At 40.4% G+C, this 48,177-nt stretch carries 58 protein-coding genes and 1 riboswitch (1 of these 59 running past the window's edge); of the genes, 47 read left to right on the top strand and 11 right to left on the bottom strand.

Annotation, left to right across the window (positions count from 1 at the left end):
- From BLR15_RS04300 to BLR15_RS13980, 3 genes are all read left to right on the top strand, one after another.
- A partial coding sequence (locus BLR15_RS04300) for a transposase (protein WP_143003927.1) occupies positions 1–276 on the top strand: 276 nt, incomplete at its 5' end.
- Between the two features lie 574 nt (positions 277–850).
- A complete protein-coding gene (locus BLR15_RS04295) occupies positions 851–1,261 on the top strand; it encodes a YolD-like family protein (RefSeq protein WP_092985016.1) in 411 nt (136 codons plus the stop codon).
- Between the two features lie 43 nt (positions 1,262–1,304).
- Positions 1,305–1,478: a hypothetical protein gene (locus BLR15_RS13980; protein ID WP_176754051.1), complete on the top strand. Its 174-nt coding sequence runs from the start codon at positions 1,305–1,307 to the stop codon at positions 1,476–1,478.
- A gap of 96 nt (positions 1,479–1,574) precedes the next feature.
- Here BLR15_RS13980 and BLR15_RS13830 read toward each other — a convergent pair whose 3' ends face one another.
- Positions 1,575–1,847, bottom strand: a complete 273-nt coding sequence (locus BLR15_RS13830) for a hypothetical protein (protein ID WP_143003926.1) — start codon at positions 1,845–1,847, stop codon at positions 1,575–1,577.
- A gap of 66 nt (positions 1,848–1,913) precedes the next feature.
- Here BLR15_RS13830 and BLR15_RS04290 point away from each other — a divergent pair, with 66 nt between their 5' ends.
- Positions 1,914–2,753, top strand: coding sequence for a hypothetical protein (locus BLR15_RS04290; RefSeq protein WP_092985014.1), 840 nt, complete (start codon positions 1,914–1,916; stop codon positions 2,751–2,753).
- Positions 2,754–2,892: 139 nt separating this feature from the next.
- Here the strand turns inward: BLR15_RS04290 and BLR15_RS04285 are convergent, their stop codons facing one another.
- A complete protein-coding gene (locus tag BLR15_RS04285; RefSeq protein WP_092985012.1) occupies positions 2,893–3,612 on the bottom strand; it encodes a hypothetical protein in 720 nt (239 codons plus the stop codon).
- 80 nt (positions 3,613–3,692) lie between these two features.
- On the opposite strand from BLR15_RS04285, the gene BLR15_RS04280 reads away from it, so the two are divergent.
- The 8 genes from BLR15_RS04280 to gcvT all read left to right on the top strand — a co-directional run bounded on the left by BLR15_RS04280 (position 3,693) and on the right by gcvT (position 9,069).
- A complete protein-coding gene (locus BLR15_RS04280; protein WP_092985010.1) occupies positions 3,693–4,649 on the top strand; it encodes an ATPase, T2SS/T4P/T4SS family in 957 nt (318 codons plus the stop codon).
- Between the two features lie 28 nt (positions 4,650–4,677).
- A complete protein-coding gene (gene comGB / locus BLR15_RS04275) occupies positions 4,678–5,667 on the top strand; it encodes a competence type IV pilus assembly protein ComGB (RefSeq protein ID WP_245696583.1) in 990 nt (329 codons plus the stop codon).
- 34 nt (positions 5,668–5,701) lie between these two features.
- Complete coding sequence (comGC, locus tag BLR15_RS04270) at positions 5,702–6,013, top strand: competence type IV pilus major pilin ComGC (protein ID WP_092985038.1); 312 nt, start codon at positions 5,702–5,704, stop codon at positions 6,011–6,013.
- The gene (locus BLR15_RS04265) at positions 5,967–6,422 is read left to right on the top strand and encodes a prepilin-type N-terminal cleavage/methylation domain-containing protein (RefSeq protein WP_176754050.1); all 456 of its coding nucleotides are present in this window, start codon (positions 5,967–5,969) and stop codon (positions 6,420–6,422) included. Before comGC ends, BLR15_RS04265 begins: the two co-directional genes overlap by 47 nt.
- Positions 6,379–6,681 (top strand): hypothetical protein, encoded by a 303-nt coding sequence (locus BLR15_RS13975; protein WP_176754049.1) that lies wholly within the window; start codon positions 6,379–6,381, stop codon positions 6,679–6,681. Before BLR15_RS04265 ends, BLR15_RS13975 begins: the two co-directional genes overlap by 44 nt.
- Complete coding sequence (locus BLR15_RS04260; protein WP_176754048.1) at positions 6,641–7,075, top strand: competence type IV pilus minor pilin ComGF; 435 nt, start codon at positions 6,641–6,643, stop codon at positions 7,073–7,075. The genes BLR15_RS13975 and BLR15_RS04260 overlap by 41 nt, the downstream gene beginning before the upstream one ends.
- A gap of 158 nt (positions 7,076–7,233) precedes the next feature.
- A complete protein-coding gene (locus BLR15_RS04250; protein WP_092985000.1) occupies positions 7,234–7,740 on the top strand; it encodes a shikimate kinase in 507 nt (168 codons plus the stop codon).
- Positions 7,741–7,822: 82 nt separating this feature from the next.
- A riboswitch (glycine riboswitch) is annotated at positions 7,823–7,912 on the top strand.
- Positions 7,913–7,986: 74 nt separating this feature from the next.
- A complete protein-coding gene (gene gcvT / locus BLR15_RS04245) occupies positions 7,987–9,069 on the top strand; it encodes a glycine cleavage system aminomethyltransferase GcvT (RefSeq protein WP_092984998.1) in 1,083 nt (360 codons plus the stop codon).
- A gap of 49 nt (positions 9,070–9,118) precedes the next feature.
- On the opposite strand, the gene BLR15_RS04240 is transcribed toward gcvT, so the two are convergent.
- The 4 genes from BLR15_RS04240 to BLR15_RS04225 form a co-directional block, all read right to left on the bottom strand.
- Entirely contained in the window at positions 9,119–9,505 is a 387-nt protein-coding gene (locus tag BLR15_RS04240; protein WP_245696580.1) for a rhodanese-like domain-containing protein, read from the bottom strand.
- A gap of 182 nt (positions 9,506–9,687) precedes the next feature.
- Complete coding sequence (locus BLR15_RS04235) at positions 9,688–9,906, bottom strand: SA1362 family protein (RefSeq protein ID WP_092984996.1); 219 nt, start codon at positions 9,904–9,906, stop codon at positions 9,688–9,690.
- Positions 9,903–10,811: a DUF1385 domain-containing protein gene (locus BLR15_RS04230; RefSeq protein WP_092984994.1), complete on the bottom strand. Its 909-nt coding sequence runs from the start codon at positions 10,809–10,811 to the stop codon at positions 9,903–9,905. The genes BLR15_RS04235 and BLR15_RS04230 overlap by 4 nt, the downstream gene beginning before the upstream one ends.
- Positions 10,812–10,830: 19 nt before the next feature.
- Positions 10,831–11,397, bottom strand: a complete 567-nt coding sequence (locus tag BLR15_RS04225; protein WP_092984992.1) for a membrane lipoprotein lipid attachment site-containing protein — start codon at positions 11,395–11,397, stop codon at positions 10,831–10,833.
- 102 nt (positions 11,398–11,499) lie between these two features.
- Between BLR15_RS04225 and BLR15_RS04220 the strand changes: the two genes are divergently transcribed.
- The 13 genes from BLR15_RS04220 to recN all read left to right on the top strand — a co-directional run bounded on the left by BLR15_RS04220 (position 11,500) and on the right by recN (position 23,165).
- Entirely contained in the window at positions 11,500–12,555 is a 1,056-nt protein-coding gene (locus BLR15_RS04220; RefSeq protein ID WP_092984990.1) for a M24 family metallopeptidase, read from the top strand.
- 19 nt (positions 12,556–12,574) lie between these two features.
- Positions 12,575–13,132: an elongation factor P gene (efp, locus tag BLR15_RS04215; RefSeq protein ID WP_092984988.1), complete on the top strand. Its 558-nt coding sequence runs from the start codon at positions 12,575–12,577 to the stop codon at positions 13,130–13,132.
- A 94-nt stretch (positions 13,133–13,226) separates the two neighbouring features.
- On the top strand, positions 13,227–13,664 hold the full coding sequence (accB, locus tag BLR15_RS04210) for an acetyl-CoA carboxylase biotin carboxyl carrier protein (protein ID WP_092984986.1): 438 nt from the start codon (positions 13,227–13,229) through the stop codon (positions 13,662–13,664).
- Positions 13,664–15,010 carry an acetyl-CoA carboxylase biotin carboxylase subunit gene (gene accC, locus BLR15_RS04205; RefSeq protein ID WP_092985034.1) on the top strand — a complete coding sequence of 449 codons (1,347 nt, stop codon included), beginning with the start codon at positions 13,664–13,666 and terminating at the stop codon, positions 15,008–15,010. The genes accB and accC overlap by 1 nt, the downstream gene beginning before the upstream one ends.
- Before the next feature lie 21 nt (positions 15,011–15,031).
- Positions 15,032–15,382: an Asp23/Gls24 family envelope stress response protein gene (locus tag BLR15_RS04200; protein WP_245696578.1), complete on the top strand. Its 351-nt coding sequence runs from the start codon at positions 15,032–15,034 to the stop codon at positions 15,380–15,382.
- Between the two features lie 18 nt (positions 15,383–15,400).
- Positions 15,401–15,811, top strand: coding sequence for a transcription antitermination factor NusB (gene nusB / locus BLR15_RS04195; RefSeq protein ID WP_092984982.1), 411 nt, complete (start codon positions 15,401–15,403; stop codon positions 15,809–15,811).
- Positions 15,798–17,138 carry an exodeoxyribonuclease VII large subunit gene (xseA, locus tag BLR15_RS04190; protein WP_092984980.1) on the top strand — a complete coding sequence of 447 codons (1,341 nt, stop codon included), beginning with the start codon at positions 15,798–15,800 and terminating at the stop codon, positions 17,136–17,138. The genes nusB and xseA overlap by 14 nt, the downstream gene beginning before the upstream one ends.
- A complete protein-coding gene (gene xseB / locus BLR15_RS04185; RefSeq protein ID WP_331465667.1) occupies positions 17,131–17,337 on the top strand; it encodes an exodeoxyribonuclease VII small subunit in 207 nt (68 codons plus the stop codon). The genes xseA and xseB overlap by 8 nt, the downstream gene beginning before the upstream one ends.
- Positions 17,330–18,205, top strand: a complete 876-nt coding sequence (locus BLR15_RS04180; RefSeq protein WP_245696575.1) for a polyprenyl synthetase family protein — start codon at positions 17,330–17,332, stop codon at positions 18,203–18,205. Before xseB ends, BLR15_RS04180 begins: the two co-directional genes overlap by 8 nt.
- A gap of 81 nt (positions 18,206–18,286) precedes the next feature.
- Positions 18,287–20,176, top strand: coding sequence for a 1-deoxy-D-xylulose-5-phosphate synthase (dxs, locus tag BLR15_RS04175; RefSeq protein WP_092984974.1), 1,890 nt, complete (start codon positions 18,287–18,289; stop codon positions 20,174–20,176).
- Positions 20,157–20,939, top strand: a complete 783-nt coding sequence (locus tag BLR15_RS04170) for a TlyA family RNA methyltransferase (protein ID WP_092984972.1) — start codon at positions 20,157–20,159, stop codon at positions 20,937–20,939. Before dxs ends, BLR15_RS04170 begins: the two co-directional genes overlap by 20 nt.
- A gap of 84 nt (positions 20,940–21,023) precedes the next feature.
- Complete coding sequence (ahrC, locus tag BLR15_RS04165) at positions 21,024–21,476, top strand: transcriptional regulator AhrC/ArgR (protein ID WP_092984970.1); 453 nt, start codon at positions 21,024–21,026, stop codon at positions 21,474–21,476.
- Between the two features lie 18 nt (positions 21,477–21,494).
- Positions 21,495–23,165, top strand: coding sequence for a DNA repair protein RecN (gene recN, locus BLR15_RS04160; RefSeq protein ID WP_092984968.1), 1,671 nt, complete (start codon positions 21,495–21,497; stop codon positions 23,163–23,165).
- Here the strand turns inward: recN and BLR15_RS04155 are convergent.
- Positions 23,162–23,422: a DUF2627 domain-containing protein gene (locus tag BLR15_RS04155; protein ID WP_092984966.1), complete on the bottom strand. Its 261-nt coding sequence runs from the start codon at positions 23,420–23,422 to the stop codon at positions 23,162–23,164. The genes recN and BLR15_RS04155 overlap by 4 nt on opposite strands.
- Positions 23,423–23,575: 153 nt before the next feature.
- On the opposite strand from BLR15_RS04155, the gene BLR15_RS04150 reads away from it, so the two are divergent.
- From BLR15_RS04150 to BLR15_RS04110, 9 genes are all read left to right on the top strand, one after another.
- Complete coding sequence (locus BLR15_RS04150) at positions 23,576–24,466, top strand: phosphate acyltransferase (RefSeq protein WP_092984964.1); 891 nt, start codon at positions 23,576–23,578, stop codon at positions 24,464–24,466.
- Positions 24,467–24,493: 27 nt separating this feature from the next.
- Positions 24,494–25,588 carry a Leu/Phe/Val dehydrogenase gene (locus tag BLR15_RS04145; protein WP_092984962.1) on the top strand — a complete coding sequence of 365 codons (1,095 nt, stop codon included), beginning with the start codon at positions 24,494–24,496 and terminating at the stop codon, positions 25,586–25,588.
- Between the two features lie 10 nt (positions 25,589–25,598).
- Positions 25,599–26,663: a butyrate kinase gene (buk, locus tag BLR15_RS04140; protein WP_092985032.1), complete on the top strand. Its 1,065-nt coding sequence runs from the start codon at positions 25,599–25,601 to the stop codon at positions 26,661–26,663.
- Between the two features lie 13 nt (positions 26,664–26,676).
- On the top strand, positions 26,677–28,092 hold the full coding sequence (gene lpdA / locus BLR15_RS04135) for a dihydrolipoyl dehydrogenase (RefSeq protein WP_092984960.1): 1,416 nt from the start codon (positions 26,677–26,679) through the stop codon (positions 28,090–28,092).
- Positions 28,093–28,103: 11 nt separating this feature from the next.
- Positions 28,104–29,099 carry a thiamine pyrophosphate-dependent dehydrogenase E1 component subunit alpha gene (locus tag BLR15_RS04130; protein WP_092984958.1) on the top strand — a complete coding sequence of 332 codons (996 nt, stop codon included), beginning with the start codon at positions 28,104–28,106 and terminating at the stop codon, positions 29,097–29,099.
- Positions 29,092–30,075, top strand: a complete 984-nt coding sequence (locus BLR15_RS04125) for an alpha-ketoacid dehydrogenase subunit beta (protein ID WP_092984956.1) — start codon at positions 29,092–29,094, stop codon at positions 30,073–30,075. Before BLR15_RS04130 ends, BLR15_RS04125 begins: the two co-directional genes overlap by 8 nt.
- 28 nt (positions 30,076–30,103) lie before the next feature.
- A complete protein-coding gene (locus BLR15_RS04120) occupies positions 30,104–31,351 on the top strand; it encodes a dihydrolipoamide acetyltransferase family protein (protein ID WP_092985030.1) in 1,248 nt (415 codons plus the stop codon).
- 107 nt (positions 31,352–31,458) lie between these two features.
- Positions 31,459–31,890 (top strand): BrxA/BrxB family bacilliredoxin, encoded by a 432-nt coding sequence (locus BLR15_RS04115; RefSeq protein ID WP_092985028.1) that lies wholly within the window; start codon positions 31,459–31,461, stop codon positions 31,888–31,890.
- A gap of 219 nt (positions 31,891–32,109) precedes the next feature.
- A complete protein-coding gene (locus tag BLR15_RS04110; RefSeq protein ID WP_092984954.1) occupies positions 32,110–33,228 on the top strand; it encodes a M20/M25/M40 family metallo-hydrolase in 1,119 nt (372 codons plus the stop codon).
- Positions 33,229–33,326: 98 nt separating this feature from the next.
- Here the strand turns inward: BLR15_RS04110 and BLR15_RS04105 are convergent, their stop codons facing one another.
- The gene (locus BLR15_RS04105; protein WP_092984952.1) at positions 33,327–34,169 is read right to left on the bottom strand and encodes a helix-turn-helix domain-containing protein; all 843 of its coding nucleotides are present in this window, start codon (positions 34,167–34,169) and stop codon (positions 33,327–33,329) included.
- A gap of 114 nt (positions 34,170–34,283) precedes the next feature.
- On the opposite strand from BLR15_RS04105, the gene rnz reads away from it, so the two are divergent.
- Positions 34,284–35,219 carry a ribonuclease Z gene (gene rnz, locus BLR15_RS04100; RefSeq protein ID WP_092984950.1) on the top strand — a complete coding sequence of 312 codons (936 nt, stop codon included), beginning with the start codon at positions 34,284–34,286 and terminating at the stop codon, positions 35,217–35,219.
- On the opposite strand, the gene BLR15_RS04095 is transcribed toward rnz, so the two are convergent.
- Both BLR15_RS04095 and BLR15_RS04090 read right to left on the bottom strand, forming a co-directional pair.
- The gene (locus tag BLR15_RS04095) at positions 35,152–36,105 is read right to left on the bottom strand and encodes an alpha/beta hydrolase (protein ID WP_092984948.1); all 954 of its coding nucleotides are present in this window, start codon (positions 36,103–36,105) and stop codon (positions 35,152–35,154) included. The two genes, rnz and BLR15_RS04095, sit on opposite strands and share 68 nt — an antisense overlap.
- Positions 36,102–36,956 (bottom strand): aldo/keto reductase, encoded by an 855-nt coding sequence (locus tag BLR15_RS04090; protein WP_245696569.1) that lies wholly within the window; start codon positions 36,954–36,956, stop codon positions 36,102–36,104. The genes BLR15_RS04095 and BLR15_RS04090 overlap by 4 nt, the downstream gene beginning before the upstream one ends.
- A 211-nt stretch (positions 36,957–37,167) precedes the next feature.
- On the opposite strand from BLR15_RS04090, the gene BLR15_RS04085 reads away from it, so the two are divergent.
- From BLR15_RS04085 to deoB, 4 genes are all read left to right on the top strand, one after another.
- Positions 37,168–37,716 carry an NUDIX hydrolase gene (locus BLR15_RS04085; protein ID WP_092984944.1) on the top strand — a complete coding sequence of 183 codons (549 nt, stop codon included), beginning with the start codon at positions 37,168–37,170 and terminating at the stop codon, positions 37,714–37,716.
- Between the two features lie 105 nt (positions 37,717–37,821).
- Positions 37,822–38,283 (top strand): ferric iron uptake transcriptional regulator, encoded by a 462-nt coding sequence (gene fur, locus BLR15_RS04080; protein ID WP_092984942.1) that lies wholly within the window; start codon positions 37,822–37,824, stop codon positions 38,281–38,283.
- Positions 38,279–39,163 (top strand): site-specific tyrosine recombinase XerD, encoded by an 885-nt coding sequence (xerD, locus tag BLR15_RS04075; protein ID WP_176754056.1) that lies wholly within the window; start codon positions 38,279–38,281, stop codon positions 39,161–39,163. Before fur ends, xerD begins: the two co-directional genes overlap by 5 nt.
- Positions 39,164–39,169: 6 nt before the next feature.
- On the top strand, positions 39,170–40,342 hold the full coding sequence (gene deoB, locus BLR15_RS04070; protein ID WP_092984938.1) for a phosphopentomutase: 1,173 nt from the start codon (positions 39,170–39,172) through the stop codon (positions 40,340–40,342).
- A gap of 145 nt (positions 40,343–40,487) precedes the next feature.
- On the opposite strand, the gene BLR15_RS04065 is transcribed toward deoB, so the two are convergent.
- On the bottom strand, positions 40,488–41,015 hold the full coding sequence (locus BLR15_RS04065; protein WP_176754047.1) for a DUF309 domain-containing protein: 528 nt from the start codon (positions 41,013–41,015) through the stop codon (positions 40,488–40,490).
- A 28-nt stretch (positions 41,016–41,043) separates the two neighbouring features.
- On the opposite strand from BLR15_RS04065, the gene BLR15_RS04060 reads away from it, so the two are divergent.
- The 8 genes from BLR15_RS04060 to BLR15_RS04025 all read left to right on the top strand — a co-directional run.
- Positions 41,044–41,751: a segregation and condensation protein A gene (locus BLR15_RS04060; protein WP_092984934.1), complete on the top strand. Its 708-nt coding sequence runs from the start codon at positions 41,044–41,046 to the stop codon at positions 41,749–41,751.
- Between the two features lie 5 nt (positions 41,752–41,756).
- Positions 41,757–42,299, top strand: a complete 543-nt coding sequence (gene scpB, locus BLR15_RS04055) for an SMC-Scp complex subunit ScpB (protein WP_092984932.1) — start codon at positions 41,757–41,759, stop codon at positions 42,297–42,299.
- Entirely contained in the window at positions 42,289–43,014 is a 726-nt protein-coding gene (locus BLR15_RS04050; RefSeq protein ID WP_092984930.1) for a pseudouridine synthase, read from the top strand. The genes scpB and BLR15_RS04050 overlap by 11 nt, the downstream gene beginning before the upstream one ends.
- A gap of 89 nt (positions 43,015–43,103) precedes the next feature.
- On the top strand, positions 43,104–43,637 hold the full coding sequence (gene resA / locus BLR15_RS04045) for a thiol-disulfide oxidoreductase ResA (RefSeq protein WP_092984928.1): 534 nt from the start codon (positions 43,104–43,106) through the stop codon (positions 43,635–43,637).
- An 11-nt stretch (positions 43,638–43,648) separates the two neighbouring features.
- Positions 43,649–45,292 carry a cytochrome c biogenesis ResB family protein gene (locus BLR15_RS04040; protein WP_092984926.1) on the top strand — a complete coding sequence of 548 codons (1,644 nt, stop codon included), beginning with the start codon at positions 43,649–43,651 and terminating at the stop codon, positions 45,290–45,292.
- A gap of 5 nt (positions 45,293–45,297) precedes the next feature.
- Positions 45,298–46,497 (top strand): c-type cytochrome biogenesis protein CcsB, encoded by a 1,200-nt coding sequence (ccsB, locus tag BLR15_RS04035; RefSeq protein ID WP_245696566.1) that lies wholly within the window; start codon positions 45,298–45,300, stop codon positions 46,495–46,497.
- A gap of 18 nt (positions 46,498–46,515) precedes the next feature.
- Positions 46,516–47,226 carry a response regulator gene (locus BLR15_RS04030; protein ID WP_092984922.1) on the top strand — a complete coding sequence of 237 codons (711 nt, stop codon included), beginning with the start codon at positions 46,516–46,518 and terminating at the stop codon, positions 47,224–47,226.
- Between the two features lie 32 nt (positions 47,227–47,258).
- A protein-coding gene (locus tag BLR15_RS04025; RefSeq protein ID WP_245696564.1) for an ATP-binding protein crosses the window boundary here: on the top strand, positions 47,259–48,177 show its 5' portion. The gene runs 752 nt beyond the window's last position; the window shows 919 of its 1,671 coding nt (coding positions 1–919); it begins with the start codon at positions 47,259–47,261; the stop codon falls past the right edge of the window.

Raw genomic sequence — 48,177 nt, 5'->3', positions numbered from 1 at the left:
TGCCAAAAAGTTTTCAAAATGAAAATAACAACAGATCTCAGGAAATATTCCGCACCAGCCCGTGGGTCTCTAGCATGGAAAAACATTTTCAAACGCCGTACTGCGGTAGAAAGAGTCAATGCATACCTTAAGGAATTCTTTCAACTGAACAATGTTCGATATCGTACCGGAAAACGCGCAAAAATTCATTTTGACATGGTGACACTTGTTTACAATGCATCCAAGTTGGCTGCAGACCGCATCGATGCTCAATTCATTCAGCAACAAGCTGCATGATTTCTGTTTTTTAAAATACATTTTAGGAATTCTGTAGGTCTTTGTATTTTTAAAAAGAGCAATTATGAAATTGATTCACAAGTATAACAGTAATATTATCAATGAAAGAAAACAGGTTTTTGCATAGTTTCTTTAAAGAGAACACCCTGTATAAAGAATTTAAATTTAATACAATAGTTATATTGATAAGTGGTATCACATTAATTATTTTTACTATTATATGCTATATATCTTTTCTGAATGAGTTTAATTTATTTAAATGGAAAATGGTATTAGGGTCATATTTATCAATTATATTTTTATTTTTAAGCAACTTTTCTATTTTCCTTTTGTTCTTATCTCGATCAATATTAACACAATTCAAAAATAATATGACTTAATAATCTACTATTTAAAATGACTTCTATTTCTTTCAATTTTACATTCCATGCAAACTCCATTATATTTTAATCATCTGATATCTCCCCCAATGAGATATTGTAAGCCACTCTCTAATCTAAAATAGAGGGTGGCTTTTTTATGCTTTGCAATACGAACGTATGTTCGATATAATCATCCTTAAGAGGTGATAACCATGAGAGTAAACGAAAAACTGGACTATCGAGAAATGGACCCGTCAGAACTCGACTCCAACATCCCCCAGGGCCGTGGCATGATCAAATGGGCGCCGTTTGCAACCATGCCAGAACAATATGAAGCAGTGGACAGAATGATAGAACGACAGACACATGTGTCAGAACCATCGCTTGGACAAGATGAGCTGCAGGAACTCGAAGTTACGTTACGAAACAGTATCGGTAAGATATTAGTTTTACGCTATTGGGATTCAGGTTACGAGGTACAACTTGAATGTAAGTTAGAATACATTGAGAATTGGGGACAAACAATCACTGTGAGTAAAGGTACGAATTTATTGACTATTAACTTTACCCACATTTATGAAATAGTAAGAATCAGCGATGAAGATATATACTCAATCGATTGATCACGTGCTATAATAAATCATCTTAACAAGGGGATGGTTTAATATGGATAAAGACACAACACTGGTATGTACGATAGGGGATGCTGTTAAAATCTTTCATTCTACTGAAGCAGCTAAAGATAAGTATGAGAATAAGAAAGCAAATCATGAAGTGGTTGTAATGGATTTCACGGACGAAGATTTTAAACGCTTGGCCGATGGTTTAGGTGTGGTATAATCAATACACAGCATTAATGTTCTATATGATTGTGACTTGGATTGTTGCAATTTAAAAACCACCCAGGTGTGGAAACCCGGGCGGTTGTTTTTACTATTATTTCTTTACAAATCTAAGACTTCTTTCAGCTACTCTCAGAACATCATCAGGTGTTACATTTTCTTGAACTCCATTTTCTTTGGCAAGTAGCACAATCACATCATTATTAAATTCTGTGAAATCATTAAGAGTTTGGTATGTTATAGTTTGAATTTCTCTAGTCTTATTATTGAGGTAGATTCGAGCGGCAGTTGTTGATTTATTGAATAATTCTATTTGCTCCCTTAAGTCGTTCTCTAAGTTACTAACTATATTGTCTATTTTAATCAACCTTTCAATATTATGTATTAAAATATAGTATAATGTATTTAATATTTATTAGAAAGAGGTATAGCGATGGTAATTTTTAAAGAAAAAACTTTAACGGTGAACTTCGAAGATTTAAAGTATCATCATATTAAGGAAGCTAATCCCAATATTATAAAAATTATTCATAAAGGAGTAGCTTTCCAATTCAAAATTATTTTGAAAAATAATAATGATAATTTAGTTGTTTTCTTTAATGGTGCTTATGATCCTACCAAAAACCAGCCCCCCATTTTTGCTAGAAGCAGTTGGTACAATGACTACAATGCTAATTGTATATTTGTCGATGACCCAACGGTCCATGACAATGGAATTACAGTTGGTTGGGGTATTGGTAATAAAGAACTGTATTATTTACCTTTGATGAGCGAGATTATTATTAAGTTATCTAAGTTTCTTAAAGTTTATCCTAAGAAAACAGTGTATTACGGTTCGTCTGCCGGGGGACACTTATCTTTAGCCGCGTCAATCTTACATAGAAATAGCACCGCCGTTGTAAATAATCCTCAAATACATGTTAGAAGCATTAGTCAAGGTGGACGATATTATAATTTAATTAACTCTAATTTTGCTGGGCTTAATGAATATAAATTACAATCTATGTTTAGTGAACGTTTTAATATAATAGAACAAATGCATAACTCAAATTATATACCTAATGTAGTATATTTATTAAATAGAGACAGCAGAGAAGATGTGGAACTACAGTTTAGAATTTTTGAAGAATACATAAATGGAAGAAGTCAAAAAGATAAAGAAAAAGTTGAGTATATATTATACAGTTCCCCAGACGGACACAATGGCATGTACGGAAGAGAGAAAACAGCACTATTAATAAACAACATTTTAGATAATGTAAGATATGACTGATACATAATTGCCATCCTTTCGAGAGTGGCTTTTTTTATGGTATACTATGACTATGCTAATCTCGTATAATTTGATTGTGGTCATTGGAGTAGACCATGATTAAAACCGCCTCGGACTGGAATCCCGGGCGGTTGTTTTTTTATTGCAATTCAATTCTCTCTCCTGCTGCCACAAACGACGGCACTGTCCTCGAACCACCGACAACCGTCTCATAAGTCATCAATTCGGTGAACTCTCCATAAACTGTTACATAGTCATCCTCAAGTAATCGCTCTTCTAAACTGGACGATTGCGTACTAACAAGTACCACACGATCATAATCATCATTTACAGCGATTCTATAAGCACTTACGCCATCCTCTTCAAGCACTTGTATAATCTTACCTTCAAAAGTAATTAGTTCATTCATGTAGTCATCAGGGTTACGCTCAATATCTCTGATGTCCACATCAGCGCGGTAATTGTCTAAATCCTCAGAGTCAGTACCATCTTCTGCTTCACGCTCTTCTCTCGCTTCTGCCATTTTCTCATCGTATTCCTCGTTAAACTCTTCTCGTTGTTCATCTGTTATTTCATACTCTGTATCATCAACTTCTTCAGTTCCATCAGATGATTGCGCATCCGAACTGCTTGTGGGATAGTTTGCTGTCGATGTTGTGTTGTCATTGTTGCCGATTGAAATGATTAAAATGACGAGGGTCGCAATAACAAAAATACCAAAACCCGAGCCAGTAATAATACCAGGAGTCTTTAAACCCTTTTTGGATATTGCCATAATAATTAAAGCGATTACTCCGAAAGTGCCTACAAGTAAACTAAGAACCATTAATAAAACCAAAATACCTAAAATAGCATCCATAAATATCTCTCCTAAATATTGTTATTTCAAGTATACATAAGTTAGTTATTTAGTCACATGATGGTCACGCATATCCTTTAATGACTGACATTATCACAATCTTTCACATTATACTCGAAAGTGAGTGTGGCAGGATAAAATTTCGGCAGAAAGGTAAGATGGCAGACTTTCAGGAAATATCAAAAGATGAATTCAAGCGATTGGTGAATTTCTTAAAATTTATCGCTGAACTTGATATTAATGAGCACAAAATCCCTCAAAGCGGAAAGACCTCTTTAATGATTAAAAATCAGGAGCTTGTCATGAGAGTGAGCACATTGCCTATAACACTGATGGATGAAGTCGTAGTGATCAGAATACTGGATTCACTGGATAAGCGGCCGGCGGAATCGTTATTCATAAATAAGGATGAATTCGAATTTTTTAAAGATTATATGAGACTGTCCCAGGGTCTGATCCTTTTTACAGGACCGACGGGCTCCGGTAAATCCACTTTGATGTCCAATCTTATCAATGAAGTCATAAAGGAGGGGTCAAGACAGGTCATCAGTATTGAAGACCCGATAGAATATGAAATTGATGGGATGGTGCAGGTTGAAATCAATGATAAGGCAAACATATCATATGAATCTTTATTAAGAGGTGCGTTGAGATGCGATCCGGATGTTTTGATGTTTGGTGAAATAAGAGACAAAACGATTGCAAGGGAGCTTCTCAGGGCAAGTTTGTCAGGGCATCTCGTATTCAGTACATTCCACAGCAAATCTGCTGTCAGTACGATCAGCCGCCTGAAGGATTTCGATTTATATGATGAGGAACTGAAACAGAGCATATCCCTGATCATAAACCAGAGAATACTTCATACAAAGTCGAAGAGTTTCATAATATACGAATATTTGACGGCTTCTGATGTCAATGATCATTTACTTGGCAGGAAAGTGAATTACAGAACGCTTGATGACAGGTTGCTTACACTTAAAAATGAGGGACATTTAAACGATGAAGAATTTTCATACTATAATCAAAAATTCAAATAAACTTGGTATTTATGACAGTCATTTTTTATTGAAATTGAGCAATTTGATGGAAAACGGCTTCACTATGTACAACGCTTTAAGATTCCTCCTTGAACAATACGATGTTTTAAAACCTAACACGAAAGCGGAGGCATTACGGCTGATTGATAACGGTGAAAAACTCAGCGATATTTTAAAGATGCTCGGCTTTGGAAAATCAATTATCATCCAGGTTGCCTTTGCTGAGATTCACGGGGAGATGATCAATAATCTGAAGGAATCGGCATTATACCTTGATAACAGGCGGAAGACATTTTCTAAACTGATTAAATCAATACAGTATCCACTTCTTCTGGTCAGTATATTCATAGTCATGCTGATCATATTGAATTATACTGTCATCCCCCAGTTCCAGTCCCTTTATAATTCCATCGGCACTGAAGCGAAAGGAATCGTCAGTGTGCTTACAGTCATGCTCGAACTGCTTCCAAACGCAGTTATCGGGTTGATAGCACTATTTACTGTGCTTTTTATTATCATAGTTCTGATAATAAAACTCGCCAGTGTTGAAACACAGCTCAGGATTTTATTGAAATTACCGCTGTTGAAATTTTATGTGGTGCATTACCACACATACCGGTTTTCAAGAGAATTTGGCTATTTTATAAATAATGGTCTGGAAGTAAAAGAAATCATTGCATTATTTAAAAATCAATCATTAAGTGCTTATTTAAATTACATCGCAATCAGGATAGAACTAAAACTCAACCAGGGCAATTCAATGTCAGCAGCCGTAAAAGATATTCCCATACTCGATGAGAAGCTATCCGTTTTCATCAGTCACGGCGAATTAAACAGTGAAGTGGGTAAAGAACTTGTTATTTTCAGCGAGTACACCTTGGAGAAAATAATTATGCGTATAGAAAACTTAACTAAAAGAATACAACCCGTCATTTTCAGTATTTTAGGAGTACTGATCGTCTGCCTGTATCTGGTCATAATGTTACCGATATTCCAGATGATGTCTACGCTAAATTAAAAAAAGGGGATTTAATATTATGAGAAAACTTTTTATGAAAAAATTTGTTAAGAATGAAGATGGATTTACACTAATCGAAATGCTTCTCGTACTGCTGGTCATATCCGTCCTGATCATACTCATCATTCCGAATATCGCAGCCCAGAGTTCAAATGTCCAGGACACCGGCTGTGACGCCCAGGTGAAGATGGTGCAGAGTCAGGTGGAGGCCTATACATTGAATGAGGGAGCGGATCCGGCAAATATCGGAGCATTGACTGCCGGCGGCTATATCACAGATGAGCAGACAACTTGTGCCAATGGCGTTAATATTGTGGTCAATAATGGACAAGCTGAAAGAGAATAAGGGATTCACTATGATGGAGATGATGTTGACACTTCTTGTTGTCAGCGTCATACTTCTTATCTCTGTCAATACGATACCTGACTACAACGAAAATGATAAAGAAACTGAAATCAGCAATATTTCGTATTTCTTCAAGGCAGCTCAGACCAGAAGCATACAGAAAGAGAAAGCCCATACTGTTTTGATCGATCATATGGATCATAAATTGACTGTGCGTTCACTTGACCGTGAAGATATCTATGAGTATCCATTGACAACATGCAGACTGAAGAGCGGTGGTCTTAAAAGATTCAACTATCTATCTTCAGGTAACACAAATGCGTTTGGAGCGGTAATTTTTAATTGCAGCGGGGAGGATGTTCGATTTGTATTTCAGATTCAAAAAGGACAATTCAGAATTGAACGATGACGGTTTTTTATTGGTGGATTCACTGCTGTCACTGATGACTCTTTTAGTGATTACAAACATACTGCTGCCTGCAATGCTTGTCCTTGTTCAATATGACAGCAGTACTCAATCACAGTTGAAGTTCAATAGAGAGTTATACATCTCACTTTCAGGATATGATAATTTTGAAGACTTTAAAGAAGATAATGATAATTTTTTGGTGGGGCAGGGTGAGATTTGTGACAAAATCAAAGAAGATTTATGCGTCCGTATCAAATAGCAGCGGTTTCACATATTTGGAAACTTTATTTTCACTTTCAGTCATCAGTTTGATTGCATTTATTTTACCTGCAACTTTTGGTGTGTTTTCACAATTTGGTATGATTGATACCGACCTTGACGGCGACATCTTCATAATGGATATCATTGAAACTTCTAAGTCTTCTGAATCAGTAGAGAAAAGTGATCGTGATTCAATTGTTTTTCAAACGGAACGCGGAAAAATAGAGTATCAGCTGAATAATGCCAGAATTATAAAAAGTATCAATAATGAAGGCTTTATCACAATGCTGTTTGATGTCACCACATGGAATATTATTGACGAAAAGCGATTTATAAAACTTAAAATTAAAACCAATGGAGAATTAGATGAAGAAATTATTATTAGAAAATGATGGATTTATCAGCTTTTCGCTCTATATCGTCTTGATTTATTTGATATCTGTTTACTTTCACTTCTATAATAGATACATGATGGTGATTGAAATCAGAACAAATTTAATATTGATATATGAGAATTACATCAATAAAATAATCGGAGCAGGGTGAAAAGATGATTTTAACAGGTTTTATGGGCAGCGGTAAGACGACGGTTGGTGAACGTCTGGCTCAAAGTACAGGTAAAGAATTCATAGATCTCGACCATTATATTGAAGAAGAGACCGGACAGTCGATCAGCTCGATTTTTGAAGATCAGGGCGAGGACGGATTCAGACAGATTGAAAAGGAAGCTTTGAAAAAAGTGATCGGCAATACCGATGCCGTCATATCAACAGGCGGCGGCATCATTACATATGAAGAGTCAAGGGACCTTCTTAAAGGTAATAAAAACCATAATGTATATTTCCTCTCGGCACCGTTCGATCTATTGTATGAGCGTGTTAAAAATGATGAGGGACGGCCAATGCTGAAAAATGGCTATGATGCGACGAGGGAATTATATGAATCGAGACTGCAATTTTATGAAGTAACGTCTCACTATCAGGTGGATGCCGCTCTCGAAGTGGCAGAAATAGAAGCTGCAATACTCGAATTGGAAGATCTTGACCTGAGCTTGTGACAATCAGAATGTTAAAGCTTGCCTAACAATTCGACTTATTGATATAATGAGGTTGTATAGTTGGAACAGCAACATTTCGCGTACGATCAATACTGGAGAGCACGTTGAGTCGTCGCCGAAGGAGCAAGCCTTTACAGGTGAATCTCTCAGGCAAAAGAACAGTATTGTGACGCTTTCCTGAAGGTTACTCAACAGGGCAACGGACCAGTTGTTCTGTTTCATTTATTTTAAGGAGGAAAACAGTTTATGGCTGAATTAAAGAAAACACCATTGAATGAATATTATCATGAAAGTGGTGCAAAGCTTGTTGATTTTGGCGGTTGGGAAATGCCGGTACAATTTACGAGTATCAAAGAGGAACACAATGCAGTAAGAGATGATGTAGGAATCTTTGATGTAAGTCACATGGGTGAAATCAAAGTTTCAGGTAAAGAAGCAGTACAGTTTCTAAACCATGTACTTACAAACGACATCACTAAACTCACTGATGTTAAAGCACATTATACTTTCCTGTGTAATGAACAAGGTGGAGTAATCGATGATTTAGTTGCTTATAAATTAGATGAAGATGAGTACATTCTTGTGGTGAATGCGGGCAATACTGATAAGGACTTTGAATGGTTGAAATCAATCGAAGGCTTCGATGTAAAAGTTGAGAACGTATCTCCAGATTACGGTCAGATTGCTGTACAGGGGCCGAATGCACGAGAGATGGTTCAAAAGCATGTTGAAGAAGATATCAGCGGTATCAAAATGTTTGAATTCAGACAGGATTTCAAAGTTGATGGCAAAGATGTAATCCTTTCACAAACTGGCTACACGGGTGAAGACGGATTTGAAATATACTGTAAGAGCGAAGATACTTTGGCTCTTTGGAAACTTTTCAAAGAAGAAGGCGCAGTTGAATGTGGTCTTGGCGCACGTGATACTTTAAGACTTGAAGGCGGACTGCCACTTCACGGTCAGGATCTGACTGAAGAAATCACACCGGTTGAAGCAAAAATGGGCTTCGCTGTAAAAGTCGATAAAGGTGATTTCATCGGTAAAGATGTATTACAGAAGCAAAAAGAAGAAGGTGCCAAACGTAAACTTCAAGGCTTTGAAATTACGGGCAAAGGTATCGCACGTACAGGCTATGAAGTATTTGACAAAGAAGGCAACCAGGTTGGTGTAGTGACAAGTGGTACACAGTCACCAGCTACAAAACGTTCAATCGGTTTTGCGATGGTCGATACAGACTTTCATGAACTTGAAAAAGAGTTCATCATCAAAATACGTAACAAAGATGTAGAAGCTAAATTCGTTAAGGCACCATTTCATAAAAACTAATTGAATCAGATATTAAAAAAGCAATTCTCCATTCATTGGAGAATTGCTTTTATTTATTTTTAGACTTGATCTTACCAGTCCACTTACTGATTCCATTTTTCAGCATGTACACATCCGTGTATCCTTTTTTCTTCAACATTTTTGCAGCTCTGATAGAAAGTCTGCCTGTCTGGTCATACAAATAAATCGGCTTATCTTTTCTTAATGAGCCCATCTTAATCGACAGATTCATCATAGGGATGTTCCTTGCTCCCAGTATATGACCATGTTCAAACTTTTCCTTTTCACGCAAATCGACCAATTGTACTTTTCTCATGTCTTGTTTAAATTCGTCTTCCGGCAGTGCTTTAACATTTCTCATGTTAAGAAGACCATTTATTAATAATAGAGCAATAAGTACAACGAGTACGATTAATATTATTAACCAAGTATCCAATTTTCGTCCTCCTCATAAATACATCCACACTTAACATTATAATTAACTTTAATATAATTTAAAAGAGGGAAGTGATGGAATAAGTTTCGTAATGGTGACATGGGTGATGATATAAATCAAGTCAATTATCATTTAGAGATTGGATATCTGAATTGAAAAAGCACCCTGCCAGGTGCTTTGAATCATTTCTTTCTATGTTTTCTTCTGGATTTTCTGAGCGCCCGTTTATATTTTCTCTGGCTGGGGGTCTGTATAAAGAAGTAATATATTCCGTATAGAACAGCACCAAGCACCAAAATGAAAATGAGAGAGCTCAGAATCATGTTCATTACCATGTCGAGATTGAATATCAATCCTATGATGGCAACGGCTATAAACAAGTAGAGCAAAAATTTCTTCAAGCTTTATCCCTCCGTAATAATTGGTTGAATGAGTGAATCGCCACTTCCACCTGATCATTCCCAGGGTGCTTTGTCGTCAGGTACTGTAGCCATAACCCCGGGAGTCCCAGCCATTTCAAGACGGGAACGTCTCTCAGTTTGTTTGTCAGCTGCAACACTTCGAAAGATAATCCCAGGACGATCGGTATTAATAATATTCTATTCAGTATACGCACGTAGAACGGTTCCACCGGTACAAACATATAAACTACAAAGCCGACCAGTACTGTAAACAGTATGAATGAGCTGCCGCATCTGTAATGCAGTCTTGAGTGTTCCTGGACATTATTTACCGTGAGTTCTTTATCTGATTCAAATGCGTTGATCACTTTATGTTCTGCCCCGTGATACTGGAACAGTCGTTTAATCATCGGTGTAAAGGATATTGCATAAATATATCCAAGAAGCAGCAGCAACTTGAAAAATGTTTCCAGTGCGACTTGTCCGAAGTGGCCTGTGATGATACCCGAAAACAGTTCTGCCACAAATACAGGAACCAGTGTGAATATAAATTTACCGATAAGAAAAGACAATATACCGACAATTACAGTGGATAACACAATTTTAGCCATGTTCGCAGACTGTTTTTCAGATTCTATATTTATGTCGTCCTCCGGATCTCTTTCATAACGGTCTGTAGCATATTCCATGTGCTTCATACCGAAGATGCTGGATTCAATAATCGCAACATTGCCGCGCAAAATCGGTATTTTCTTCAATTTCTGTACCCAGTTCTTCTGCGGACGTTTCATTTCAAAGTATTCAATTTCATCGTTATTTCTGCGGATTGCAGTGACCATGTCATTTCCGGATTGGAACATTACACCTTCTACGACTGCCTGACCGCCAAACTTTGTTTTTCCCATTTTCTCGCTACTTTCCTTTTTAATAAAATTCACTGATGCTGTTTAAAGATGCAATGCCCTCTTGAACTGTTTCTGTATCATTATTTGCAGCACCCGTTTTTATCTGTTCCAGTGCACCTGACATGTCAGCGTGTGCAACTTCAAGTGAGTTATGCCTTCTCAACAATGTTTCATTCAGTTCAAGGCTGCTGACTTCCGTTTCATAAGTGCTGATGGTTTCATCGATATTTTGAATGATTGAATCGATGTTATCATTCAGGTTATTATAATTTTCAGTACCGCTGTCTTCCTGTATCAGTTCATTGAGTGACTCCAATTCAGCGACCAGCGAGCTTGTGTATTCATCAACTGTATCTATATAGAGCTGGACATTGTCGTCGTTCTGTGATGTCTCAGCCTGGGATATTTCAGTCTCCAGCGTTTCCAGCTTTACTGAGTTTCTTTCAAGTTTGACTGTTTCTGTCTGAAGCAGGTTTTCCAGCTCTTCTTTCTCTGCTTCTGCCGATGACAGCTGTTCTTCTGCTGAAGGGCTGCCGCATGAAGCGAGAACGAGAATAATTGTGAATAAAAAGATTGATTTTTTCATACTTTATCTCCCTAACATCATTTTATTATTTTAACATGTTATGTCATACTTATAAATGAAAAAGAATATTTGAAACTACAAAATCTATTTTGAGGTGAAAAGATGATTAAATACGAAAAAGTACATGATTTGATTAAGAGAGAAAAACTGGATGCGCTGCTTGTAATGAGCCCGTACAACAGAAGATACCTTTCTAATTTCACAGGTTCCAGCGGCGCGGTCATCATAACTGAAAATGAAAAATATTTAATATCGGATTTCAGATATAATGCCCAGGCTCAAAATGAGGCTGAAGACTTTGAATTTGTATTGCAGCAAAAAGGTCTGATAGATTTCATCATCAAATTTCTAAAAGAAAAAAATCTTAAAACTGTCGGTTTTGAAGGCGCGCATGTAAACTTCAATACATACAAGGCATTTGCTGAAAACTTCGAACTCATCCCACTGACAAATGAAGTTGAGAAAATAAGAATGTTTAAAACAACTGATGAATTGGAATTGATTAAGAAGGCATGTGAAATTGCCGATGAATCCTATGAGTATATTTTAAAGTATGTTCAACCGGGTATTAGTGAGATGCAGGTAAAGAATGAACTTGAAGGTTACATGACCAAATTGGGAGCAAGCGGTGCGAGTTTTGACACGATTGTTGCGAGCGGTTACCGCGGTGCATTGCCACACGGCGTTGCTTCGGATAAAATAATAGAAGTCGGCGATATGGTCACTTTGGATTTCGGTGCATACTACAAAGGATACGCCTCTGATATCACCCGTTCTTTCGGTGTGGGCGAGGTTTCCGATGAAATGGAAAAAATATATGATATAGTACTCGAATCACAGCTGAAGTCGCTGGATGATATTAAAAATGGAATGACAGGTTCAGAGGCTGATAAAGTTGCGCGTGATATCATCACATCTTATGGTTACGGAGATAATTTCGGACATTCACTCGGTCATGGTTTCGGGCTTGAAGTTCATGAAGGGCCGGCACTTGCCAAAAGCAGTGAAACCATTCTTGAAGAAAACATGTGCGTTACGATCGAACCGGGTATATATGTCGACGATGTAGGCGGAGTCAGAATAGAAGATGACTGTCTGGTAACGGGTAAAGGTCTTGAAAAACTGACCCACAGTTCAAAAGATTTATTTATTATATAAACTTGAGGAGGAAGATACAGTGATATCAGTAAATGATTTGAAAACAGGATTAACAATTGAAACAGACGGCAGTATTTGGAGGGTTGTAGATTTCCAGCACGTAAAGCCAGGTAAGGGTGCTGCTTTTGTACGCAGTAAACTTAGAAACTTAAGATCAGGCGCGATTCAGGAAAAAACTTTCAGAGCAGGCGAAAAAGTAGGCAAAGCCCAAATTGATAACAGAAAGATGCAATATTTATATGCGGACGGAAACAGCCATGTATTTATGGATAACAATACTTATGACCAGGTTGAGCTTCAGGCCGACCAATTGGAACATGAGCTGAAGTTTCTACAGGAAAATATGAATGTCAATATCATCATGTATGAAGGTGAAACTCTGGGAGTCCAACTGCCGAAAACGGTTGAACTGAAAGTGACAGAGTCTGAACCGGGCATCAAAGGTGATACTGCAACAGGTGCTACAAAAGAAGCGACACTTGAGACAGGTTTAACGATCCAGGTCCCACTTTTTGTCAACCAGGGTGATGTTTTAGTAATTAATACAGACGAGGGTGCGTACGTATCCAGAGCATAAAAGCAGAGTTTTCTCTGCTTTTATTATTTTTACTTGAATTGGTATGACCACTGAAGTAAAATTATATAAAGAAATTTCCTTAAGGAGTATTGCTATGAATATTGATAATCTTGATAAATTAATTGAACGTATGGAAAAAGCATCTTTGTCGGAACTGTCTTATAAAGACGGTGACGTCGATATCAAATTGAAAAAAGAAGCACCGCGGGAAGTAATGGAAGTACCTGCAAAACAGACTACAAATGTCGCACCGCAGCAAACCAGTCAGGCATCTGAAAGTGAACCGGCTGAAAAAGAAGGCAAGTTGATCAAAGCGCCGATGGTAGGCACTTTTTACAAGGCGCCTTCTCCGGAGTCTGAGCCTTTTATAGCAGTTGGCGACAATGTGTCCAATGACTCAGTAGTGTGTATTTTGGAAGCGATGAAACTATTCAATGAAATCCAGGCTGAAACTTCCGGTGAAATTGTAGAGATTCTTGTTGAAGACGGAGATATGGTTGAATACGATCAGCCATTGTTCAGAGTCCTATGATTAAAAAAGTATTAGTTGCCAATCGTGGCGAAATTGCAGTACGAATCATTCGTGCATGCAGTGAGCTGGGGATTGAATCCGTAAGTATTTATTCTGAAGCAGATAAAGACAGCCTTCACCGGAAACTTGCCACAGAATCGTACTGCATAGGACCAAAGCTGTCGAAAGACAGTTATCTGGATATGATCAGCATCATTACCATCGCCAATAAAACAGGCTGTGATGCGATTCATCCCGGTTACGGTTTCCTTGCTGAAAACAGTGACTTTGCAGAAATGTGCGAAGCATCAAATCTGATATTCATCGGTCCGATGTATGAAACGATTTCGCTCATGGGCGTCAAAGACGTTGCCAAGAACACTATGGAAAAGGCAGGCGTTCCGACGGTACCGGGAAGCGACGGGGTCGTGCAGTCGGTGGAAGATGCAAAAGAGATTGCATCTTCAGTAGGCTATCCGGTCATAATTAAAGCAAGCTACGGCGGCGGCGGTAAAGGTATCCGTGTCGCTCGTAACGAAGAAGAACTCGTCCAGAACTATAAGATGACGGAGCAGGAAGCTGAAAGTGCCTTTGGCAATAAAAGCCTATATATAGAAAAGTATATTGAAAACTTCCGTCATATAGAGATACAGGTGCTCGGTGACTACCACGGAAACGTCGTTCATCTGGGCGAACGCGACTGTACGATACAAAGAAGAATGCAAAAGCTTGTCGAAGAGGCGCCAAGTCCTATTCTTACAGACGCCAAACGGGAAGAGATGGGTGAGACTGCAGTGACGGCAGCAAAAAGCATCGATTATATCGGTGCAGGTACAATCGAGTTCATATATGATCTGAACGATGATAATTTTTATTTTATGGAAATGAATACACGCATACAGGTTGAGCACCCTGTTACCGAATTGATTACCGGGATAGATCTTGTTAAAATGCAGATCAGAATTGCCATGAGAGAGGAAATACCTTTTAAGCAGGAAGAAATCACTTTCCAGGGGCATGCAATCGAATACCGTATTAACGCAGAAAACCCATCTAAAAACTTTATGCCTTCTGCCGGTAAGATAACCAACTTCATCACTCCGGGCGGTTTTGGTGTCAGAATGGATACTGCCTGCTACAGCGGTTATACCATTCCACCGTATTACGACTCCATGATAGCCAAATTGATTATTCACAGCGAATCGCGTGCAGAAGCCGTCAATATTTCAAAACGCGCTCTGGGAGAATTCATAATTGGAGGAATCGATACGACGATACCTTTTCATATGAACCTGTTAAACAATGATGACTTCATCAATAACAATTACAACACAAATTTTTTAGCCTTAAATGATATCATGTTATAATAATATCAAGAGGTGATGACAGTGAAGATTTCAACACAGAATTCCAATTTAGGTGTTATTAATATTTCTCCTGAAGTGATAGAAGTGATAACAAGCATCGCGGTGACAGAAACACCCGGCGTACACAGTTTACAAAACAATTTCGCAAGTGGTAATATAGAAAAGCTTGGAAAAAAATATCGCGGACGCGGTGTGCGTGTTGATATAAAAGACGATGAAGTTATTTTGTCGGCCTACGTAGTATTGAAAGATGGTGTAAATGTTCATAAAGTTGCTGAGAACATCCAGTTTAATGTCAATCAGACTTTACACACCATGTTGGAGCAGCAGGTAAAAGAAATAAATGTTCACATCGTGAATATCATTAAATAAAGATGGAATGGTGTTTTTATGAACAGACATGAGCAGCGTAAAAAAATATTTCAAATACTTTTTCAAATAGATCATGATGCAGTAAAACTCGAAGAAGCTGCATTTTATGATCTGATCAGCGATTATTCTTATATAAAAGATGTTGTCAGCTACTATGGATCGAACAAAGACGATGTTAATGTCCATATTAGCAGATATTTGAAAAACTATACTTTGGAGAGGATTTCCAAAGCTGAAAGAAATGTTTTGAGAATGGCGGTATCCGAACTATTGCTGCAGGAATCGCCTCCAAGAGTAATCATTAATGAAGCGGTAAAGATCATAAAATTATACGGTGACAAAGACAGTTATAAATTTGTGAACGGTGTACTTAAAAACTTTCCTGAATTATTAGAAGAAATGGATGAAAATAGTGATGGAAAACAATAAATATTTATCTGTTAAGGCTTTGACAAAATATTTAAAATATAAATTTGACCAAGACCCGTATTTACGACGGGTCTTTGTTACAGGTGAATTATCAAACGTCAAACTGCATTCAAGCGGACATTTATACTTTGCACTGAAAGACGGCCATTCTGTTATCAGAGGCATCATGTTTAAATCTGCTGCATCAAAGCTGACTTTTGAACCTGTGGAAGGTCAAAAAGTGCTTATATCCGGCCGGGTGAGCATCTTTGAAAACACCGGTCAATATCAGATATATGCAGAAGATATTCAAATAGACGGAATCGGCCAGCTTTTTGAACAACTGGAGAAAGATAAGAAAGAGCTTTCAGGCAAAGGTTATTTCGATCAGGAGCATAAAAAGCCCATCCCGGAGTTTCCGAAAAATATTGTTCTGATCAGTTCGGCCACGAGTGCAGCTGTAAAAGATATGATCACCACGTTCAAAAGACGTTATCCCTTAGTAACGCTTCATGTGCTGAACACACTTATGCAAGGTGCGGAAAGTAAAAACGATGTGATTAATCAGTTGGAATATGCTGACACAATGAAAGCTGATCTGATAATACTTGCACGCGGCGGCGGATCCATTGAAGATTTATGGACATTCAACGAAAAGTCCGTCGCTCTGGCAGTTTTCAATACAAAAACGCCTGTCATAACCGGTGTCGGCCATGAAACCGACACTACTCTGGTGGACTATATTTCAGACTTGAGGGCACCGACGCCGACAGCGGCGGCAGAACTGGCTGTACCTTTCTATCAGGACATCATCCAGCGGCTGAAAGAAAACGAGCTGAAATTTACACGTGATATTATGCAAAATATACGATATAAGAAACAGTCATTGGATGCTCTTGCGGGGTACTATAAATTCAGGACACCATCCTTGCTGTATGATCAGCAGACTGAGCGCCTCATCAATCAAAAAGATAAACTGGTTTCAAATTTCAATAACTCTTTCAAAGAGCATACATATGTATTAAAGCATATTCAATCCAGTTTGAACCACCTGTCTCCCATGCCCGCCATCATTATGTATCAAAATCAGCTTGCAGGCCTTAATGAGAATTTAAATCAATCGATTCATCAGATCAATAAAAACAACAGCAGGAATTTATTGAATAAAATTGAAATGCTGGATTCATTGAGTCCGACTTCTGTATTGAAACGGGGCTATTCGTACACGACAAAAGATGAAAAAGTGATTAAAGATGCAGGGAATATTAAAAAAGATGAACTGATAACAAGCCATTTCCACAGAGGGAATGTAATATCCAAAGTAATAGAGGTGAACAATGATGAGTGAGCAGAAGACTGAATCCTTTGAAGAAAAAATGAATAAGCTGGACAGTATTGTGAAAGAATTGGAAAATGATGATGTATCATTGGAAAAATCCCTTGAACTATATAAAAAGGGTGTCGAACTGTCCCGCGAATGTGAAAAGATACTAAAAGATGCAGAGTTGAAAGTGGAAACTCTGAACAAGGACGGCAATGATGAATAATATTGACTACCATATTAATAAAATTGACGATGTCATCTTGACACACCTTGAGGAAAATCATGTATCGGAGACTATCATGGAAGCGAGTAAGTATTCCATTAAAGCAGGCGGTAAAAGATTTCGCCCATATTTGCTGTTTGCTGTTCTGGATGCCTTTGGCGTACCGCTAGATTCAGGACTGAAGACTGCAGGTGCCATAGAAATGATTCATACATATTCTCTTATACATGATGATCTGCCAGCAATGGATGATGATGACCTGAGAAGAGGGAACCCGACCAACCATAAAATTTTCGGTGAAGCTGCCGCGATTCTGGCGGGAGACAACCTGCTGACGGAAAGTTTCAGCCTCATTGCGAACGATAAAAAATTATCTGCCGGTGATAAATTGGAACTCATACAGATGATTTCAAAATCTGCCGGTCAGAATGGTATGATAGGTGGACAGATGCTGGATATAGAAGCTGAGAACAAAGAGAGTTCGTTTGAAGATCTGGAACAGATTCACAACTATAAGACCGGGAAATTGATCAGTGCGCCTGTAAATGCCGCTGCAATCATTGCTGACGCAGATGAAAAAACAACATTCCATCTATTGAAGTTTGCTGATTATCTGGGCATCATATTCCAGATCAGAGATGATATACTCGATGTCACCGGCGATGTAGAAATTACGGGTAAGAACACCGGCAGTGATGCACGTAAGGATAAAGTCACTTATGTCAGCGCTTTCGGTCTGGAAGGCGCCATGGACCAGATGGACAGAAGGGTGGCCCTTGCCAGAGCGGAGCTGGAAGCCGTGAGTGACATGATCAATACTGATGAATTGAAAAATGTACTTGATAAATTTGCAGTAAGAGACAATTAATTAATGTTGGAACTTATTGTATCTTAGATACTGTTAGTAATGTTATAATTAAAAACAGTAAATTTAAAGGTTGGATGTATTATGAATCTTTTTGAAATAGAAAATCCAAAATTCTTAAAAAAATTAAATGTAAATCAATTGGAATCACTTGCACAGGATGTCAGAGAATTTCTTATCCAGTCTTGTGCCGAGACAGGTGGGCATATAGGTGCAAACCTCGGAGTTGTAGAGCTTTCCATAGCGCTGCACAAACACTTCAATTCACCTGAAGATAAGTTTATTTTTGATGTCGGACATCAGGCGTATATTCATAAAATATTAACTGGCCGTATTGACCAGTTCGATACTCTCAGACAGTATAAAGGTCTGTGCGGTTTTCCAAAACTGAGGGAGTCAGAGCACGATGTGTGGGAAGCCGGCCACTCGAGCACTTCTTTATCTGCAGCGATGGGAATTGCCAAAGCGAGAGATATTAAAGAGGAAAATTATCAGGTCGTCCCTATAATCGGAGATGGTGCACTGACTGGCGGAATGGCTTTGGAAGCACTTAATCATATCGGTTCAGACAAGACGAACATGACAATCATCCTGAATGACAATGAAATGAGCATCGCGCCGAATGTCGGTGCACTGCACAACATGCTCGGCAGAATTAGAACCAATACCAATTACAACAGATTCAAATATGATATTGAAGATGCGATTCAAAAAATGCCGCAGGTCGGCTCAAGGCTGAGAGATATCGCCGACCGTATTAAAGACAGCCTGAAATATCTGGTTGTGGAAGGCGTTTTCTTTGAGGAGCTCGGAATAAAATATATCGGGCCTGTTGACGGTCATGACTTTGAAGACCTTGAACAGGCGATGCAGTCAGCGAAAGACTGTAAAGGACCGGTTGTTGTCCATGTCATTACTAAAAAAGGCAAAGGATACCATCCTGCAGAAGATGATAAGCTTGGCACCTGGCATGGTCTCGGTCCTTATAAGATTGAAACTGGAGAAGTGCTCGGCGGCAAACCGACGGTTTCCTGGAGTGAATTCATGTCTAACTCGGTTCTGGATAAAGCAAAAGATGATAAATCGATTGTCGCGATCACCCCTGCCATGCCTGTCGGGAGCAAGCTGACAAAATTCCAGAACGAACTGCCGGATCAATTTTTTGATGTCGGCATCGCCGAGCAGCATGCTGTCACGATGGCAGCTGGACTGGCCACAAACGGCATGAAACCTTACCTTGCGATATATTCCACCTTTTTACAAAGAGGGTATGATCAGCTGCTGCATGATGTAGACCGTCAAAATCTGAATGTATTCATCGGCATCGACAGAAGTGGACTGGTCGGTGCAGACGGTGAGACCCACCAGGGTGTATTTGACATAAGTTTCATTTCGCCGCTGCCGAATACAACATTGATGATGCCAAGGGACGAATTCGAAGCGGAGCAGATGATCAATCTTGCTTTGAATCATGATGGTCCCATTGCACTGAGATATCCCAGAGGAAATATCAAAGGGGTGGATATGTCTGTTCCAAGGGAACCGTTCAATATAGGCAAATGGGAAACATTACAGGAAGGCTCCGATGTAAATATCATCTCATTCGGACCGACCGTTTCCCTTGCTGAAAAAGCTGCGAATGCGCTTGAACAGGAAGACATTCATGCAGGTGTAGTAAATGCAAGATTCATAAAACCGCTTGATGAAGAGTATCTCCATAAAGTGGGACAGTCAGGCAAACCGCTTGTCATTGTCGAGGAATCAATGCTGACCGGCGGTCTGGGCAGTATGATAGCCACATTCCTCGGTGACAACCATTACACGAACAAGATAAAAAGAATTGGTATAGACAATGAATATATCGAACATGGAGACGTAAACCTGCTGCTTGAAGACATCGGTATCACTGCTGAAAACATCAAAGATCAGGCTGTAAGACTAATGGGAACAAAACATGAAAAAAGTACGTATTGATGAATTTATCGAAGCCAACTTCAACATTGGCACAGTGGATGAAATCCAAAGGATTATAATGGCCGGCAAAGTATTGAACAATAATCAGCCGATTTATAAACCATCCGAAATGATCATTCCGGACAAAGCGGATATCAGGTTTAAAAATATTAAACCATTCGTTTCAAGGGGCGGACTTAAATTAAAGTATGCAATTGACTGTTTTAATATCGTCATGGACAAAAAAGTGATGATTGATATCGGCAGCTCTACCGGCGGCTTTACCGACTGTGCACTGCAGAATGGTGCCTCATTGGTCTATGCGGTGGATGTCGGAATAAACCAGCTCAATTATAAATTGAGAGTCCACCCCGACGTCATCGTAAAAGAGCAGACGAATTTCAAAAGTACGGAAAGAGAAGATTTCAATCCTCCGCCGGAAATAATGACGATTGATGTGTCTTTCACATCAATCGTGCCTATTCTGAGACATATTCGTGAACTGTTTGACCATCCTTTCGAAATTGTTGCACTGATCAAACCTCAATTTGAAAGTTTTCTTGAAGAGAGGGAAGAAAACGGTATAATCACTTCTCCCGACACCCATAAAAACGTCATTGAGCGGGTGATCAAAGAATGCAGACAATTAAATTTCCATCCCGATGCCATCGTCAGGTCAAAAGTGAGGGGCACTAAAGGCAATCAGGAATATTTACTTTATTTAACTCATGATAAAAGTATAAAAAATCATATTACTGATGAAGACATTCAATCTATTTTATAGTTGTATGTCTTTTTTAGTGCACTTTTTTTGTAAGCTGTGATATTATATGTATAAATATACATGCTTTCAATATGGGGGATTACGATGTCAAACAAATCGATCAGACAAATAAAGATCAGAGAAATCATAACGAACAACAAGATTGAAACGCAGGAAGATCTTGTGACCATGCTCAATGACTATAATTTCAATGTGACGCAGGCGACAGTTTCAAGAGATATAAAAGAGCTTCAGCTGATAAAAGTGCCGACACCGACCGGTGCTTATGTATACAGTCTTCCTAAAGATCGCAAGTATCATCCTCTGGAAAAACTTGGCAGGTACCTGATGGATAGTTTCGTCAAGCTGGATTATACTGAAAACCTCCTCGTTTTAAAGACACTTCCCGGCAACGCACAGTCAATCGGTGCAATCATAGACCAGCTGGAGTGGGAAGAGGTCATAGGAACCATTTGCGGCGATGATACATGTTTGTTGATATGCCGGAACGAAGATTCACAAAAAGCAATCAGAGATCGGATATTCAATCTGATCTGATAAATTGGAGTGTTGTAAGTGCTCTTACGTTTAAACATTAAAAACTTTGCAATACTGGAGAATATAGAACTCGATTTTCATAATGGCCTGACTGTAATCTCAGGGGAATCAGGTGCAGGTAAAAGCATGATCATCGAAGCGATAAATTATCTGTATGGCAAAAGGGCTTCACATGATGATATAAGATATAATACCGAAGGTTCAATGATAGAAGGTGTATTTGATTTTCCCGAGACTCCACGGCTCAGTGATTTACTGGAGCGGTTCAACATCGACCAGGACGAACTGTATATCGTCCGCCGTGAAATAATGCAGAACAAAAAAAGCATTATAAAAATTAATAATCGTATGATCACTTTGAGCCAGCTCCGAACAATCATGGATGAAGTAGTGAGTATATTTGCACAGTCCTCCCAGCAGGACGCGCTGGACAAAGGTCAGCATATTCTGTATCTGGATAAATTTCTGGACATTCAGAATGAAGTTATTTTTGACAGTTATCAGAAAGATTATAATGATTATCTGGCCATCACACAAAAGATAGAGGACCTAGAGTACAGGGATCGGAACAGAATTGAGTCGCTGGAACTGTATCAGCATCAGTACCAGGAAATTGACGCACTCGAATTGAAGGACAACGAAGAGAGTGAACTTGAGGAAGAACTGGAATATCTGATGAACTTCGAGAAAGTTTTCGACTCTATGAGATTTATAAAAGATATACTGTCTTCTGAAAGAAGTCCCCAGGGAACACTGTATGATCTGAACCAGCAGCTGGAATCCCTGTCTCAGTATAATTCTGAATTCAAAGAGTACGGTCCGACAATCATGGACAGCTATTTCATCATCCAGGAGCTTGAATCACATATTACATCAAGTATCGCTTCCATGGATTATGATGAGCAGAGACTGAATGATATTCAGACCAGACTGAACAGCATCAACTTTTTAAAGAGAAAGTATAACAAAACCTACGAAGAATTGATTCTGTATCTGGATGAGCTGGACGGCAATATACAGGAGCTCGAAAACATTTCTCATTCATTTGAAAAATTGAATTCAGAAAAAGAAGCATTGCTCGGGAATATGGAGCAGAATGCCAAGGCACTTCATAATTTCAGAAACGAAAGGAAACACTTCCTGGAAAGCAGGATTCAAAAGGAACTGATGGATCTGGAAATGTCCCAGGTTGACTTTGAAATAAGGATCGGGCAGGGGAAGTTTCATCAACTCGGCTACAGTGATATACAGTTCATGATTTCCACGAATAGGGGTGAACCGCTGAAAGAGATGAACAAAGTCGCTTCAGGCGGGGAAATGTCCAGGGTGATGCTTGCCATCAAGTCGATATTTACAGAGTATGACCAGCAGTCCCTGCTCATTTTAGACGAGATTGATACAGGTGTGAGCGGCGGGGTCGCTACCAAAATGGCAGAGAAGATGAAGATACTGTCACGAGGCAGGCAGGTTCTTGTCATCTCACATCTTCCCCAGGCGGCTGCCATATCCGACCGGCATCTGTATATCACCAAAGAAAGTGACAACGGACGGACAATAACAACCACCGAATACCTGACTGATGAAGATCATATTTATGAAATAGCAAGGATGCTGAGCGGTCAGGACGTTACCGAAGCAGCGCTTCTGAACGCACGTTCTTTAATAAAAACAAACACAACTGTCGATTAATCTTTATCAACAGTTGTGTTTTCTTTTTTCCGGAAACGTTCAGCAGCACGTTTGTTCTTTTGTTCACGGTGCAAAATATAACCGCCGATAAACCATATGCCGGCGATGGATAAAACAAGTCCGACAATGAACTGTACTGCAGTCATTGTAAATGGATCGTTGATGACCCCGAACATGCTGTCTCTCATTAATTTTACTCCTACACCTGCAAGCACCGCCGGTATGACCAGTATTAAAAGTGCAATGAATTTCTGCATTCTACTCACCCAATCTTAATGTCCTAGTCATTATACAACGTTCGATTAATTTGTTCAATTCAACAAAAATTCTTAATATTCCACATATCTGCTTTTTTGTGTAATTTCGGGTTTGAGTATGTATAATAAAAATAAAAGGGGGAAAGGAAGTTAATGAAATTCGATGAAATTTTCAGTCAATTAAAAACTGAAATGATTGCGCTTTCAGTCTGTCGTGCAGCATCTGATGATGTGCTTCGGCCTGTGCTGGAGCTTGTGGATTCATATGGAATAACCGCACATCTTGTAGATGACGAAAAAGCGCTGTATGGGCTGATCGAGTCCATAGATGAAAAATATCTGGACCATCCTGATATCACCATACATAATATTGAAAATGATCAGGAAGCAGCCTCATGTGCAGTAAAATTAGCGGCAGATGGCACTTGTAATATATTGATGAAAGGCCTGATACCGACATCGGTCATTTTAAAGGAAGTATTAAATAAGGAACACAGCCTGATTGACAGTGAACTGCTCAGCCATGTTGCTGTTTTTGATCTTCCGAATTACCATAAATCGATATTATTGACAGATGCTGCAATGAACATATCACCGGGGATCGAAGAAAAGAAACAAATCATAAATAATGCAGTTGATTTTGCACACAGTTTAAATATAAAAATGCCTAAAGTAGCTATTCTTTCAGCGATTGAGAAGATTAACCCTAAAATATCAACTACTTTGGAGGCTGAAAGCATAATTAATAGTTATAATAGAGATGATTCACTTATAGATGGGCCGCTACAATATGATCTGGCGATTTCAAAAACCGCCGCTGCGACAAAAGATATCCGGTCCGAAGTCGCAGGTGATGCAGATATTCTCATCGCACCTCAAATTGAAGCCGGAAACATATTGTATAAGTCTCTGGTCTATTCAGCTCGTTCGAGAGTGGCAGCAACGATTCTTGGCGCCAAAGTACCTATAGTTTTAACTTCACGGGCCGACAGTGCAGAAGATAAATATCATTCGATATGTCTGGCGATGAAATCTATATCTTAATTATTCATATATAAGGAGAGTTTTTAAATGATATTCGAAGAAATGGCACATAATGATTATGAACAGCTGGTATTTTGTTATGATGAAGTGAGTGGATTGAAGGCGATTATCTGTATACACGATACAACCCTTGGTCCTGCGCTCGGCGGCGCCAGAATGTGGAATTATGAAACTGAAGAAGAAGCGATTACAGATGTTTTAAGACTGGCAAAGGGAATGACATATAAAAATGCTGCAGCAGGACTGAATCTCGGCGGCGGTAAGACAGTAATCATCGGAGATGCTAAAAAGGATAAATCAGAAGCTTTCTTCAGATCACTTGGGAGATATATAAACAGTCTTGGCGGCCGTTACATCACAGCTGAAGATGTCAACACTACAGTTCAGGACATGGATCTCATTTATCAGGAGACACCTTATGTCTGCGGTATCAGCGAATCCTATGGATCGGGCGGAGACCCAAGCCCCAAAACCGCACTCGGAGTCTATATGGCGATGAAGCGTACAGCCAAAGAAGCTTTCGGTGATGACTCATTAAAAGGAAAGACTGTCGCAGTACAGGGTGTCGGCAATGTAGCCTATACAATGTGCGGACTGCTGCACGAAGAAGGTGCGGAGCTCATAGTTACGGATATCAATCAGGAAGCTGTGGACAGGGCTGTTGAAGATTACGGTGCCACCGCTGTCGGACTGGATGAAATATATGGCGTAGAGGCTGATATTTTTGCACCATGTGCGCTCGGCGGTATTTTAAACGACGATACCATCCCTCAGATGAAAGTGAAAGCGATCTGTGGAAGTGCGAACAACCAGCTTCAGGATGATGTGAAGCACAGTGAAATGCTGGCTGAAAAAGGTATAGTATATGCTCCTGACTATGTGGTCAACAGCGGCGGTGTCGTCAATGTTGCCGATGAACTGGAAGGCTATGATGAAGAAAGGGCCGTTAAAAAGGTCAAAGAAATATACAATCAGATGGATAAAATTTTCACTATAGCGAAAGAAGATGATATTTCTACAGCAGAAGCTGCAGACCGTCTGGCCGAAAGCCGTATCAATCAGATAATGCGTGTGAGAAGCACATTCTCACTGAATGAAAAGAATCAATTCAAAAAAGGATAATAAAAGACTTATGACTTTTAAAATATTAGTATTGAACCTGGGAAGTACATCTACAAAAGTGGCATACTTTGAAAATAAAAAGGAAGTATGCAGTGAAACGCTGAGACACTCAACCTCACAGGTCGGTCTGCCCCTGTTGAAGCAGCTTCCATTCAGATTAAATTCAATCCAGGAATTTTTGGATGAAAATGGTATCGGGCTGGATAATATTGACATCATCAGTGCGAGAGGCGGACTTTTGAAACCTATCGACGGCGGCACGTACGGAGTGAACAGGCTGATGCTCGATGAACTTACCTCTTTTAATAATGGCGAGCACGCTTCGAACCTCAGTGCTGTCATTGCCCATGAACTTGGCAGAGACCATGACATCCAGGCAACGATTACAGATCCGGTGGTTGTTGATGAACTGATTGATGAAGTCCGTATGACCGGCTTAAAGGATATCAGCAGGGTTTCAATATTTCATGCCCTGAATCAGAAGGCCGTTGCCAGAAATTTTGCGAAAAAACTTGGAAAAAATTATACTGATGTCAATGTGATTGTTGTTCATATGGGCGGCGGAATCACTGTCGGCGCTCATGAAAAGGGCAGGGTCATAGATGTAAATGACGGATTGTATGGTGACGGACCGATGAGCCCGACGAGAAGCGGTGCTCTGCCGAATCGTGCATTTGCAAAGTATATTTTTGATAATCAGCTGACTTTGCATGAAATAAATACCATCATCAGCAAGCAGGGCGGATTCATCTCACTCAAAGGTACGGAAGATGCTCTGACAATAGAACGTGAAGCACTTGACGGCGATCAGTACTCACTGGATCTATATCGATCCCTCAGTGTTCAGATTGCCAAGGAAATCGGCTCAAGAGCGACTGTGTTGAAAGGCGATATTGACGGGATTTTATTTACCGGAGGTCTTGCACACAGCAAGTTCCTGATTGATCTGATCAGGCCGTACATTGAGTTTCTTGGAGATGTGGAAGTGTACGCGGGAGAAGAAGAAATGCAGGCACTGGCAGAAGGTGCCTACCGGGTGCTTACCGGTGAAGAGAAACTCAAAGAATATATCTAAGGGGGATAAAAAGATGGCAAATCAATATGATCTGGTCGTTTTAGGCGGCGGAACAGCAGGTTATGTCGCAGCAATCAAGGCCTCTCAACTCGGAATGAAAACCGCAGTTGTTGAAAGCTCCAAACTTGGCGGGACATGCCTGCACAGAGGATGTATCCCGACAAAATCATTTTTGAAATCAGCAGAAGTCGTATCAGTGATGAAGAATGCTTCGGCCTACGGAATTGACAATGAGACGCCGACTTTTGAAATGAAAAATATAGTCGACAGTAAAAATAAAGTGGTCGACCAGATGTATAAAGGAATCCATTATTTAATGAAAAAACACAACATAGATATTTTTGAAGGTCATGGCAGAATTTTAGGACCTTCATTGTTTTCTCCCATGGCGGGTACTGTGGCTGTGGAAGACCCTGATGATGACGAGGCTGAGAGTGAAATTCTGGTAAACCAGAACGTATTGATTTCAACAGGTTCAAAGCCGCGCGAACTGCCATTTCTGCCGTTCGATCATGACCTGGTCCTATCCAGTGATGATATGATGGAACTGGATGATATTCCGCGGCGTATTGCCATTATCGGCGGCGGTGTCATCGGTCTTGAGTTTGCAAGTATGCTGAACGACCTGGGTTCTGATGTGACAGTGCTTGAAGCAGGTGATGATATACTGCCCGATGAAGATAAAGAGGTGAGCAGGACGCTGAAGAAGTCGTTGTCGGGCAGGGGTATTCATTTTGAAACAGGTATCAGTCTTGACGAAAACAGCATCAAAGTTCAGGACGGCTCTGTGAAAGTCAGTCTGGACAGTGAAATGGCATTTGATAAAGTGCTAGTAGCTGTAGGCAGAAGTCCAAACATTGATGATCTCGGATTGACCAACACTAAAATTGAGCTGGACAACGGCTTTATAAAAACAAATGAACATTACCAGACGAAGAACAATCATATTTATGCAGCAGGCGACTGCATAGGGAATCTTCAGCTGGCTCATGTGGCGACTAAAGAAGCGGTCAATGCTGTAACTCATATGGCGGACAGTGACCCTTACCAGCTTGACTACAACCACGTGCCGAGATGCATCTATACTTCTCCGGAAGTGGCATCAATCGGCATGACTGAATTACAGTTGAAGGCGCAGGATATCTCATTCAAATCACATAAAATTCCGTTGAACACGATTGGAAAAGCAGTTATCGAAGGCAATGAAAATGGTTTCGGCAAAATTCTTGTCGACCCGGAGACTAAGGATATACTCGGTGTCAGCCTTGTCGGCCCGAAAGTGACCGAATTGATAAATGAAGTCGCGCTTGCCCAGTTTTTAGATGCCTCAGCATTGGAACTCGGTACAAGTGTTCATGCCCATCCGTCGATATCCGAGATTTTGATGGAACTGGGACTGGATGCTGAAGGAATGGCTATACATGTTTAAGGAGGTAAAGTATGAAAGATCATAAAGAAGTCGGCTTAACTGCGGATGACGTTAAGGAAATTTACCGTACGATGCTACTGTCGAGGAAAATGGACGAGAGAATGTGGCTGTTGAACAGAGCGGGAAAGCTGCCATTTGTAATATCTTGTCAGGGACAGGAGGCGACACAGGTAGGAGCTGCTTTCGCGCTGGATAAGGAAGTGGATGTACTCAGCCCATATTACAGGGATCTGGCTCTGGTCACACATTTCGGCATGACACCGCTTGAAACCATGCTGTCTGCATTTGCAAAAGAAGGTGACATTCAAAGCGGCGGCCGTCAGATGCCGGGCCACTTCAGTAAAAAATCAAATAATATTTTAACTCAAGGCTCGACAGTGACAACACAGGTACTTCATGCTGTCGGGGCAGCCTATAAATTTAAAATGGATGATGAAAAAAGAGTGGCACTGACCACTTTGGGAGAGGGTTCGACGAGCCAGGGTGATTTCCACGAAGGACTGAACTTTGCAGGTGTTCATAAATTGCCTGTCATCTGCCTGATTGAAAATAATGAATATGCCATCAGTGTGCCTGCACGTCTCCAGTATGCGGCCGAAAAATTGTCTGACAGAGCAGTCGGATACGGCATACATGGCGAACGTGTGGACGGCAATGATCCGTTCGCAGTGTACGAAGTGATGAAAAAAGCACGGGAGAGAGCAATCAACGGAGAAGGTGCATCTCTGATCGAGGCGATGTCCACACGTCTGACAGCACATTCATCTGATGATGATGATTCCTATCGTGCAATCGAAGAACGTGAAAAGAACAAAGAGGCGGACTGCATCGTCCATTTGAAACAGTATATGGTGGAAAATGACATAGCTGAAGATGCATGGTTTTTGGAAATAGAGGACGAGCTTAAAGAGATAATTAAAGATGCGACCAAAAAGGCGGAAGCAGCACCTTATCCAAAAGCGGAAGACGCTCTTAAGAATGTTTACGAGGAGGTAGACAATGGCTAAAATTTCTTATCTCCAGGCAATTCACAATGCATTGAATTTTGAAATGGGGAGAGACGATGACGTTTTCATATTAGGTGAAGATGTCGGTAAAAAAGGCGGGGTATTCAAAGTTACGGAAGGTCTTCAGGAAAAGTACGGCAAATTACGTTGTCTGGATACACCGCTTGCTGAATCAAACATCGTAGGTACCGGCATCGGTGCTGCAATGATGGGAAAACGTCCCGTAGCAGAAATCCAATTTGCCGAGTATATTCTCCCTGCGACCAATCAGATACTTAGCGAAGCAGCAAAAATCAGATATCGTTCAAACGGTGACTGGCATTGCCCGATGGTCATCCGGGCACCATTTGGCGGCGGGATTCATGGCGCTCTGTATCATTCACAGTCCATCGAATCCATATTCGCTTCAACTCCGGGGCTGAAAGTGGTCATTCCATCGACACCGGCTGATGCCAAAGGTCTCCTGATTTCAGCAATCAGGGATAATGATCCGGTACTTTATTTCGAACATAAGAAATCATACAGGCTTTTAAAAGAAGAAGTGCCTGAAGGTGATTACACCGTTCCAATCGGAAAAGCGGATGTGAAACGCTCCGGTGAAGATATTACAGTCATTACTTATGGCCTGTGTGTGAATTATTCACTCCAGGCAGCAGAAAGGCTGTCAAAGGATGGCCATGACGTTGAAATCCTGGATTTGAGAACAGTGTATCCGCTCGATAAGGAAAGTATCATTGCTTCTGCTAAAAAGACGGGAAAAGTACTGCTTGTCACCGAAGATAATCTTGAAGGAAGCATCATGAGTGAAGTTTCCGCAATCATCGGGGAAAATTGTTTATATGATCTGGATGCCCCGATCATGCGCCTCGCAGGTCCGGACGTACCGGCAATGCCTTATTCACCGCCTATGGAAGACTTTTTCATGGTGAATCCTGAGAAAATAGAAGAGAAAATGCTGGAATTAATCGAGCACTAGAGGAGGGGAAACAGTGACTGAAATTAAGATGCCGAAACTTGGTGAAAGTGTTACTGAAGGTACGATAGAAAAATGGCTGGTGTCACCGGGAGATACGATTGAACAGTATGATCCGATCTGTGAGGTCATCACAGATAAGGTGACGGCTGAAGTGCCTTCGGTTTTTGACGGCACAATCGGTGAGCTTCTTGTACAAGAAGGGGAAACGGTCGAGGTCGGTGCACCTATATGTACTATAAAAACAGATGCTGACTCTGCTGATGAACCAAAAACGGAAGAAAGCACTGCTGAAGACTCTGCCGGGACAGCTGAAAAACACAACCCGTCAAAACCACAGGCGTCGAAGACGGATAAACCGAAAGGGGCACGTATTTCACCGGTAGTCATGCGTCTCGCAGGCGAGCATGATATCAACTTGAATCAGGTGACAGGCACCGGGTTCAACGGCCGTATTACGAAGAAAGACATTTTGAAAGTGATCGAAGATCCAACACTGGCAGGAGAAAAATCCAAGGAATCACCTGAGCCAAAAAAACAGCAGACTTCAGAAGCACCGGCTGAAAGCACTCAGGCGGTCCCGGGTGAAGAGATACCGGTCAGCGGTGTCAGGGCTGCGATTGCAAATAAGATGGTCCAGTCTTCCACTGAGATTCCTCACGCGTGGCTGATGATGGAAGTGGATGCAACAAATATGGTCAATACCCGCAATCAGTTAAAGGACAAGTTTAAGGAGACCGAAGGTTTCAACCTGACCTTTTTCAGCTTCTTCGTAAAAGCTGTTGCAGAAACCTTGAAAGAGTATCCGATGCTGAACAGTTCATGGCAGGGTGATAAAATTGTCGTCAATAAGGATATTAATATATCCATAGCTGTAGCAAGCGATGACAAGCTTTATGTGCCGGTCATTAAAAATGCGGATGAGCTCACGATTAAAGGGATAGCGAAGAAAGTAAATGAGCTTGCATCTCTTGGCAGGGAACACAAACTGACCAGTGCCCATATGTCAGGCGGCACATTTACGGTAAATAATACCGGCGCGTTCGGTTCTGTCCAGTCGATGGGTATCATCAACCATCCGCAGGCTGCAATTTTACAAGTCGAGTCCATTGTAAAAAAACCGGTGATCATCGATGATATGATTGCTGTACGCCACATGGTCAATTTATGTTTATCCATCGATCACAGAATACTGGATGGTCTCGTTGCAGGTAAATTCCTGAAACGAGTCAAAGAGAAAATCGAAATGATATCATCGGAGCATACTTCGGTGTATTAACCTTTACAAAGCCAATTTTTACAGATAAACTGAATTTAAAGATAATATTATAAACCTTATCGTATGATAGGGTTTATTTTCATAAGGAGAGATTCGATATGAGCAATATGGATTTTAATTTGTATATGAACGACATTGTCACTACAGCCCGCAGTGAAATGCGCGAGTCCGGATACACAGAACTGACAACACCTGATGAAGTTGATCAGTATTTAAATAAAGAAGGTACATCTCTAGTAATGGTCAACTCAGTCTGCGGCTGTGCCGGCGGAATCGCACGTCCTGCTGCAAAACATGCTTTGAACTATGACAAACTGCCTACCCAGCTGCTGACTGTATTTGCAGGGCAGGATAAAGAGGCTACAGAGCATGTGCGCGACAAAGCACCTGACTACCTGCCGTCCTCACCATCATTTGCACTGTTTAAAGACGGCAAAGTTGTCGATATGATTGAAAGACATGAAATCGAAGGCCATGAGACAATGAGTGTAATTACAAACTTACAGGCATGGTTCGAAGAACATTGCGAAGAAGTATAAAAAAAGAGGTCCTTTAAAGGACCTCATTAATTTAGTCAAACACCTGTCAGCATGCTGACTCCGAACAATAAACCGGATATTACGATCAGAAACACCATAAACCAGATAATAAACAGTCTTACTTTCTTGTTTTGCATTAATATCATCCTCAAATAAATTACTATAAACAGTATATTATACTCGTTTAGGACAATCAATAATTATTGGAAAGGAACTGCTATGAATAACGACCGTTTGATCAAACAGTTTATCGAAATGCTGAAAGTGGATTCAGAGTCAGGAAATGAAAGGGAAATCGCTGATTATTTAAAGAGATATTTTAAAAAATTTGACGTGGAAATCATCGAAGACGATACGATGGAAGTGACCGGCCACGGTGCCGGAAACCTGCTCATCAGGTTAAAGGGAGAACCTTCTGCCGAGCCTGTATATTTCACGGTCCATATGGATACCGTGACACCCGGAGCCGGCATCAAGCCACAGATTGAAGACGGCTATATTGTATCTGACGGTACAACGATTCTTGGAAGTGACGACAAAGCAGGTATCGCAGCAATCATAGAAGCGCTTCATGTCATCTCCGAAAATGATATACCGCATGGTGATATCGAAATCGTCATTACAGTCGGAGAAGAATCCGGGCTGGTGGGAGCGAAGGCTTTCGATACGAATCTGTTAAAAAGTAAGTTCGGCTACGCGATAGATTCCACAGGAAAAGTAGGGACCGTCGTCACTTCCGCCCCGACACAAAGTAAGATAGAAGCACATCTGCATGGTAAAACAGCACATGCCGGGGTGGCACCTGAAGAGGGTGTCAGCGCGGTCAATATCGCTGCCAAAGCGGTCAGTCAGATGACTCTCGGAAGAATAGATGAAGAGACGACTGCCAATGTCGGTCGTATCGAAGGCGGCAGTGCGACGAACATTGTGGCAGACTATGCCTATGTACTGGCTGAAGCACGCAGTTTAAGTCCTGAGAAGATGGATCGACAGGCTGCTCATATGAGAGAAGCTTTTGAAAATGCGGCACAATCACTCGGAGGCAGGGCTGAAGTCAGCATTGAACTGATGTATGACCACCTTCATGCAGAATTGGATTCTGAAGTCGTAACGACAGTCCAGCAGGCCATTGAAAATATCGGCCGTGAGGCAGATTTCATTTCCCTCGGGGGAGGCAGTGACGGAAATGTCTTTAACGGCAAAGGTACCCAGACAGTTGTTTTAGGTCTTGGGTATGAAAACATTCACACGACTTCTGAAAGAATACCGGTTGAAGAACTGGTCAAAGCTGCAGAATTAGTCGTTGAAATAATAAAAGTACAGCATCAGAAAAAATGAAAAGAATAATGCTGTGCTGTCAATATCGGCATTGGATAAATACGTTTATAAACAACTCCCCCTTATGGATGCAGGAATCCATAAGGGGGGTTCTATTTTTACTCGAGTGACTGCCAGACCTGGAGTTTGGAATCTGAATAATCCACATCAAACGGGCTCTTGATCACTTCGATGGAGAAGTTGCAGTTCAAGTCTCTGTTCATCTTAAAACGCCATCTTCTGAAAATATACTGATATATATCTTCGATCAGCGGCCCGGCTTTGCCAGTACCTTCAAATATGGTGAAATCGCTTGACTCAGTATAAGTTTCATTAAATGGTGTAGCATCTATAGAACTCACCCCGATCATCAGTTCCATTTCATCTTTGACGACTCTTTCATGCATGATGATACCTTTGACCTGACCGGTATTATAATTTAACAGTTCATCGATGACACCGTCCTTCTCAAGTTGTTTTAACATTGACAATTTTTCTTCACGGCTGTAATCATTGATTGAGAAGTATTGAGTGATTCCAACAATCCTGAAACTGCCCACATATACAGTCTTTGTCGGATATTTTGGTGAATCGACAGGGACTATTTCAAATGTGATTCTTTCCAGCAGATCCAGCTGTCTGATATATCTCTCTGTTTCATAAGGGGAGATGCCCATTGTATTTTTGTATAGATCTTTGAACTCATCGACATTCCTATAGCCGTAATACTTGGCAATATCTATCAGTCTGCGGTGACCTTCGTAAAGCTCATAGGCTACTTCGGTCATTCTTCTTTTGTGCTGGTATTCGTAAGGTGTCATACCGACCAAAGAAGTGAAGATGGTTATAAAAGATTTCGGTTCTACACCGAGGTCATACAGTGCTTCATTATAATCTATCCGTTCCCTTAAGTGATCTTCTATATATATTATAAATTTTTCAATGAAATTTACAGTTTCCATAGTACCTGATGCCACCTTCATAATTCTTTTGCTCTTCTAATTATTATTTCACTGTCATCTTAAAAAAACAATAATTATGATATAATTGAGCAATCAATATAAAAAGGTGATTTTATGCAGCTTACAGTCCTCGGATCAGGCGCCGGCCTGCCGTCAAAAAAAAGAAATACACAGAGTTATATATTGGATGCCATAGATGAAAGTAATCAATATATACTGATAGACGCCGGTGAAGCGCTTCAGCACCAGATTTTACATACCAATATAAAACCATCCAAAATTAAAAACATCTTCATCACACATATGCATGGTGATCATATATATGGGCTGCCTGGTTTTTTATCTTCCAGAGCACATCAGGGCGGTGAAAACCTTCCGCTGACAATTTATGGACCTAAAGGTCTGAAAGAATGGCTGAAGGTTACATTTGAAATCAGCTGCTCCAGACTGAATTATCCTTTGAATATCATCGAGGTCGAACATAATACTCAAATAGAAATTGACAAGTTCAAAGTGGATGTCCATCTACTGGACCATACCATAGACAGCTACCTTTACGTATTCAGGGAAGAAAATAAAAAAGGCGCACTGAATACGGAAAAACTTAAAGAAATAGGCATAAAGCCGGGTCCGATATACGCTGATATAAAAAATTCGTCCGTCTTTGAATATGAAGGAATATCGTATAACACGGAAGATTTCATAGGACCGGAAATCAAAGGGCGTAAAATATCCATCCACGGAGATACCCGTATAGTATCAGACAGCGAATATCTGTCTTTGATAGACAGCAGTGATCTGATCGTCCATGAAGCGACATATCTGGATAATGAAAATGAAAAAGCACACCAGTATTTCCATTCGGAAATATCAGGTGTGCTGAATAACTTCAATGATATCAGCTACGGTCACCTTCTGCTCTCACATCTGAGCAACCGTTATGAAGAAGAGTTTCTGCTACGGCTGGATGGGGAACTGCCCCCTAATGTCTATCTTGCCCATGATTTTTTCCAACTTCCCATTTTACATAATTCTCAAGGAAGTAAGTGACTTTGTCAATATACGCCTGCTGATTGCGGTTGAAACTTTCGACATGGCCACCACGTCCAGGGTACCAGGCAACTTTGGGCCCTTCTTTTTTATTATAAAGTTCTTCAGTCTGCTGGTAAGGTATGAATCTGTCATTTTTGGAATGGATGAACAATATCGGCTGTTTTATCTTATCGACCACTCTTATCGGTGAAACTTTGTATAATGAGAATTTACTTCTGAACCTGAAAAACAGGTTGGTGACGATCAGTACAAGAGGCGATGCCATTCTGGAATATTGTCCAAAGATGAATGTCAGCTGATCTGCAAACTTTGAAAATGAAGCATCCGAAATATAGAATTTCGCCTTGTTCGAAAGTTCGCCTGCATAGAGCAGAACGGTAGCCGCACCCATCGATTCACCATGAATGCCGAAATCGATATCTTCACCGTAATGTTCATGAAGATAATCGACGACCGTTTCCAGATCATACTTTTCGTAAAATCCGTATGTGGAGTGGATGCCGCCGGTGTTGCCATGCCTTCTGGCATCATAGATTACACAGTTGTAACCCATTTCCACAAACATATTCAAATACTTGATGGAGCTGACTTTGTTCTCTGTGACACCGTGGCAGAGCACAACCCATTTGTTGGTATCATTCGGATAGACGAATATCGCATTTATACTGTAATTAAATCTTGAGGGAATTAGTATATCATCCTGCGGCAGCTTCTTAAATTCATCCAGGTTGATTCTTTTTGCTCTTGTTTCCCTGCGTTTAATGACTTCAACATCCCTCAGTTTAAAAAACAGCGTCTGGGTCGAAGCGTAATAACCGAGCGATACTACAATAGTAACGATGGACAGTATACCTGTCCAAATCCATATTCCTATATTTTTCATATTCTATGTTCCTCATATCTTAGCTTTTTGAATTTTTGAAGTATTCCGCTGAAATCAGAACTGTTAATTTCCAGTGATTTTCTGTAACTATCCATATTATTCTCAAGCTGTTCCAGAGTGCTGACACCGCTCACTATAATATTTGCAGAATCAAGAATATATCTGTAGGACAGTGCAGTCAAATCATCTGATACTTCCATCAATTCACCCAGTATTGCATTCAATTCATCGGATGAATAATTAAACATACCATCCGGGAATTTATGTTGCAAGACTTCAGCAGACTTCTGTGTAAATAATCCCTGCATCAAAGGTCCTCTTGCCATTACTACCACATCTTCAAGAGAAGTCATCAGTTCGAGCGGCCTGTTGTCGATCGGATTGAACTGGAGCATCAGAGTGTCAATATTACTGTTTCTTATATAGTAATCAATGACATTCGGACGGATGGAGGACAGTCCGTAACTTTTGATGATGCCTTCGGCTTTTAAATCTTCGAATGCTTCGATCGTTTCATCCTTGTCATCTTCGATTGTTCCGCCATGCAGCTGATAAAGGTCTATACTGTCCACATTCATTCTGTGAAGAGAATTTTTGACCTGTCCCTTTATATATTTGGCTGTCGGATTCCAGCCGATTTTCTGCTGCAGATGCCGGTCGAATTCGTTGCCGACTTTTGTACCAATCGTAAAATCATGGCGACTCCTGTACCTGCTCAGTATTTTTCCTGTAACTTCTTCGTTTCTGCCAAATTGATACAAATCTGCAGTATCAAAATAATTGATGTTCTCTGACAGTGCATATTCTATAATTTCTTCTGTCTTTATTTCATCTTCCAAAGGTAAATTCATACAACCCAAAGCCACTTGAGAAAGTATGAGGTTATTATTGGATTGGACATTTATCATTTCATAAAACTCCTTCATATGATTCACTATGATGATTATATCAATACTTCAATATAAATTTGAACATTTTCATAATCTTTTTATTTTCAGTGTCTTTTTAAAGGTCTGTATTTAATGATATAGTTAAGAAAATAAACAGTCTAGGAGCTTACATATGACTAACAATGAATCATTTGAACATTTGAGAGAAAAAGTGATGAATTCAAAAGAAATATTTAATGGTAAAATTATAAAAGTGACACATGATGATGTTTTACTTCCAAACGGCAATGTTTCAAAAAGGGAAGTCGTGCATCACAATGGCGCAGTCGCAATCATTGCTGTACATGAAGAACATCTGTACTTTGTGAGGCAGTACAGAACGCCGACAGGCGAAGTGATTTTAGAAATACCGGCAGGTAAGGTGGAAGAGAACGAGGCGCCTGATGAAACTGCAAAAAAAGAATTGAAAGAAGAGATAGGTGCTGTCAGCTCCGACATCAGAAAGCTGTATGAATTTTACACGGCACCGGGCTTTGCCAGCGAATTGATCCACTTGTACATTGCCGAGGATATCAGGCTGGAAGACCAGGCTCTTGAAAATGATGAATTTTTGGATATTGTTAAAATACCACTCAGTTCATTGAAAGAAAACCTTGAAAAAGGGTATTTTCGTGATGCCAAAACCATAATTGCTGTACAATATATATTATCAAATTTATGATTCTCAATTAGAGTAATAATTATTTATAATTATTATTAATAACTTTTAATCCTCTTGAAAGTTTTGTATAATGTATATTGATAAAAGATTAAAGTAGGTGGCGTCGTGGAAAAAAGAATACAGCATATAAAAGAAGCCCTTCATGATGCGCGATATAAATTGACACCACAGCGTGAAGTGACACTTCGGGTATTACTGGAAAATGAAAGTGATCATTTAAGCGCGGAAGATGTTTTCATGAAAGTTAAAGATAAATACCCTGAGATCGGGCTTGCTACTGTATATCGCACTTTGGAACTGCTTAATGAATTGAAAATCTTAGACAAGATCAATTTTGGAGATGGTGTGTCAAGATATGACCTCCGTAAAGAAGGGGCTGAACATTTTCACCATCATCTCGTCTGTATCAACTGTGGTTCTGTCGAGGAGATTGAAGAGGACCTGCTCGGGGATGTCGAGAAAATAGTTGAAAGTGATTTTCAGTTCAAAATTACAGATCATCGTCTGACTTTTCATGGCATATGCAGAACGTGCACATCAAATGTGGAGAACACGGACAATGATTGATGTATATGTTGATGAATATATTACCTTCCTGAAAATTGAAAAAGGTCTGAGTTCTGCTTCACTCAGTTCCTACAGACAAGATTTGAAGCATTATACAAATTATTTGGCAGACAACAATATCAAATCTCTGGATAATGTGGATACTGAAGTATTGATTCAGTTTATCAAGTTCCTTACAGACAAGGGGCTGAGTGCACAAACCATCTCCAGAACGCAGTCAACATTAAGGAATTTCCATCATTTTTTACTTAACCAGAACATTATTGAGGTGAATCCCGCAGTAAAGCTGACTGCAGTCAGAGGAGAAAAGAAACTGCCCGAGTATTTGACGATTGAAGAAATGGAAATCCTGCTGAATACACCCGATGCATCTCCGGCAGGGCTGAGGGACAACACCCTGATGGAAGTCCTCTATGCATCAGGTATCCGTGTGAGTGAACTGATCAGTATTAAAAGGGCGGATATCAATACGGAAATGGGCTTCATCCGGGTCAGCGGCAAAGGAAGCAAGGAAAGAATAGTGCCCATTACAGATTTTGTCGCAAAAAAACTCGATCACTATGTGGCCGAAGTCAGACCCTATCTGCTTAAAACAGACGATAATGATGACCTTTTCATCACTAACAGAGGACGGGGCTTCACCCGTCAGGGACTGTGGAAAACTATAAAAAAATATGAGCTGCTGAGCGGCATCAGGAAAAATATCACACCGCACACTTTCAGGCATTCTTTCGCTACCCATCTGATTGAGAACGGGGCCGATCTGAGGGCTGTTCAGGAAATGCTCGGCCATTCGGATATCAGTACCACTCAAATATATACGCAAATATCAACCACTAAAATTCGTGAAATGTATAAACAATTTCACCCGAGAAAGTAGGATTATATGTTTAAAAGAATACATTTAATAGTATTGGATTCAGTCGGTATCGGCGCACAGCATGATGCAAAAGAATTTGGGGACGAAGGTACACATACACTTAAACACCTCCTGGAAGATTCTCCGGTTACTTTGGGGAACCTGGAAAAACTGGGTCTTGGCTGCATAGATGAGCTGCCTGGTGTAGGCTGTCCTGAAACCACTCAGGCCTTTTACAGTAAAATGGCTGAACTTTCGCAGGGCAAAGATACCATGACGGGTCATTGGGAAATTGCAGGCCTGCATATCGATAAACCGTTCAAAGTATATCCTGAAGGTTTCCCGGAAGAGTTACTGGATAAAATCAGAAAGGCGACAGGCCGGGAAATTGTTGGGAACATTCCTGCAAGCGGGACTGAAATCATTAAAGATTATGGAGAAAATCAGCTGGAAACGGGCGATCTGATTGTTTACACTTCTAATGACCCTGTGCTTCAAATCGCAGCGCATGAAGAAGTGATTCCTCTTGAGGAACTTTATGAAATTTGTGAAAAAGTGAGAGAAATGACCAAAGATCCTGAATTTCTGGTGGGCAGAGTCATTGCAAGGCCGTTTGTGGGAACAAATAAAAAAGACTTTACAAGAACCGAAAACAGACATGATTATGCCCTGGAGCCATTTGGTAAAACAGTTCTGAACGCTTTGGAAGAGTCGGGCAAAGACGTCATCGGTATCGGTAAGATCAATGATATTTTCACCGGTTCAGGGATTACTGATTCCGTCAGAACAAAAAATAACGATGACGGCGTAGATAAATTGCTTGAAGTCATGGACCGCGAATTTGAGGGCATGTCATTTTTAAACCTAGTTGACTTCGATGCCTTGTACGGACACCGAAGAGATCCGGCAGGTTATTCGAATGCCCTGAAAGAATTTGACGAGCGCCTGCCTGAAATCACTGCGAAACTGCAGGATGACGATCTTCTTATCATTACAGCAGACCATGGGAATGACCCGACGCACACAGGCACCGACCACACAAGGGAATATGTACCATTACTGATGACTTCTAAGAGAGACTTGAATTTTGGTCCGCTGCGCAACAGTGATACATTCAGTGATCTTGCTGCTACAATCGCAGAGAACTTCGATATTCAATATGAAACAAAAGGTAAAAGCCTGCTGGGCGAGTTGAAGTGACATGAGAAACAGAAAACTCGTTTTTATTTTAATACTGATTTTTGCATTGGCTTGGGGAATTTCATACTGGGTATTTTTAGTGTGAAAAATTGAAAAACTGCGGACAAATCATTGTTGTTTGTCCGCAGTTTTTAGTTTGCAGGCGTCAATCTTTTCTGCGCTTCTTCAATCGATTGGCATTCCTTACATTGATAATTTCACTGCGGTCTCTTAACCGGTGTTTTTCTACAAGCATTATGCTGGTTTTATGAAGGTTTTTAATATATTCCAGAAATTCCTCGTAAGATACATCGGGCATGGCAAAAGAATGCAGCTTTCTGTACATATCATCCGTCAATGGGAGTTGCAGCGGCTTGAAGTTTACATAATCTATATTATGTAAACGATTTCCGATGATATTTTTTATTGTGCTTTTTAGGCCGTATTCATTATAATCAATCGGTCTGCTGTTCAGTCTGTCCACAGCACGGTTATATATTTTCTTTGCACCATAAAGGTTGTTCCTGCGGTAGTGATACTCGGCAGTGGAAACTTGTATAAAAAATACTTCATCAAGATTTTTAGTAAAATTTTCTTTTGATTTCCACGAGTCTTCCATGATTTCATGGCATTCAAAGTAATCTTGCTTTATAATAAATTCGTTATAGTAATTTAACAAAGTAATTTTATCCATAAACATTCTCCAAAATTGAGGTTTTAGTATGCTTACCTATGAGGTTAGATTAGATATTTTTGAAGGTCCTCTCGACTTGCTGTTACACTTGATCAAGGAACTGGAAATTGATATATACGATATCCCGATGGCAACATTGACCGAACAGTACATGGAATACATAAACCAGATGAAAGAACTGGAGATCAATGTAGCCAGCGAATATCTGGTGATGGCCAGCGAACTTCTGAAAATAAAAAGTTTCATGCTGCTTCCGGAACCTGCAGCCGTTGAGGAGGATTATGAAGATCCGAGGGAACAACTGCTTGAACAGCTGCTGGAATACCAGAATTATAAGGAATACGCCGAAGAGCTTCATAATCTCAAGCTCGAAAATGATAAAACATTTATCAAACCGCCACATGATCTTGAGGAAAATGATGACAGCGGCGAAGATCTCTCATTAAATCTATCACACTTGCTGGAAGCATACCAGAAAGTCAGAATGCGTGTTTCCCTGAATCAGCCGCAGACTGTGACAATCAGACGTGAAGTCGTTTCAAGAGAGCAGGCAGAGTTTTATATAGATAAAAGATTCGAACAGAAGAATTCCCTCGGTTTTTCCGAGCTTTTCAGTTTCAATGAATCAAGGCCGATGGTCGTGGCAGTATTTATAGTCATCCTTGACTGGGTGAAATCACATAAGATGATGATTCACATTTCGGAGGATGGGAATCATCAGTTTGAAAGGCAGTAATACTCATGGAGAAAATAGATATAATAGAAGGGCTCCTGTATATCGCGGGTGATATCGGACTGACTGAAGAACAGCTCATCATGCATGTTCCGATAACAAAACAGCAGCTGTACAATGAAGTCGAAAATTATGAAAAACCGCATTTGTCCATCAGCAGACATGATCAGCGCTACTTTTTAAAGACGACCGCCGGCATGGAGAAATATATTGACAGAATACTTCAGGATAAACCTAAAAATAAGCTGTCCCAGGCAGCACTTGAAGTCTTATCCATCATTGCGTACAATCAGCCGGCGTCCCGTGCCATGATAGAAGAACTGCGTGGTGTGCAGTCTGACGGCCCAATATCCACATTGATGAATAAGAACCTGATTTTAAAGAAGAATCTGGAGAACGAACGGGCTGCACATTTTGTCACCGGAGAGACATTTCTGCAGGTCTTCGGACTGAAGAGCTTGGAAGATCTGCCGACACAGGACGACATTAAAGAGCAGGAAGAAATCGATCTGTTCTTTAATAATTTAAAGGAGGAAGAGCATGACAAATGAAGTACGTTTACAAAAAGCAATAGCCGACAGCGGAGTGACATCACGACGTAAAGCTGAGGAACTGATAACCGGCGGCAGGGTCAGTGTAAATGGAACGATTATAACTGTACTCGGCACGAAAGTGACAGACAATGATAAAGTCGAGGTCGACGGGGTGCCATTAACCAAAGAAGAGAAAGTATATATTTTATATTATAAGCCTTCCGGTGAAATATCGGCGGTTGAAGATGATAACAACCGCAGAACGGTCACTTCAAAATTTGAAGGGCTTGGTTTAAGGATCTATCCGGTCGGAAGACTGGATTATGACACATCCGGCATACTGCTTCTGACCAACGACGGTGAATTCACACAATACATGACCCACCCAAAATTTGAAGTGACAAAAACATACAGGGTAAAAGTGGACGGCATACTGAAGAGGCACCAGCAGAAAGAAATGGCGAAAGGCTTACAGCTTGAAGACGGGAAGACGGCTCCGGCTGGCATCGAGATCATCCGGGATAAAAAAGACAGAAATATGATATTGGATGTGACAATACATGAGGGGCGCAACCGCCAGGTCCGCAGGATGTTCGAGTATTTTGACCTGGAAGTGCTTAAATTGACACGCATTAAATACGACTTTTTAGATCTGGATAAACTGAGTGAAGGCGAGTACAGATTTTTAAAGCCTCATGAAGTAAAAAAATTGATTGCCAACGCTAAAGGATGACCGGCTGATTGTCATAATACTGTCAAACCGTACTAATTATATGAATGCTATAATAAATAGAGCTAAAATTGTTACGGCAGGTGAATTTTATGAAGAAAAAGACAAGAAATATACTTCGTACAAGTATCATTTTAAGTATAGTCATATTATTAGGCGTTACATTATGGTTCAACCTGACATCCGATTCACAGGCAATACAAGTCGGGGACGATGCGGTGGATTTCCAGCTTGAAACTTTAAATGGAGAAGAAATGCAGCTCTCGGAAATCAACGAGGATAAAGGTGTCATATTGAATTTCTGGGGCACATGGTGTGAACCATGCCGCGAAGAAATGCCCGATATGAATGAAATCTATAATGAAGGTCATGAAGACTATGAAATTGTTGCTGTCAACGTTTCCGAAGGTGAACAGCAGATCAACCAGTTCCTGTCCAGCCTCGATGAAAACTTAAGCTTTCCAATTGCTCTGGACAGTAACAGGGATGTGACCAAAGCTTACCAGGTCGGGCCATTGCCGACGACCATCGCAATAGATAAAAATGGTGTAGTAGTTGAAAAGCAGGAGTATCAGCTGACGACGGATGATATATATAGTTTTATAGAACAATCGACATCGGAATAGGATGAAATTCAATGGAATTAAAAGAAATAAAATGTGGATCCTGTGGTCATGTCAATCCACCGGGCACCCAGCTGTGCCAGTCTTGCGGGAAGATGATCAACAGCGACTACGATAAAAAGAAAATAAAGGACCTTATGCGCTATGACGGCAGTGCGATACGTTCTAAAACGCGTTCAACAAGTATTTTTGACAAAATATGGATCTTTTTTACATCCATAAAAGTCGGGGTTTCCATCATATTGATCATTGCGATATCAGCATCAATCGGCACACTTTTCCCTCAGGAATACTTTATACCGGTCGGATCCGATCCTTTACAGTACTATACTGAAAACTACGGAACTATAGGCAGACTTTATTACGAACTCGGTTTTCATAATTTATATTCTTCCTGGTGGTTTATCATTCTGATCGGTATGCTGGCATTATCCATTATTGCTGCAAGCATCGACAGAGGTTTGCCACTGCTCAAATCATTAAGGAATCAAAGAGCCAAAAAGCATCCGTCCTTTTATAAGCGACAGCGTTTAAATCTGCATCAGGAGAATGTATCAAATACTGGAAGTGTCATCGAAGAACTGAAGAAAAAAGGATACAAGCATAAAGCCGACGGCAGCCATCACCTTCTTGAAAAAGGCTGGCTCTCCAGATGGGGACCCTACATAAACCATACCGGCCTTATTATACTTCTATTTGGAAGTATGCTGAGATTTTTCCCGGGCATGTATGTGGATGAACTCGTTTATATCACTGAAGGAGAGACGGTCCAGATTCCGGAAACCGGAGGTCAGTATTATGTAGAGAACAATGATTTCATAGTTGATATGTATGATGAAAATGCAGGTACAGTGTTTGATGATACGCTCCAGAATACAAATGAAATGGTGACGAGCAACTACCAGACAGACATCACTTTCTATGAGAATCAAAACAAGGATGTAATCGGAGCATCACCAGATCTTAAAAAAGTAGAGGATTACAGCATCCAGGTGAACCACCCATACCGTTTTGACCAGTTTGAACTTTATCAGTCGAGTTATGATAACTCACAGATGAAATCCATGACGTTCCAGCTTGAGGACAGCAATGGAGAAGTGGTTGGGGAACAGTTCACCGTCAATCTGGACAACCCTGAGCAGTCTTATGACATTGGTGAGGGCATGGAAGTGAATATGCGTGCCTATGCACCGGACTTTGTGGAAATTGATGAGAATGGCGCTCTGATATCAGAAACACCGGTTGCAACGAATCCGGCATTTGTCTTTGAAGTGACAGATGGTGATTCAAGTGAACTCAGCCTGCTTCAGGTAATGTTGTCAACCGATATCACACAGGATAACGAGTACAGCGTCAAGTTCGTTGAAAATGAAAACCATTGGGCAACGGTCCTTACCTTGAAGAAGGATCTTACGCTGCCAATCATAGCAACAGGCTTCGTCATTTTCCTGATCGGCCTTACCATTGGCTCATATATCAACCATAGGCGTATATGGATCAATGATGAAGATGGATTCAATATCAGTGCACATACAAATAAGAACTACTTTGGATTGAAGAAAGATATCGACCCGATATTAGAGAAAAATGGATATGAACACATCTTTGACAGAGACGCCAAAGATCAAAACGAGAGCGTCAACACTGATGAGGAGTAATAATTATGGAATCAACAATGTTATCAATAAGTAATGGAATGATTACCACAGCGTTCTTTATTCTTTTAGTAGCGCTGGTACCACTTGCAGTGAGTATTAAAAGTAAGAAGAAAAGATCTGAATATATAGCGATTACTATGACTGTAGTAGCTTTTATTATGCAAATTGGGTATTTTATACTAAGATGGGTAGCAACGGGACACGCTCCGGTATCCAACATGTATGAATTCATAGCAACATTCTCAATCATGCTGATATTAGGTTATTTAATCACCTACCATTATTATAAAACGAAAGTTTTAGGTTTATTCGCAATACCAGTTTCTTTACTACTGATTGCCTACGGAAGTTTATTTTCTACGGACGTGAATCCGTTGATTCCTTCCCTTCAGAGTAACTGGCTGGCAATACATGTAATTACCGTGTCAATTTCATACGGTATTCTATCTATGAGTGCTGTTGCAGGTTTGATCTATTTACTGAAAGCCATTCCGGAAACTGAGAAATCACTCAGGGCGCGTACGCTTGAACTGATCATGGCAGGGATTGTAGTTGTACTGGTTTATATCGGTACGACACTGGTCATGCAGGGCGCAGTGGGTTACAGCGATGAATTCATGTATACCGATCAGCGTGGAGAGACGATGATTGCAGACTACCATCTGCCAAGCCTCATCAACTACTCCGAAGCAATTCCTGTTGAGCATGTTGGAGATCAACAATATGAAGAGGCAGATCATTTCACTACGGGAATCGAACTGCCGCCGGTAATCAACTCGCAATCGTTGAACACAGTCATATGGTCGATCATACTCGGCTTCACTGTTTATGGAATACTGCGCCTGATCTTAAGAAAACGTCTGCTCGCATTTGTCAAACCTTTTGCTAAGAGAGCTGATTTGAACCTGATGGATGAAATCGGCTACCGCTCGGTCATCATAGGTTTCCCATTGTTTGCGCTCGGCGGGATTTTCTTTGCAGCCATATGGGCTCAAATAGCGTGGAGCAGGTTCTGGGGCTGGGATCCGAAAGAAACCTGGGCATTCATTACGTTCATGTTCTATACTGTGTTCCTGCACTTGAGGCTGAACCGCGGGTATGAAGGTGAAAAATCTGCGTGGCTTGCAGTGATAGGTTTCATATTGATACTCTTTAACCTGATTGCGATAAACTTGATTGTTGCAGGGCTTCATTCATACGCATAGCTAGAAAAGAGGGTTGAAATGACTGAAAAAATTCTAATTGTAGATGACGAAGAAAGAATAAGAAAATTGCTCAATATGTATCTGGTCCGTGAGGGCTATGATATTACAGAGGCTGAAAATGGCGAGGAAGCACTCGAGCTCGCAATGGAAAATGACTACAACTGTATACTGCTGGACCTGATGATGCCCAAGATGGATGGCATCGAGGTCGCCGGCAGACTGCGGCGCACGAAGTCGACTCCGATTATCATGCTGACAGCTAAAGGTGAAGAAAATAACCGGGTAGAAGGATTTGAAGTCGGAGCGGATGACTATATAGTCAAACCATTTTCCCCGAGAGAAGTTGTGTTACGCGTAAAAGCAATACTGCGCCGTTCTTCTGAAACCACGTTCATCAATCAGGAAGCGACTGCAAAAGATGTCATTGTCTATGAGCATCTTGTCATAGATAATGATGCACACCGCGTCCTTGCCGATGACCATAAAGTTAATCTGACACCAAAAGAGTATGAATTATTACTGTTTCTTGCGAAAAGTCCCGATAAAGTCTTCGATCGTGAAGAGTTATTGAAAGAAGTCTGGCATTATGACTTCTACGGTGATCTTAGAACTGTCGATACACACGTAAAACGTTTGAGAGAGAAATTGAACAAAGTATCTCCGGAAGCAAGCCGCATGATTCATACTGTCTGGGGCATCGGTTATAAGTTTGAGGTAAATGAATCGTGAAATCATTAAATAGCCTTGTTTCTAAACTGTGGTTGACCATTATTTTAATGGTGACTGCAGTTTTAATTATATTAACCATCGTATTAATATTTTTCTTCAGAAGCTACGTCTTCAATTCGACCGAAACGATTTTAGAAGAGGATATAGAAAGAGTAGAGGAGATACTGCTTACCGAACATGATATAGACAGTTCCGAAACCAGCAATCCCAATCTGCTGATGGAGGATAATCTTATCATCCTATATGACAATGAATCTGTTTTACCTATGTCGCCTATAGATGAAGAGATTTACAACAGGATCAACATCGAAGGACTGACAGAGTCTACATTCATACTGGATGATTTATACGACAGCATGTATATGATCAAGACTTCAAATCTGACAAGATACTTTGATGAGGATATTAAAATTATAAAGTACCGTGACCTTGATGCTGTGAACCAGTCGATCAGCGCGATTACAATGATTATGTTCGTCACTACTGGCATACTGATCATCGGTACTACAATTTTTGCATTTTTATTACTTAACAGAATCACCCAGCCGCTCACCAAACTAAAGACCGCCGCATACAATACTTCCCGGGGTAAATATAAACCTCTGAAAGTGCGGAGCCGGGATGAAATAGGAGAGCTGACCCTGGCATTTAATAAAATGAACCAGGATATTAAAAACAATATCGAAACCGTACTTCATGAAAAAAATCTCAGGGAAGAAATATTTTCCTCGATGGAGGAAGGTGTGCTGTATTTCGATACTGAGAGTGAACTGATATACAGCAATGCCAAAGGCAATTCCATCTATAAGACATTGACATCCAATGACCACGAAAAAGAATTATTCATGGACAGTGTGTTAAACATAGTTAAAACGAAAGTCTCTCAGATAGAAAGATTGAACATTACCAATAAACATTACCAGGTGTCATATACAGCAGTCGTCAGCGGCA

The organism is Lacicoccus qingdaonensis (genome assembly GCF_900101075.1).
In the GTDB taxonomy this organism is placed as follows: domain Bacteria; phylum Bacillota; class Bacilli; order Staphylococcales; family Salinicoccaceae; genus Lacicoccus; species Lacicoccus qingdaonensis.
The sequence above is the reverse complement of the archived record's forward strand: the minus strand, read 5'-3'. Positions and strand labels throughout refer to the sequence as shown.

Excerpts from the sequence above, each read along its gene's own strand:
- BLR15_RS04295 (WP_092985016.1), top strand. The coding sequence starts at position 851 with ATGAGAGTAAACGAAAAACTGGACTATCGAGAAATGGACCCGTCAGAA.
- BLR15_RS13980 (WP_176754051.1), top strand. The coding sequence starts at position 1,305 with ATGGATAAAGACACAACACTGGTATGTACGATAGGGGATGCTGTTAAA.
- BLR15_RS04290 (WP_092985014.1), top strand. The coding sequence starts at position 1,914 with ATGGTAATTTTTAAAGAAAAAACTTTAACGGTGAACTTCGAAGATTTA.
- BLR15_RS04285 (WP_092985012.1), bottom strand. The coding sequence starts at position 3,612 with ATGGATGCTATTTTAGGTATTTTGGTTTTATTAATGGTTCTTAGTTTA.
- BLR15_RS04280 (WP_092985010.1), top strand. The coding sequence starts at position 3,693 with ATGACTGACATTATCACAATCTTTCACATTATACTCGAAAGTGAGTGT.
- comGC (WP_092985038.1), top strand. The coding sequence starts at position 5,702 with ATGAAAAAATTTGTTAAGAATGAAGATGGATTTACACTAATCGAAATG.
- BLR15_RS04265 (WP_176754050.1), top strand. The coding sequence starts at position 5,967 with ATGGCGTTAATATTGTGGTCAATAATGGACAAGCTGAAAGAGAATAAG.
- BLR15_RS04250 (WP_092985000.1), top strand. The coding sequence starts at position 7,234 with ATGATTTTAACAGGTTTTATGGGCAGCGGTAAGACGACGGTTGGTGAA.
- gcvT (WP_092984998.1), top strand. The coding sequence starts at position 7,987 with ATGGCTGAATTAAAGAAAACACCATTGAATGAATATTATCATGAAAGT.
- BLR15_RS04230 (WP_092984994.1), bottom strand. The coding sequence starts at position 10,811 with ATGGGAAAAACAAAGTTTGGCGGTCAGGCAGTCGTAGAAGGTGTAATG.
- BLR15_RS04225 (WP_092984992.1), bottom strand. The coding sequence starts at position 11,397 with ATGAAAAAATCAATCTTTTTATTCACAATTATTCTCGTTCTCGCTTCA.
- BLR15_RS04220 (WP_092984990.1), top strand. The coding sequence starts at position 11,500 with ATGATTAAATACGAAAAAGTACATGATTTGATTAAGAGAGAAAAACTG.
- accB (WP_092984986.1), top strand. The coding sequence starts at position 13,227 with ATGAATATTGATAATCTTGATAAATTAATTGAACGTATGGAAAAAGCA.
- nusB (WP_092984982.1), top strand. The coding sequence starts at position 15,401 with ATGAACAGACATGAGCAGCGTAAAAAAATATTTCAAATACTTTTTCAA.
- xseA (WP_092984980.1), top strand. The coding sequence starts at position 15,798 with ATGGAAAACAATAAATATTTATCTGTTAAGGCTTTGACAAAATATTTA.
- xseB (WP_331465667.1), top strand. The coding sequence starts at position 17,131 with ATGAGTGAGCAGAAGACTGAATCCTTTGAAGAAAAAATGAATAAGCTG.
- BLR15_RS04180 (WP_245696575.1), top strand. The coding sequence starts at position 17,330 with ATGAATAATATTGACTACCATATTAATAAAATTGACGATGTCATCTTG.
- dxs (WP_092984974.1), top strand. The coding sequence starts at position 18,287 with ATGAATCTTTTTGAAATAGAAAATCCAAAATTCTTAAAAAAATTAAAT.
- BLR15_RS04170 (WP_092984972.1), top strand. The coding sequence starts at position 20,157 with ATGAAAAAAGTACGTATTGATGAATTTATCGAAGCCAACTTCAACATT.
- ahrC (WP_092984970.1), top strand. The coding sequence starts at position 21,024 with ATGTCAAACAAATCGATCAGACAAATAAAGATCAGAGAAATCATAACG.
- BLR15_RS04155 (WP_092984966.1), bottom strand. The coding sequence starts at position 23,422 with ATGCAGAAATTCATTGCACTTTTAATACTGGTCATACCGGCGGTGCTT.
- BLR15_RS04150 (WP_092984964.1), top strand. The coding sequence starts at position 23,576 with ATGAAATTCGATGAAATTTTCAGTCAATTAAAAACTGAAATGATTGCG.
- BLR15_RS04145 (WP_092984962.1), top strand. The coding sequence starts at position 24,494 with ATGATATTCGAAGAAATGGCACATAATGATTATGAACAGCTGGTATTT.
- buk (WP_092985032.1), top strand. The coding sequence starts at position 25,599 with ATGACTTTTAAAATATTAGTATTGAACCTGGGAAGTACATCTACAAAA.
- lpdA (WP_092984960.1), top strand. The coding sequence starts at position 26,677 with ATGGCAAATCAATATGATCTGGTCGTTTTAGGCGGCGGAACAGCAGGT.
- BLR15_RS04130 (WP_092984958.1), top strand. The coding sequence starts at position 28,104 with ATGAAAGATCATAAAGAAGTCGGCTTAACTGCGGATGACGTTAAGGAA.
- BLR15_RS04125 (WP_092984956.1), top strand. The coding sequence starts at position 29,092 with ATGGCTAAAATTTCTTATCTCCAGGCAATTCACAATGCATTGAATTTT.
- BLR15_RS04120 (WP_092985030.1), top strand. The coding sequence starts at position 30,104 with ATGCCGAAACTTGGTGAAAGTGTTACTGAAGGTACGATAGAAAAATGG.
- BLR15_RS04115 (WP_092985028.1), top strand. The coding sequence starts at position 31,459 with ATGGATTTTAATTTGTATATGAACGACATTGTCACTACAGCCCGCAGT.
- BLR15_RS04110 (WP_092984954.1), top strand. The coding sequence starts at position 32,110 with ATGAATAACGACCGTTTGATCAAACAGTTTATCGAAATGCTGAAAGTG.
- BLR15_RS04105 (WP_092984952.1), bottom strand. The coding sequence starts at position 34,169 with ATGGAAACTGTAAATTTCATTGAAAAATTTATAATATATATAGAAGAT.
- rnz (WP_092984950.1), top strand. The coding sequence starts at position 34,284 with ATGCAGCTTACAGTCCTCGGATCAGGCGCCGGCCTGCCGTCAAAAAAA.
- BLR15_RS04095 (WP_092984948.1), bottom strand. The coding sequence starts at position 36,105 with ATGAAAAATATAGGAATATGGATTTGGACAGGTATACTGTCCATCGTT.
- BLR15_RS04090 (WP_245696569.1), bottom strand. The coding sequence starts at position 36,956 with ATGAATTTACCTTTGGAAGATGAAATAAAGACAGAAGAAATTATAGAA.
- BLR15_RS04085 (WP_092984944.1), top strand. The coding sequence starts at position 37,168 with ATGACTAACAATGAATCATTTGAACATTTGAGAGAAAAAGTGATGAAT.
- deoB (WP_092984938.1), top strand. The coding sequence starts at position 39,170 with ATGTTTAAAAGAATACATTTAATAGTATTGGATTCAGTCGGTATCGGC.
- BLR15_RS04065 (WP_176754047.1), bottom strand. The coding sequence starts at position 41,015 with ATGGATAAAATTACTTTGTTAAATTACTATAACGAATTTATTATAAAG.
- BLR15_RS04060 (WP_092984934.1), top strand. The coding sequence starts at position 41,044 with ATGCTTACCTATGAGGTTAGATTAGATATTTTTGAAGGTCCTCTCGAC.
- scpB (WP_092984932.1), top strand. The coding sequence starts at position 41,757 with ATGGAGAAAATAGATATAATAGAAGGGCTCCTGTATATCGCGGGTGAT.
- BLR15_RS04050 (WP_092984930.1), top strand. The coding sequence starts at position 42,289 with ATGACAAATGAAGTACGTTTACAAAAAGCAATAGCCGACAGCGGAGTG.
- resA (WP_092984928.1), top strand. The coding sequence starts at position 43,104 with ATGAAGAAAAAGACAAGAAATATACTTCGTACAAGTATCATTTTAAGT.
- BLR15_RS04040 (WP_092984926.1), top strand. The coding sequence starts at position 43,649 with ATGGAATTAAAAGAAATAAAATGTGGATCCTGTGGTCATGTCAATCCA.
- ccsB (WP_245696566.1), top strand. The coding sequence starts at position 45,298 with ATGGAATCAACAATGTTATCAATAAGTAATGGAATGATTACCACAGCG.
- BLR15_RS04030 (WP_092984922.1), top strand. The coding sequence starts at position 46,516 with ATGACTGAAAAAATTCTAATTGTAGATGACGAAGAAAGAATAAGAAAA.